Source organism: Halopseudomonas phragmitis (assembly GCF_002056295.1).
In the GTDB taxonomy this organism is placed as follows: domain Bacteria; phylum Pseudomonadota; class Gammaproteobacteria; order Pseudomonadales; family Pseudomonadaceae; genus Halopseudomonas; species Halopseudomonas phragmitis.
In genome coordinates, this window is record NZ_CP020100.1 from 1,109,317 (window position 1) to 1,166,339 (window position 57,023).

Annotated in this window: 50 protein-coding genes and 1 CRISPR repeat array (2 of these 51 only partly in view); of the genes, 34 read left to right on the forward strand and 16 right to left on the reverse strand. The window is 60.8% G+C overall.

What is annotated here, in order from left to right; translation table 11 throughout:
• Both recG and BVH74_RS05180 read right to left on the reverse strand, forming a co-directional pair.
• A protein-coding gene (gene recG / locus BVH74_RS05175) for an ATP-dependent DNA helicase RecG (protein ID WP_080051629.1) crosses the window boundary here: on the reverse strand, positions 1-1,539 show its 5' portion. It extends 543 nt beyond the left edge of the window; only the first 1,539 of its 2,082 coding nucleotides appear in the window; it begins with the start codon at positions 1,537-1,539; the stop codon falls past the left edge of the window.
• Positions 1,536-2,447: a hydrogen peroxide-inducible genes activator gene (locus tag BVH74_RS05180; RefSeq protein ID WP_080049036.1), complete on the reverse strand. Its 912-nt coding sequence runs from the start codon at positions 2,445-2,447 to the stop codon at positions 1,536-1,538. The genes recG and BVH74_RS05180 overlap by 4 nt, the downstream gene beginning before the upstream one ends.
• Before the next feature lie 79 nt (positions 2,448-2,526).
• Here BVH74_RS05180 and BVH74_RS05185 point away from each other — a divergent pair, with 79 nt between their 5' ends.
• On the forward strand, positions 2,527-3,387 hold the full coding sequence (locus tag BVH74_RS05185) for an NAD-dependent epimerase/dehydratase family protein (protein ID WP_080049037.1): 861 nt from the start codon (positions 2,527-2,529) through the stop codon (positions 3,385-3,387).
• Between the two features lie 9 nt (positions 3,388-3,396).
• Here BVH74_RS05185 and ridA read toward each other — a convergent pair whose 3' ends face one another.
• The 4 genes from ridA to gmk form a co-directional block, all read right to left on the reverse strand.
• The gene (gene ridA / locus BVH74_RS05190) at positions 3,397-3,777 is read right to left on the reverse strand and encodes a deaminase RidA (protein WP_080049038.1); all 381 of its coding nucleotides are present in this window, start codon (positions 3,775-3,777) and stop codon (positions 3,397-3,399) included.
• Between the two features lie 18 nt (positions 3,778-3,795).
• Positions 3,796-5,931 (reverse strand): bifunctional GTP diphosphokinase/guanosine-3',5'-bis pyrophosphate 3'-pyrophosphohydrolase, encoded by a 2,136-nt coding sequence (gene spoT, locus BVH74_RS05195; RefSeq protein ID WP_080049039.1) that lies wholly within the window; start codon positions 5,929-5,931, stop codon positions 3,796-3,798.
• A gap of 65 nt (positions 5,932-5,996) precedes the next feature.
• The gene (gene rpoZ, locus BVH74_RS05200; protein ID WP_080049040.1) at positions 5,997-6,257 is read right to left on the reverse strand and encodes a DNA-directed RNA polymerase subunit omega; all 261 of its coding nucleotides are present in this window, start codon (positions 6,255-6,257) and stop codon (positions 5,997-5,999) included.
• 84 nt (positions 6,258-6,341) lie between these two features.
• Complete coding sequence (gmk, locus tag BVH74_RS05205; RefSeq protein WP_080049041.1) at positions 6,342-6,965, reverse strand: guanylate kinase; 624 nt, start codon at positions 6,963-6,965, stop codon at positions 6,342-6,344.
• 634 nt (positions 6,966-7,599) lie between these two features.
• Between gmk and BVH74_RS05210 the strand changes: the two genes are divergently transcribed.
• From BVH74_RS05210 to BVH74_RS05265, 12 genes are all read left to right on the forward strand, one after another.
• Positions 7,600-8,910, forward strand: coding sequence for a nucleotide sugar dehydrogenase (locus tag BVH74_RS05210; RefSeq protein WP_080049042.1), 1,311 nt, complete (start codon positions 7,600-7,602; stop codon positions 8,908-8,910).
• 146 nt (positions 8,911-9,056) lie between these two features.
• Positions 9,057-10,484, forward strand: coding sequence for a mannose-1-phosphate guanylyltransferase/mannose-6-phosphate isomerase (locus BVH74_RS05215; RefSeq protein WP_080049043.1), 1,428 nt, complete (start codon positions 9,057-9,059; stop codon positions 10,482-10,484).
• 11 nt (positions 10,485-10,495) lie between these two features.
• The gene (locus BVH74_RS05220) at positions 10,496-12,043 is read left to right on the forward strand and encodes a glycosyltransferase (RefSeq protein ID WP_080049044.1); all 1,548 of its coding nucleotides are present in this window, start codon (positions 10,496-10,498) and stop codon (positions 12,041-12,043) included.
• Between the two features lie 18 nt (positions 12,044-12,061).
• On the forward strand, positions 12,062-13,225 hold the full coding sequence (locus BVH74_RS05225; RefSeq protein WP_080049045.1) for a PilZ domain-containing protein: 1,164 nt from the start codon (positions 12,062-12,064) through the stop codon (positions 13,223-13,225).
• A 10-nt stretch (positions 13,226-13,235) separates the two neighbouring features.
• Positions 13,236-14,720 carry an SEL1-like repeat protein gene (locus BVH74_RS05230; RefSeq protein WP_080049046.1) on the forward strand — a complete coding sequence of 495 codons (1,485 nt, stop codon included), beginning with the start codon at positions 13,236-13,238 and terminating at the stop codon, positions 14,718-14,720.
• An 8-nt stretch (positions 14,721-14,728) separates the two neighbouring features.
• Positions 14,729-16,117 carry an alginate export family protein gene (locus BVH74_RS05235; RefSeq protein WP_080049047.1) on the forward strand — a complete coding sequence of 463 codons (1,389 nt, stop codon included), beginning with the start codon at positions 14,729-14,731 and terminating at the stop codon, positions 16,115-16,117.
• Between the two features lie 18 nt (positions 16,118-16,135).
• Positions 16,136-17,563 carry an MBOAT family O-acyltransferase gene (locus BVH74_RS05240; RefSeq protein ID WP_080049048.1) on the forward strand — a complete coding sequence of 476 codons (1,428 nt, stop codon included), beginning with the start codon at positions 16,136-16,138 and terminating at the stop codon, positions 17,561-17,563.
• A 9-nt stretch (positions 17,564-17,572) separates the two neighbouring features.
• Positions 17,573-18,679 (forward strand): alginate O-acetyltransferase AlgX-related protein, encoded by a 1,107-nt coding sequence (locus tag BVH74_RS05245; protein ID WP_080049049.1) that lies wholly within the window; start codon positions 17,573-17,575, stop codon positions 18,677-18,679.
• Positions 18,680-18,696: 17 nt separating this feature from the next.
• Positions 18,697-19,341, forward strand: coding sequence for an alginate O-acetyltransferase AlgF (locus BVH74_RS05250; RefSeq protein ID WP_080049050.1), 645 nt, complete (start codon positions 18,697-18,699; stop codon positions 19,339-19,341).
• Between the two features lie 31 nt (positions 19,342-19,372).
• Complete coding sequence (locus BVH74_RS05255) at positions 19,373-20,779, forward strand: alginate O-acetyltransferase AlgX-related protein (protein ID WP_080049051.1); 1,407 nt, start codon at positions 19,373-19,375, stop codon at positions 20,777-20,779.
• Entirely contained in the window at positions 20,770-21,888 is a 1,119-nt protein-coding gene (locus BVH74_RS05260) for an alginate lyase family protein (RefSeq protein WP_231705570.1), read from the forward strand. Before BVH74_RS05255 ends, BVH74_RS05260 begins: the two co-directional genes overlap by 10 nt.
• 16 nt (positions 21,889-21,904) lie before the next feature.
• The gene (locus BVH74_RS05265; RefSeq protein WP_177344512.1) at positions 21,905-23,380 is read left to right on the forward strand and encodes a right-handed parallel beta-helix repeat-containing protein; all 1,476 of its coding nucleotides are present in this window, start codon (positions 21,905-21,907) and stop codon (positions 23,378-23,380) included.
• On the opposite strand, the gene arfB is transcribed toward BVH74_RS05265, so the two are convergent.
• Positions 23,381-23,794, reverse strand: a complete 414-nt coding sequence (arfB, locus tag BVH74_RS05270; RefSeq protein ID WP_080049053.1) for an alternative ribosome rescue aminoacyl-tRNA hydrolase ArfB — start codon at positions 23,792-23,794, stop codon at positions 23,381-23,383.
• 7 nt (positions 23,795-23,801) lie between these two features.
• Positions 23,802-24,668, reverse strand: a complete 867-nt coding sequence (locus tag BVH74_RS05275; protein WP_080049054.1) for a YicC/YloC family endoribonuclease — start codon at positions 24,666-24,668, stop codon at positions 23,802-23,804.
• 126 nt (positions 24,669-24,794) lie between these two features.
• Here BVH74_RS05275 and rph point away from each other — a divergent pair, with 126 nt between their 5' ends.
• Together rph and BVH74_RS05285 are read left to right on the forward strand one after the other, a co-directional pair.
• Complete coding sequence (rph, locus tag BVH74_RS05280) at positions 24,795-25,514, forward strand: ribonuclease PH (protein ID WP_080049055.1); 720 nt, start codon at positions 24,795-24,797, stop codon at positions 25,512-25,514.
• Between the two features lie 36 nt (positions 25,515-25,550).
• Complete coding sequence (locus BVH74_RS05285; RefSeq protein WP_080049056.1) at positions 25,551-25,931, forward strand: DUF4870 domain-containing protein; 381 nt, start codon at positions 25,551-25,553, stop codon at positions 25,929-25,931.
• Positions 25,932-25,948: 17 nt separating this feature from the next.
• Here the strand turns inward: BVH74_RS05285 and BVH74_RS05290 are convergent, their stop codons facing one another.
• On the reverse strand, positions 25,949-26,728 hold the full coding sequence (locus tag BVH74_RS05290) for an exodeoxyribonuclease III (RefSeq protein ID WP_080049057.1): 780 nt from the start codon (positions 26,726-26,728) through the stop codon (positions 25,949-25,951).
• 71 nt (positions 26,729-26,799) lie between these two features.
• Between BVH74_RS05290 and pyrE the strand changes: the two genes are divergently transcribed.
• Positions 26,800-27,450 carry an orotate phosphoribosyltransferase gene (pyrE, locus tag BVH74_RS05295; protein ID WP_080049058.1) on the forward strand — a complete coding sequence of 217 codons (651 nt, stop codon included), beginning with the start codon at positions 26,800-26,802 and terminating at the stop codon, positions 27,448-27,450.
• A gap of 53 nt (positions 27,451-27,503) precedes the next feature.
• Positions 27,504-28,082, forward strand: a complete 579-nt coding sequence (locus BVH74_RS05300) for a DUF4124 domain-containing protein (protein ID WP_231705571.1) — start codon at positions 27,504-27,506, stop codon at positions 28,080-28,082.
• Positions 28,083-28,105: 23 nt separating this feature from the next.
• Here the strand turns inward: BVH74_RS05300 and BVH74_RS05305 are convergent, their stop codons facing one another.
• The 5 genes from BVH74_RS05305 to coaBC are packed head-to-tail and all read right to left on the reverse strand — an operon-like array spanning position 28,106 to position 33,709.
• Positions 28,106-28,540 carry an acyl-CoA thioesterase gene (locus tag BVH74_RS05305; protein ID WP_080049060.1) on the reverse strand — a complete coding sequence of 145 codons (435 nt, stop codon included), beginning with the start codon at positions 28,538-28,540 and terminating at the stop codon, positions 28,106-28,108.
• Between the two features lie 2 nt (positions 28,541-28,542).
• Complete coding sequence (argB, locus tag BVH74_RS05310; protein WP_080051631.1) at positions 28,543-29,451, reverse strand: acetylglutamate kinase; 909 nt, start codon at positions 29,449-29,451, stop codon at positions 28,543-28,545.
• A gap of 19 nt (positions 29,452-29,470) precedes the next feature.
• Positions 29,471-31,981, reverse strand: a complete 2,511-nt coding sequence (locus BVH74_RS19040; RefSeq protein WP_080049061.1) for a phosphomannomutase/phosphoglucomutase — start codon at positions 31,979-31,981, stop codon at positions 29,471-29,473.
• 45 nt (positions 31,982-32,026) lie between these two features.
• A complete protein-coding gene (dut, locus tag BVH74_RS05320; protein ID WP_080049062.1) occupies positions 32,027-32,482 on the reverse strand; it encodes a dUTP diphosphatase in 456 nt (151 codons plus the stop codon).
• A 9-nt stretch (positions 32,483-32,491) separates the two neighbouring features.
• Positions 32,492-33,709, reverse strand: coding sequence for a bifunctional phosphopantothenoylcysteine decarboxylase/phosphopantothenate--cysteine ligase CoaBC (gene coaBC / locus BVH74_RS05325; RefSeq protein ID WP_080049063.1), 1,218 nt, complete (start codon positions 33,707-33,709; stop codon positions 32,492-32,494).
• 146 nt (positions 33,710-33,855) lie between these two features.
• Here coaBC and radC point away from each other — a divergent pair, with 146 nt between their 5' ends.
• The 3 genes from radC to rpmG all read left to right on the forward strand — a co-directional run bounded on the left by radC (position 33,856) and on the right by rpmG (position 35,114).
• A complete protein-coding gene (gene radC / locus BVH74_RS05330; RefSeq protein WP_080049064.1) occupies positions 33,856-34,530 on the forward strand; it encodes a RadC family protein in 675 nt (224 codons plus the stop codon).
• Between the two features lie 180 nt (positions 34,531-34,710).
• Positions 34,711-34,947 (forward strand): 50S ribosomal protein L28, encoded by a 237-nt coding sequence (gene rpmB / locus BVH74_RS05335; protein ID WP_080049065.1) that lies wholly within the window; start codon positions 34,711-34,713, stop codon positions 34,945-34,947.
• Between the two features lie 11 nt (positions 34,948-34,958).
• Positions 34,959-35,114: a 50S ribosomal protein L33 gene (gene rpmG / locus BVH74_RS05340; RefSeq protein ID WP_003464575.1), complete on the forward strand. Its 156-nt coding sequence runs from the start codon at positions 34,959-34,961 to the stop codon at positions 35,112-35,114.
• 68 nt (positions 35,115-35,182) lie between these two features.
• On the opposite strand, the gene BVH74_RS05345 is transcribed toward rpmG, so the two are convergent.
• Together BVH74_RS05345 and desA are read right to left on the reverse strand one after the other, a co-directional pair.
• Positions 35,183-36,082: a peptidoglycan DD-metalloendopeptidase family protein gene (locus tag BVH74_RS05345; protein WP_080049066.1), complete on the reverse strand. Its 900-nt coding sequence runs from the start codon at positions 36,080-36,082 to the stop codon at positions 35,183-35,185.
• An 82-nt stretch (positions 36,083-36,164) separates the two neighbouring features.
• On the reverse strand, positions 36,165-37,352 hold the full coding sequence (desA, locus tag BVH74_RS05350; protein WP_080049067.1) for a delta-9 fatty acid desaturase DesA: 1,188 nt from the start codon (positions 37,350-37,352) through the stop codon (positions 36,165-36,167).
• Positions 37,353-37,491: 139 nt separating this feature from the next.
• On the opposite strand from desA, the gene BVH74_RS05355 reads away from it, so the two are divergent.
• From BVH74_RS05355 to BVH74_RS05420, 14 genes are all read left to right on the forward strand, one after another.
• The gene (locus BVH74_RS05355; RefSeq protein WP_080049068.1) at positions 37,492-39,774 is read left to right on the forward strand and encodes a putative bifunctional diguanylate cyclase/phosphodiesterase; all 2,283 of its coding nucleotides are present in this window, start codon (positions 37,492-37,494) and stop codon (positions 39,772-39,774) included.
• 134 nt (positions 39,775-39,908) lie between these two features.
• Positions 39,909-42,644, forward strand: a complete 2,736-nt coding sequence (locus BVH74_RS05360; protein WP_080049069.1) for a CRISPR-associated helicase/endonuclease Cas3 — start codon at positions 39,909-39,911, stop codon at positions 42,642-42,644.
• A 47-nt stretch (positions 42,645-42,691) separates the two neighbouring features.
• Complete coding sequence (casA, locus tag BVH74_RS05365) at positions 42,692-44,245, forward strand: type I-E CRISPR-associated protein Cse1/CasA (RefSeq protein WP_080049070.1); 1,554 nt, start codon at positions 42,692-42,694, stop codon at positions 44,243-44,245.
• Positions 44,242-44,883, forward strand: a complete 642-nt coding sequence (casB, locus tag BVH74_RS05370; RefSeq protein WP_080049071.1) for a type I-E CRISPR-associated protein Cse2/CasB — start codon at positions 44,242-44,244, stop codon at positions 44,881-44,883. Before casA ends, casB begins: the two co-directional genes overlap by 4 nt.
• Positions 44,880-45,914 carry a type I-E CRISPR-associated protein Cas7/Cse4/CasC gene (gene cas7e / locus BVH74_RS05375; protein WP_080049072.1) on the forward strand — a complete coding sequence of 345 codons (1,035 nt, stop codon included), beginning with the start codon at positions 44,880-44,882 and terminating at the stop codon, positions 45,912-45,914. Before casB ends, cas7e begins: the two co-directional genes overlap by 4 nt.
• 3 nt (positions 45,915-45,917) lie before the next feature.
• Entirely contained in the window at positions 45,918-46,685 is a 768-nt protein-coding gene (gene cas5e, locus BVH74_RS05380) for a type I-E CRISPR-associated protein Cas5/CasD (protein ID WP_080049073.1), read from the forward strand.
• The gene (gene cas6e / locus BVH74_RS05385; RefSeq protein WP_080049074.1) at positions 46,682-47,344 is read left to right on the forward strand and encodes a type I-E CRISPR-associated protein Cas6/Cse3/CasE; all 663 of its coding nucleotides are present in this window, start codon (positions 46,682-46,684) and stop codon (positions 47,342-47,344) included. Before cas5e ends, cas6e begins: the two co-directional genes overlap by 4 nt.
• A 36-nt stretch (positions 47,345-47,380) precedes the next feature.
• Positions 47,381-48,208 carry a KilA-N domain-containing protein gene (locus BVH74_RS05390; protein WP_080049075.1) on the forward strand — a complete coding sequence of 276 codons (828 nt, stop codon included), beginning with the start codon at positions 47,381-47,383 and terminating at the stop codon, positions 48,206-48,208.
• 2 nt (positions 48,209-48,210) lie between these two features.
• Entirely contained in the window at positions 48,211-49,140 is a 930-nt protein-coding gene (gene cas1e, locus BVH74_RS05395; RefSeq protein WP_218189166.1) for a type I-E CRISPR-associated endonuclease Cas1e, read from the forward strand.
• A complete protein-coding gene (gene cas2e / locus BVH74_RS05400; RefSeq protein ID WP_080049076.1) occupies positions 49,140-49,439 on the forward strand; it encodes a type I-E CRISPR-associated endoribonuclease Cas2e in 300 nt (99 codons plus the stop codon). The genes cas1e and cas2e overlap by 1 nt, the downstream gene beginning before the upstream one ends.
• 66 nt (positions 49,440-49,505) lie before the next feature.
• Positions 49,506-53,439: a CRISPR direct-repeat array (repeat unit 29 nt; unit sequence GTGTTCCCCGCACCTGCGGGGATGAACCG).
• A 400-nt stretch (positions 53,440-53,839) separates the two neighbouring features.
• A complete protein-coding gene (locus BVH74_RS05405; protein WP_080049077.1) occupies positions 53,840-54,358 on the forward strand; it encodes an ATP-dependent zinc protease family protein in 519 nt (172 codons plus the stop codon).
• A 205-nt stretch (positions 54,359-54,563) separates the two neighbouring features.
• A complete protein-coding gene (gene pdhA / locus BVH74_RS05410) occupies positions 54,564-55,649 on the forward strand; it encodes a pyruvate dehydrogenase (acetyl-transferring) E1 component subunit alpha (protein ID WP_080049078.1) in 1,086 nt (361 codons plus the stop codon).
• Positions 55,646-56,641, forward strand: a complete 996-nt coding sequence (locus BVH74_RS05415; protein ID WP_080049079.1) for an alpha-ketoacid dehydrogenase subunit beta — start codon at positions 55,646-55,648, stop codon at positions 56,639-56,641. The genes pdhA and BVH74_RS05415 overlap by 4 nt, the downstream gene beginning before the upstream one ends.
• A protein-coding gene (locus BVH74_RS05420; RefSeq protein WP_080049080.1) for a dihydrolipoamide acetyltransferase family protein crosses the window boundary here: on the forward strand, positions 56,638-57,023 show its 5' portion. Its footprint extends 724 nt past the window's final position; 386 of the gene's 1,110 nt are visible here — the first part of the coding sequence; its start codon is at positions 56,638-56,640; the stop codon falls past the right edge of the window. The genes BVH74_RS05415 and BVH74_RS05420 overlap by 4 nt, the downstream gene beginning before the upstream one ends.

Genomic DNA, 57,023 nt, shown 5'->3' on the forward strand with positions numbered 1-57,023 from the left:
TTCGCACAACGCTTGCCAGGTAGCCTCGGCGGCCTGGGCCTGAAGCTGCTCGGACTCTTCGATCAGGGTGCAGACCCAGTAGGCCTGACGGCCTTCGGCGCAGCCGGCGCGGACCCGCTCGATGACCTGTTCGCGGCGGCTGTCGGCGATCAGCACGGTGTTGATCGGCGTGCGTCCGGGAGGCAGTTCGTCGAGGATCGAGGTATCCAGGTCGGCGTAGGCGCTCATCGCCAGCGTCCGAGGGATCGGGGTGGCAGTCATGATCAACTGGTGGGGTGAGAATTGCCCGGCACTGCCCTTGTCGCGCAGGGCCAGGCGCTGCTGGACGCCGAAACGGTGCTGTTCATCGATGATGGCCAGACCCAGATTGTGGAATTGCACCTCATCCTGGAACAGCGCATGGGTACCGACCACCATCGCCGCTTCACCGCTGGCGATCATCTGCAACTGGTTGGCCCGGGCCTTGCCCTTGAGTTTGCCAGCCAGCCAAGCCACGGAAATGCCCAGGGCCGAGAACCAGCGCTGGAAATTGTTGAAGTGCTGTTCAGCCAGAATCTCGGTCGGTGCCATCAACGCCACCTGCCAACCAGCTTCCAGTGCATGCAGGGCGGCGAGGGCGGCGACCACGGTCTTGCCGGCACCGACGTCGCCTTGTACTAGGCGCAGCATAGGTTTGGCCTGGGCCAGATCACGGCTGACCTCAAGGCTGACCCGCTGCTGGGCGCTGGTCAACGGAAAACCTAACTGGCGACAGAATTGCGCGGCCAGCTCGCCGCTGGCCTGCATGGCCGGAGCCCGGTGGGCACGGATCTGCGCGCGCAGCCGCAGCATGGCCAACTGATGGGCTAGCAACTCTTCGAACGCCAGTCGGTGCTGGGCCCAGTGGCGGCCTTCGTGCAGGGCCTCCAGATCGACATCCGGTGGTGGTCGATGCAGGGTGCGCACGGCTTCGCGCAGCGCCGGCAAGTGATGTTGCTCAGCCAGTTCGGGCGGCAGCAGGTCGTCCAGTGCATGGCCCTGATCCAGCCAGGCCAGTGCGGCTTCGCTGAGGCTGCGCAGGCGCAGTTGCGACAACCCTTCGGTGCTTGGGTAGATCGGGGTCAGGGTTACGGCCACTGGCGCGGTGCTGTGCTCGTCGAGCTTCTGCATTTCCGGGTGGTAGATTTCCAGCCCGGAGGCGCCGGGCCGCACTTCGCCATAACAGCGCCAGCGGCTGCCGCGGCTGAGGCTGGCCTTGAGTGCAGCGGAGAAGTGGTAGAAGCGCAGGCTCAGTGTGCCGCTGCCATCCTGTAGCCGGCACAACAGGCTGCGGCGTCGGCCCATGACCACATCGGCGCCGAGCACCACGCCCTCGATCACTGCATCGGTGCCGGGCCGCAGGGCGCCAATCGGAGTAATCCGGGTCCGGTCCTGGTAGCGCAGCGGCAGATGGAACAACACATCCTGAACGTTGCGCAGGCCGAGTTTTTCGAGCTTTTCGGCCAGCGCCGGCCCTACGCCCTTGAGCGCGGTCAGCGGGGTGATCGGTGTCTGACTCAATGCGGCTGGCTGACCGAGCACAGGCGGATCGAGTCGCTCAGCATTTCGATCGCTTTGGGCCGTGGGAAGCTGGCGCGCCAGGCGATGGCGACGGTGCGATAGGGCACAGGGCTCTGGAACTGCTTGGTGACCAGCAGATCAGAGCTGTAGTAGCGGTCATCGGCGGCGGACATCGGCAGTACGGTCATGCCGATACCGGAGGCGACCATATGGCGAATGGTTTCCAGTGAGCTGGACTCGACCGTGGTGTGCTTGTGCTGTTCTTCACTCTTGCGGATGCTCGGGCAGGCTTCCAGTACCTGGTCGCGGAAACAGTGACCCTCGCCGAGCAGCAGCAGCTTGTTGTCGTCGAGCTCATCCAGGCTGACATGGTCGCGCTTGGCCCAGGGGTGGCTGGACGGGATCAGCAGGCTGAACGGCTCGTCGTACAACGGCTTGGTCAATACGTCGGGCTCATTGAACGGCAGCGCGATGATGATGGCGTCGAGTTCGCCGTTGCGTAGCTTGTCGCGCAGGATATGGGTGAAATTCTCTTCGATATACAGCGGCATTTCCGGCGCCACCCGGTGCAACTGCGGGACCAGGTGAGGGAACAGGTAGGGGCCGATGGTGTAGATGGCGCCGACCTTGAGTGGAGCCGCCAGCTGATTTTTGCCGGTGCTGGCCAGTTCGCGAATGGCCAGGGCCTCTTCCAGCACTTTTTGCGCCTGGGTGACGATCTTCTGGCCGATCGGCGTAACCCGCACGGCACTTTTGCTGCGCTCGAAGATCATCACGCCCAGCTCGTCTTCCAGTTTTTTCACCCCGACGCTCAGCGTGGGCTGGGACACGTGGCAACGTTCGGCCGCATGGCCAAAGTGCTGTTCCTGGGCCAGGGTAACGATGTAACGCAGTTCGGTCAGGGTCATGGCGTTATACTGCCTGCGGTGAAAGTCGGACTAGGATCGATAGTTCGTAGCATAGCGCCTTGATCGATAGAGGAAAACAATGAAACGGGTTCTGGTGGCAGGATGTGGAGATCTGGGTTCGGCATTGGCTTTGCGCCTGCTGGCACGCGGCTGGCAGGTTTATGGTTTGCGTCGCGACACCTCCGAGCTAGCGCCCGGAATAGAGCCGTTGGTGGCGGATCTGTGCGAGCCGCAGCAACCTGCTCAGTGGCCGGCCCAGATCGACTATGTGGTCTACTGTCCGGCCGCTGGGCGGCGTGATCCGGAGTTGTATCAGCGTTTGTATGTGGATGGTTTGCGCCACCTGCTGGGCTGGTTGGCCCAGAACAAGCGTAAGCCGCGTTATCTGTTGCAGGTCTCCAGCACCGCCGTCTATGCCCAGGCCGATGGGCAGTGGGTCAGTGAGAACAGTCCGGCGCTGGCGGCCAGTGATACCGGCCGCTTGTTGCTGGCCGCTGAGGATCTGGCTCTGCGCAGCGGTATTCCAGCCTCGGTGGTGCGCCTGGCCGGTATCTATGGTCCGGGGCGGACCCGGTTGATTGAGCAGGTGCGGGCAGGTCTGCAGGTAGCGGCCGAGCCGGCCCAGTACACCAACCGCATCCATCGTGACGATGCCGCTGCGCTGCTTGAGCATCTGCTGTTGTTGGTCGATCAGGACGAATTGCTGGCGCCCTGTTACCTGGGCGTGGACGACGAGCCGGCAGCCATGCACGAGGTAGCGGCCTGGCTGGCTGGACAGCTGGGGGTTGAGTCGCGTGAAGATGGGCCGGTCAGCACCCGGGTAGGCAGCAAGCGCTGCAGTAATGCGCTGGCGCGCGAAAGTGGCTGGGCGCCGCAGTATCCGAGTTATCGGGAGGGTTATGCCGCCCTGCTTGGGGAGCAGGGCGGCGCTGGTAGCTGACAGTAACTGTCAGCCGACCACCATCACCCCATCCATTTCTACCGGCACGCCCTTGGGCAGGGCGGCAACGCCGATCGCAGCGCGAGCCGGGTAGGGCTGCTTGAAGTAACGGGCCATGACCTCATTGACCAGGGCGAAATGACCCAGGTCGGTGAGGAAGATGTTCAGTTTGACGATGTCCTGCAGGCTACCGCCAGCCGCAGCGGCTACGGCGCTGAGGTTGTCGAATACCTGGCAGATCTGCGCTTCGATACCCTCGACCACTTCCATGGTTGCAGGATCAAGCGGGATTTGCCCGGACAGGTAGACGGTGTTGCCGACCTTGATGGCCTGGGAGTAGGTGCCAATAGCAGCAGGCGCCTGGTCACTGGTGATGACTTGCTTGTTCATGGAATCTCCAGATCGGATTCAGTTTTTCAGGCGGGTGATTCGCATCACCCCGTTGAGGGCGCGAATGCGCTTGATCAGTTGTGACAGGTGCAGGCGGTCACGCACCCGGACCACCAGTTGCACCACGCTGACCCGGCCGTCGCGCTCATCGACACTGATCTTGTCGATGCTGGCGTCGGCCACGGTAATACTGGTGGCGAGCTGGGCGATGATGCCGCGCTGGTGCTCCAGCTCGACCTTGAGCTCGACAGTGAATTCGCCGCTGACGTCCTTGTCCCAGGTCAGATGCAGAGTCTTTTCGGTATTGTGCCGGCTGTCGGCCAGGTTCTTGCAGTTTTCCTGGTGGATCACCATGCCTTTGCCGGAGGACAGGTAGCCGACGATCGGATCGCCGGGGATCGGGTTGCAACAGCGGGCGAAGCTGACCACCAGGCCTTCGGTGCCGCGGATTGCCAGCGGCTTTTCGCGGCTGTTGGGTTCGGTGATTTCGGGCTTGGCGGTTTCGGTCTCGACGCTATCGCGTTCCAGCAGGCGGCGGGCGACCACATAGGCCATGCGGTTGCCCAGGCCGATATCGGCCAGCAGGTCCTCCATCAGTTCCAGGCCGCAGTCGCTCAGAACTTGTTGGACATGGGGCTCGGGAATGTCGGCCAGGCAGGTATCGAAGCTGGCCAGGACCTTGTCGAGCAGGCGCTCGCCGAGTGCGATTGACTCCGAGTGGCGCTGATGTTTGAGGAAGTGGCGGATGTTGCCACGGGCCTTGCCGGTGATGACGAAGCTGAGCCAGGCTGGGTTCGGGCGGGCACCGGGAGCGGTGATGATCTCCACCGTCTGGCCGCTCTGCAAGGGTTCGGATAGCGGCGCCAGGCGTCGATTGACCCGACAGGCGATACAGCTGTTGCCGATGTCGGTGTGTACCGCGTAGGCGAAATCGACCGGGGTCGAGCCCTTTGGCAGCTCCATGATCCGGCCTTTGGGGGTGAAGATGTAGACCTCGTCAGGGAACAGGTCGATCTTCACGTTCTCGATGAACTCCAGCGAGTTGCCGGCCCGCTGCTGCAGCTCCAGCACGCCTTTGAGCCATTGCCGGGTGCGGGCATGGTTGCCGTTGAGCACTTCGTCCTTGGATTTGTACAGCCAGTGGGCGGCGATGCCATTGTTGGCCAGCTCTTCCATTTCCTCGGTGCGGATCTGGATTTCGATCGGTACCCCGTGCATGCCGAACAGCGTGGTGTGCAGCGACTGGTAGCCGTTGGCCTTGGGAATTGCGATGTAGTCCTTGAAGCGCCCGGGGAACGGCTTATACAGGCTATGTACGGCGCCCAGTGTGCGGTAGCAGGTATCGGCCTTGTCGACGATGATGCGGAAGGCGTAAACGTCCATGATCTCGTTGAACGCTTTGCGTTTGCCGCGCATCTTCTGGTAGATGCCGTACAGGTGCTTTTCGCGGCCCATTACCTTGCCCGGTAGGCCCTCGCGCTCGAGCAGACTCTGCAGTGACTCAAGAATCTTGTTCAGCAGTTCCTTGCGATTGCCGCGGGCGTTGCGTACGGCGCGCTCGATCAGTTGCGAACGCATCGGATACATGGCCCGAAAGCCCAGGTCCTCGAACTCGGTGCTGAGGCTGTGGATCCCCAATCGCTGGGCGATGGGTGCGTAGATCTCAAGGGTTTCCTTGGCGATCCGGCGACGTTTGGCCGGTTGCAGCGCGCCCAGGGTGCGCATGTTGTGCAACCGGTCGGCCAGCTTGACCAGGATCACCCGGATGTCCCGGGCCATGGCCAGGGCCATCTTCTGGAAGTTTTCGGCCTGGGCCTCGGCCTTGGTCTCGAAGTTCATCTGGGTCAGCTTGCTGACCCCGTCGACGAGATCGGCCACGGTCTCGCCAAACTGCTGAGTCAGGGCGTCCTTGGGGATTCCGGTGTCTTCGATGACGTCGTGCAGCATAGCGGCCATCAGGCTCTGATGGTCCATGTGCATGTCGGCAAGGATGTGGGCGACCGCCAGCGGATGGGTGACGTAGGGTTCACCGCTGCGGCGGGTCTGGCCGTCGTGGGCCTGCTCGGCGTAGTAGTACGCGCGCCGGACCAGATTGATCTGCTCCGGCTCCAGATAACTGCCGAGTCGGTCGGCGAAGGTCTCTATGCTGGACATGCAGTCCTCCCCTGGCCGCGGAAGCGGCTCTTAACGCTGGGGCAGGCAGACCTTCGCAATCGGCTTTACTCCGCGGTGAACTCGGATTCCAGCGAGTACAACGGCTCCTGCTGATCCTGCAGGGCTTCTTCAGCCAGGATCTCGTTGGAGACCAGGCCTTCAGCGATTTCCCGCAGGGCTACTACGGTGGGCTTGTCGTTTTCCCAAGCGACCTTGGGATCCTTGCCGCCGGTGGCGATTTGACGCGCACGTTTGGTGGCCAGCATGACCAGTTCGAAACGGTTATCTACATTTTCCAGGCAGTCTTCAACGGTGACGCGGGCCATGGTGTACTCCGGGGACGGCTAGCATAAAGAAACAGGCGCATTCCGCTCGGGAATGCTGGACCTGACAGTCTACTGAATCGCCGGTCACTCTGACAAGAGTGCCGTCAGCAGCGGGGTGTGGCGATTTTGCTGGTGCGCAATATCCAGTCGGCCGCTGCGCATGATCGCCTTGAGGTCATCCAGCGCAGTGTGGAAATCGTCGTTGATCACCAGGAAGTCGTATTCGACATAGTGGCTCATTTCATCGATGGCCTGGGTCATGCGCCCTTCGATCACGCTGTCCTCATCCTGGCCGCGATTGGTCAGGCGCTCGCGCAAGGCTTCACGCGAAGGTGGCAGGATAAAGATCGAACGGGCCAGGGGCAGGGCCCGGCGCACCTGTTGGGCGCCCTGCCAGTCGATTTCCAGAATCAGGTCATAACCTTCAGCCAGGGTGCGTTCGACGGTGCTCTGGGAGGTGCCGTAGAGATTGCCGAAAACTTCAGCGTGCTCGAGAAAATCGCCGGCACTGACCTGCTCAATGAACTGCTCGCGACTGGTGAAATGGTAGTTCACGCCATCCACCTCGCCGGGGCGGATCGGCCGGGTGGTATGTGAGACCGAGACGCGCAGGTCTGCGACCTGATCGATTAGTGCCTTGACCAGGCTGGTTTTGCCGGCGCCGGAGGGGGCGGAAACGATGTACAGGGTGCCGCTGGCGTGGGTCATGGATCCTGGTGTCCTGCTGGCTGGTGAATGGGCTGCTGGCGGGGATTATATAGGCACTTGCCTCTAAGGCGGGAATCACTGCGCACAAGAGAGTGTGGTTTGGCCCGGGTGTGGTAGTCGGAGTGGCTGGTCATATGTGCACTTTGCAGAGCGGAGCTGTTGGCCTTTTGCTACCGGATGATATAAGCGGCACAAACTTTAATAAAGTTTCGGCAATAAAAAGCAATGAGTGGAAGTGGCATTTTGATGTGTCTGAGTTAATATTGCAGAAACATTGCGAGGGCGGCGTTATAAAAATGGCGCCATAACTTTTACGCTAAAACTTGCGGCTCGTTGTTTTGGGTGTGTTTTGCATATAAAGAAGAATGCGCCGAAATAGCCGGCTTGACGGAGTTTTGGCGCCAGCAAAACTTCGGCAAAAAAAGTTGCCATAGAAAAAAACAATTATTATTACCGCGGTTGCCCCCTTGAAAACCCTCATTCTTCTGCGCATCCTGTGCGCAAGTTGGACACCCAAAGCTTAGTGCACCTCTTCGAGTGCAGCCCCGCACCGCAAAATAAATCCCACAAGGACGTCGGGTTTGGCTTTCGTCTTTTTTTACTCATTGCCAAATAACCATGGAGGGATATTCCCATGAATATCAGCATTTTCGGTTTGGGGTATGTTGGTGCAGTCTGTGCTGGCTGCTTGTCATCGCGTGGACATCATGTTGTTGGTGTTGATGTTTCACAAACCAAGATCGATCTGATCAACCAGGGTAAGTCTCCTATTGTTGAACCGGGCCTGGAAGAGTTGTTGCAGGCCGGATTGCAGTCCGGACGTCTGCGCGGCACGACCGATGTCCAGGAAGCGGTACTGAGCACCGATTTGTCTTTTGTCTGCGTCGGTACGCCGAGCAAGCGCAACGGTGACTTGGACTTGACCTACATGGAGATCGTCTGCCGGCAAATCGGTGAAGTGCTGCGCGACAAGTCCGATCGTCACACCGTGGTAATCCGCAGCACCGTATTGCCGGGCACCGTGCACAATGTGGTGATTCCGGCGCTGGAAGCCACCTCCGGCAAGAAGGCCGGTGAAGACTTCGGGGTGGCAGTGAACCCGGAGTTCTTGCGCGAAAGTACCGCAATCAAGGATTACGACTTCCCGGCCATGACCGTGATCGGTGAGTACGATCAGCTTTCCGGCGAGCTGCTCGAAGAGCTGTACCGCGATCTGGATGCGCCAATTTTCCGCAAGAGCATTCAACTGGCGGAAATGATCAAGTACACCTGTAACGTCTGGCATGCGGCCAAGGTGACCTTCGCCAACGAAATCGGCAACATCGCCAAGGCTTGCGGCGTCGATGGCCGCGAGGTCATGGATATCGTGTGCCAGGACCACAAGCTCAATATCTCCCGTTACTACCTGCGCCCGGGGTTTGCCTTCGGCGGCTCCTGTCTGCCTAAGGACGTGCGTGCGCTGACCTACCGCGCCGGGCAACTGGATGTCGAGCATCCGATGCTGGCTGGGATCATGCCGAGCAACCGCCATCAGGTCGATCGTGCCTTTGACCTGATCAGCCGCCATGACAAGCGCAAGGTCGGCATGTTGGGGCTGAGCTTCAAGGCCGGCACCGATGATCTGCGTGAAAGCCCACTGGTCGAGCTGGCGGAAAAACTGATCGGCAAGGGCTATGACCTGCGCATTTACGATCAGAACGTCGAGTACGCCCGGGTATTTGGTGCCAACAAGGAATACATCGAATCGAAGATCCCCCATGTGTCGTCGCTGCTGCATACCAGTCTCGAAGACGTGATCGCCCAGTCGGACATTATCGTGCTCGGCAATGGCGATCCGCGCTTCGGTGAGCTGGTCAAGCAGCCGCCACAGGGCAAGCAGGTCGTTGACCTGATCGGCTTCATGGAGCAGTCGAGCAACGGTGCTCAGGAAGGGATCTGCTGGTAACGCAGCAACAACAATAACGCAGGGGCGGCTAGTCGCCCCTGGCCCGGGGACGTCGGGCTTTCACTGCCTCGTGCAGATCAACGTGATCGGCTGTTGTGACAGTTGGGTGAGCCACCTGGTGGTTTCGCATTGACATGGAGAACGACATGATTCCTCTGATTCTTTCCGGCGGTAACGGCACGCGGTTGTGGCCGCTGTCGCGCAAACTGTTTCCCAAGCAATTCCACGCCCTGACCGGCGACCACACGCTGTTCCAGCAAACCCTGCTGCGCCTGGATCTGCCGGGCGTCGAATCGCCGCTGGTGGTGTGCAACTGCGAGCATCAGTTCATCGTCGAGGAGCAACTCGACAATATCGGCATGCGCGCGCAACAGGTACTGCTTGAGCCATTTGGCCGCAATACGGCGCCAGCCGTGGCGCTGGCGGCGTTGCAACTGGTCGAGCAGGGACGTGACGAACTGTTGCTGGTATTGCCGGCCGATCATCTGATCGCCAATACCCAGGCCTTCCATCAGGCCCTGGAGCGGGCCCGACTGGCGGCCGAGCGTGGTGCGCTGGTGTTGTTCGGAGTGCCGGCTCGGCAACCTGAAACCGGTTATGGCTACATCAAGGCCGGCGGCTCGGGTAGCGGCCCGGTACCGGGGGCGCTGGCGGTCGAGCGGTTCGTCGAGAAGCCCGATCTGGCCACCGCCCAGAGCTACGTTGAGGACGGCAGCTATTTCTGGAACAGCGGGATGTTCCTGTTCCGTTGCAGCCGTTATCTGGAAGAACTGCAGCGCCACTCCCCGGATATCTACGACACCTGCCGTCTGGCGCTGGAGCGCAGCCGGCGCGAGGGCGAGAACGTGCATATCGACCGTGAAGTGTTCGAGTGCTGCCCGGATGACTCGATCGACTACGCGGTGATGGAAAAAACCTCGGCGGCCTGTGTAGTGCCGCTGTCTGCCGGCTGGACCGATGTCGGTTCCTGGACCGCGTTGTGGGAAGTTCAGGACAAGGACGCGCGCGGCAATGTCGCCCTGGGTGACGTATTGCTGCAGGAGAGCAGCAACAACTATGTGCACGCCACCAACAAACTGGTGACGCTGATCGGACTGGACGATCTGGTGGTGGTTGAGACCAGGGATGCAGTGATGATCGCCCACAAGGACAAGGCCCAGCAGATCAAGGATGTCGTCAACCGCCTGGCTGCTGACGGGCGCGACGAGGTTCACAGCCATGTCCAGGTCTTCCGGCCCTGGGGCAATTACGACTCGGTTGATCTGGGTGAGCGCTTCCAGGTCAAGCGCATCACCGTCCAGCCTGGCGCCCGGCTGTCTCTGCAGATGCATCACCATCGGGCCGAGCACTGGGTGGTGGTCTCCGGTACGGCGCAGGTCACCTGTGACGACAAGACCTTCCTGCTGACCGAGAACCAGTCGACCTATATCCCGGTCGCATCGGTCCATCGTCTGGCCAACCCCGGCAAGATTCCGCTGGAAATCATCGAAGTTCAGTCCGGCAGTTACCTGGGCGAGGACGATATCGAGCGGCTGGAAGATGTCTATGGCCGCACTGCGGCCCTGGCCCGTTAATCGAGGACAACATGCAAGGATCCGAAGCAAATCAGGCGCCGGTGCGCGAGTTTCTGGATACCGAGTTCCAGCGCCCAGGGTTACGCAGTCTGTGTGGCTGGGCCTGCCTGTTCGCGCTGATCGCCCTGGCGTCGAACATGGTTGACCCCAGCTACCTGGACCCGGCCCACCACAAGTTCATCTTCATCATCGGGTTGTTGGGGATCTGGCGTTACAGCAACGCCATTACCCACTACCTGCGCGGGATGTATTTCCTGCACTGGCGCTTCCCGCGTATTCGCCGGGCGGTGGAGAAGATGGGGGACGATGCCCTGCCATCGCATATGTACATGGTGGTGACCAGCTTTCGGATTCCTGGCGAGACCACCTATAAGGTCTATCGCTCGGTGTTCGAGGAGTTGCAGCGTATGCCGGTGGCCAGCACGGTGATTGCTTCGATCGTCGAGAAGGCCGATGAAAACTTCATCAAGCAGATCATGCGCGATGTGGTACGTGAGCGGTCGGATATCCAACTGGTGATCGTTCGCGCCCGGGGGACCGGCAAACGCGACGGCCTGGCCCATGCGTTTCGGGCCCTGTCTCGGCGGATGCCGGTACAGGGCGCCGTGGTCGGTGTGGTCGATGGCGACACCATGATGCTGCCGGGCTGTGTCGAACGGGCGGTCAAGCTGTTTGCCTATCTGCCCAGTGTCGGCGGTCTGACCACCAACGAGTTCTGCCAGGTTGAAGGCGGCAAGCTGATGAAGGAGTGGCACTCGATGCGCTTCGTTCAGCGCCATATCAATATGTGCTCGATGGCGCTGTCCAAGCGGGTCCTGACCATGACCGGGCGACTGTCGTTCTTCCGCGCCGAGGTGATGATCGACCCCGAGTTCATTCGCGATGTTGAAGCCGATTTTCTCGAGCACTGGCGCCTGGGCAAGTTCCAGTTCCTGACCGGGGATGACAAGTCCTCCTGGTTCAGTCTGATGCGCGCCGGCTGGGACACCTTCTACGTACCCGACAGCCACACCCTGACCGTCGAGCATCCACCGGACCGCAACTTCTTCCGGGCGACCCGGCAGTTGATGTATCGCTGGTATGGCAACTCGTTGCGGCAGAACTTTCGCGCCACCCGGGAACTCGGCCTGCGCCGGCTCGGGCCGTTCGCCAGCTATGTGTTGTACGACCAGCGGGTGGCGATGTGGACCTGCCTGGTGGGGCTGACCGGTGCGCTGGTTGCCGGCCTGGTGTTCGGCATCCAGTACCTTCTGATCTATCTGTTCTGGATCCTGTTGTCGCGCAGCCTGGTGTGTTTGTTGTTCTTTCTGACCCGGCACCCGGTGGATCCGTTGTACCCCTTCGTTCTGTATTACAACCAGATCGTCGGTTCGCTGATGAAGGTGTACTCGATGTTCCATATGGATCAACAAAGCTGGACCCGACAGAAAACCACGCTGAAAGGCAGCAACAACCTTGATGCGGCACTGAACCGCTGGACCTCGAAAGGGATGCTGATGGCATCGATAGCCATCTTTTTCGGCGTCATTACGGTTCTTCTGGACCTCTCACAACTCTGAAATTAAAGGCCATAGGATATGAGCACTTCGGTTCTTTCTGACCAGGTCGTCCATGAAGCGATCGACGAGCGTCAGCACATTCGCACCAGAATTCCGGCCAAGGCTCGGTTGACCGGCGGCAGTGGTTCACCCATCACCTGCGATGTTCAGGACATCTCACTGGGCGGCGTCGGTCTGGTGTGTGCCGAGCCACTGAAAATCGGCAGCCTGTACGCAGCGGTCATTCGCCTGGGCATCAACGGCGTTGATCTCGACCTCAAGGTCAAGATCAAGGTGGTCAAGCAGGATGGCGATATCGTCGGTGCCCAGTTTGTCGATATGGATCCGAAAAAGGCCGACATTCTGCGCTACATCATCTCGTCCTACATGTCGGGTGAAATTGCCGATATCAATGGCCTGTTCAACGTGATGCAGCGCGAGAACTACATCAAGGAACGCAAGCAGAAATACGACACCCGGCGTACCCCCCTGCAGCGCCTGCGAGCTGGTCTGGGAACCCTGGTGTTTCTATTGATCGGTCTGTTGGCGCTGACCTATGTGGTGCACAAGGCCTATCTGCTGTTTTTCCGGATTCCGGCGGCCCAGGCGCTGGTCACGGCTAACGCCTATCGCATCATCATGCCGGAGAACGGCAATGTCAGCTTCCTGATCCCGCCAAGCCTCACAGAAGTCAGTGCCGGTCAGCCGGTCGCCAGCGTTTCGACCCAACTCAACACCAGCCTGAGTTCGCCGGCCGATATCGCGGCGATGATGGATCTGGCCCCGGGTGACGTCGAAGCCCTGCTGGGCCGCGCCACCATCGAAACGGTGATCGCCAGCCCCTGCGACTGCACCCTGTTTTACCCCGGCAGCCAGCTTGACGGCTTCGGTTACAAGGGCGAGCCGCTGGTGCATCTGCTGCCCAAGGACCAGCCCCTCTATGTCAAGGCCAGCGTGCCGTTCGACAAACTTGAGAAGCTGCGTCGTACCCGCAACGTCAGCCTGACCGTTTATGGCGCTGACGCAGCCGTGGCTGGCACCATCGTTAACGCTTCGGTGAACGAGCAGTCGCAGATGCTGGTGCTCGATATTCTGCCAGAAGCGCCGCTGGATCTGGGCAGCTACCAGAAACCGGTCTGGGTTGATTTCACTCTGGGGCTACCCGGCATGCCGGGGCTCGAGATCATGGACGAGATGCTCTGAGGGAGCTGGTATGCGCGCACCTTTCCTGATACTGAGCCTGCCCTTGCTGGCGGTGTTGCTGGCCAGCGAGGTGGAGGCCAGGAACTTCGAGCAGGTCCGGTATGCGCTTTACCTGGACCCCCATGCCGAGGTCGTCCCAGACCTTGAGCAACTGGCCAAACTGGGCGATCACCGGGCTCAGCGCCTACTCGGCGATATTCTCGCCGAGCGTGATCCGGCCGGCGCCAGCCGGGTGCTGGAGCTGTACCGCCAGGCCTTTGCCGGTGGTCGCGGCGAGATCAGTGCCCTGGCTGCCATGGCCCGTTATCTGGGCCAGCGGCCACGCTTGCGGCAACAGCACCGTGCCGAGGTGGCCGAAGGTTTGACCCGTTATCGGCATGACCGCGACCCGGTCAATGTGCTGGCCACCCTGGAGGTGTTCAATGCCTATCCAGAGTTGTTTGAGTCGGCGGCGGTTGAGCACCTGATCAGCCGCTATGAGCGGGCCTGCATCGAGAACTGCCTGACCCTGCTGTACCGCGGCCGACTGGCTGAACACCAAGGTAACCATGAGCTGGCCGAGAGCCTGTATCGCCAGGCGGCGCTTCAGGACCCCCGCGCCATTGAGGCTTTGTACCGGGTCATGGGTAAAGACGTGGCCCTCAAGTTCAGGGGCTTTGCTCGTGATGCCAGCCCACGTATCGCCAGTCTGCCGATTGAGGTCGTGCACCGTATTGGCCTGCATCTGGCCAATACCAGTAACGCTCTGGCCAATGAGTGGGTGTATACCCGCCAGAGTGTGATCGGTGAGGTCGAAATTCCCGATGCCGAGCAACTGGCCGCAGCCGAAGCGGCCCAGCGGGCTCAGGACGCGATGATCGATGAACTCGACCGCGAGATTCTCTATTGGCTGGATCACGCGGTGGCACGGGGTTACACCCCGGCCATGTCGACCAAGGCCAGTTTCATGATGGCCGGCAACAACCGCTTCAGCAGTGAAGCGGTTGAGCACCTGCTGCGTCAGCTGGAGAGCACCGAAACCGCACGGAGCAGTGCCGGCGAGCATTATCAGGACCGGGTTGGGCCGCAGCGGATCAAGGCGCTGTGGGCCAGCTATTACATGGTCAACTGGCTATCGATGAACCCCACCAAGGCCCACGGGCTGATTCGTGAACTGATCGAAGAAGGCTACGACGATGCTCGCCTGATGGAGGGTGACCTGTATAGCCGAGGTTTGCTCGATGAGCCGGACCAAGCCCGGGCGCTGGGCATTTATGAACAAATGGCCGAGCGCGGCTGGGCCAGTGCCCACCTGCGTATTGCCCGTCTCAATACCTATGGTCGCGCCATGCGGGGCGACTTTGTGACGGCCTACAGTCATGCCCGGGCGGCCCTCGAACTGGGGGATCTGCGTGCCGAGGGTCTGGTCAATTTTTTGGAGCAACGTTTGCCGGCAACGCTGTTGGAGCAGGGTAATGCCATGACCGAGCAAATGCTGCGCAACTCTGTTTTGTGAGGACACGGATGAGAACGCGACAATGCCATGCCATGGGTGGTCTGCTGCTGGCCCTGCTGTACCCGACTGCGATGCTGTCCGCGCAAGAAGGAGAAACTCAGCTCGGCCAAATGCCAGAGACCTCGCTGATCACTCACAAGCTGTCAGTGCGCGGCGGCTATGGTCCGGAAGAGACTCGCCTGGGCGAGGATCGCAAGGAGTTCATCAGCATCCGCTATGAGCCCACCTTGCACTGGTTCAGTCCCGATATCCAGTGGCCGCGCTGGGAGGCGGTTGCCAAGGCCTGGTTCAACTACGACAGCCAGCCCAATGCGATCATCCAGGATGAAGGCAACCTGCAGGTCAGCCGCAAGCGGGACAAAACCTGGGCCGAGATGCGCGAGTTCTACGTACGCCGCAACCTGCTGGGCAATGACCCCAGGTTCTCGTTGACGGTTGGCCGCCAGCGTTTTGCCGAGCGTTTCGGGGTCTGGTGGGACGACAGCCTGGAAGCAATCCGCTTCGACTATCGCGACAGTCAGGCCGAAGGCTTCATTGCGGTCGCCGAGCGCTTCTATTACTACAATACCGACTTCAATACCCTCGAGCCCGAAGACAAGGATATTCGCTATCTGATGGGCGATTATCGCCGGCTGTGGCGGGCCCAGCAGTGGGCCGGGGTGCGTACCCTGTATGAACACGACTACTCGGACAAGGACCTGCGCGACCGCGACGACTTCAAAGGCTGGCGGTTGGGCGCCTACCTGAATGGTCAGTTCACCGACCTGGCCTGGCTCAGCGACTATCACGCCGAGCTGATCGGCATGCGCGGTGACTTGCGTACGGTCGGCAGCTTTGGCCAATTCGACACCGGCCGCATCGACGGCTGGGCTGCGTTGCTGGATGCCGGCAAACGCTTCGATGAGCACCCCTGGCGCCCGCGCCTGGGGCTGACGCTGGCTCTGACCGACAAGCCGGATGACGATGGCCGCGACGGCTTCTACCTCAACCGGGTGCAATCGGACCGGCGTACCGATCCGATGAGCTACAGCAACCGACTGGTGAGCAATTTCGTCACCGTCAACCTGACCAACCTGCAAATGGTGGGGGTGGGAGTGGACACCGAACCGGCACCGGGTACCGTGGTGGGGCTGCGGGTCAGCGATCTGCGGTTGCGTAATTCGGAAGGTCGCCTGCCGGTACGGGTAGTCAACGAGCCGGGGATTCGCAACACCGACTCGCGGGCGCTGGGCCAGGTGGTTGACCTCAACTACTACTGGCGCATGTATCCCATGGCGGTGCGTGAACGGCGGCTTAACCTGAATACGCTGGTCAGTGCCAGCTACTTCAAGGCTGGCAGCGCGTTGAACACTGGCGACGACTTCCAGGTCACCCTGGGTTTGACCCTTTTCTATTGATGCCGGGTAGCGATCAGGATGATCTTCGCCTCCAACGTCTTTCTGTTTCTGTTCCTGCCGGCATTCTTGCTGTGCTATTACCTGGCCGGCTTTCGCTGGCGCTCGCTGGTAATCGTGCTGGGCAGTTACCTGTTCTACGCGTGGTGGCGTCCGGACTTCCTGTTCCTGTTCATTGGTATCACCTATTGGAACTACTGGTTCGGCTTACGGATCAAGGCCAATCTGGAGGCGGGTAACAAGGAGCGAGCATTCCGCCTGCTGACCATCGGGGTGGTGGGAGACCTGGCCACCCTGGGTTATTTCAAGTACGCCAACTTTGGCGTCGAGGTCATTGCCGGAGCGTTGGCGCCGCTGGGGATCGATACCTTCACCCTGGAGCACATTATCCTGCCGCTGGGCATTTCCTTCTATGTGTTCCAGGCGATCAGCTATATCGTTGACATCTATCGACGCAAGGCCGAGCCAACCGATCGTTTCATCGACTTTGCCGCTTTTATCTCGCTATTTCCGCAACTGATCGCTGGGCCGATCCTGCGCTACAACCAGATTGAACAGCAACTGCGATCACGCACTCATTCGATGGAGCTGTTCTCGCTGGGCGCCAGCCGTTTCATGCTCGGCTTCATCAAGAAAGTACTGATTGCCGACTCGCTGGCACCGATGAACGTGCTGTTTCTCGGTGAGTCAACGCCGCAGATGGCCGACGCCTGGTTCGGCCTGCTGATTTCGATCATGCAGCTGTATTTCGACTTCTCCGGCTACAGTGACATGGCCATCGGTCTGGGCATGATGATGGGCTTCAGATTCCAGGAGAACTTCAACCAGCCCTATCTGGCCCAGAGCATCACCGAGTTCTGGCAGCGCTGGCACATGACCCTGGCCGACTTCCTGCGTGACTATGTCTATATGCCGCTGGTGCGTCGGCGCATTGCCGGGCCAATGCTGGGGCTGGTGATCACCATGATGCTGTCGGGGTTCTGGCATGGCGCCAGCTTCTCGTTCATCTGCTGGGGCTTGTTCTTCGGGATAGGCATGGTCCTCGAACGGCGTTTTGACCTGGCTACCAAGGTCACCACGCCGTACCGGTTCTGGCGCAACATGCGCACCTTCGTCCTGCTCAACCTGAGCATGCCGCTGTTCTACACCGGTGATTTGCGCCACAGCCTGGAGATTTACGCTGGTTTGTTCGGCTTCAACGGAGTTGGCAGCCTCAACGGCTATTTGTATGGCACTTCGCTGATGACCCTGAGCTTCACCGCCGTTGGCCTGCTGTGGATCTCGGTCGCCGGGCGGATCAACCTGCGTTATTACGCCAGCGACGGTCAGGCCTATTTCATGCAGCACGTCGGTGGTGTCCAGGCGCTGTTGCTGTGGGCCGGGTTCCTGCTGGCGCTGAGCCGGTTGGCAGCCAACTCCTTCTCACCCTTCCTGTATTTCCAGTTCTAGGAGGATGTCATGAACCTGCCCGTCATGCGTAGCGCCAGCAAGCTCAACGGCATCGCCTTCTGCATCATGCTGGGCGCCATGTTCCTGTATTCGCTGCCGACGTTGTACGGGTTTGCCCGGAGTCAGGAAAACCCCGGTTCGTTGTTTTTCGACGGCAAGCTGGTCAGGCATTTCGAGCAGTTCTACGACAAGCAGCTGTTCCTGCGCGACCCTTCGATCAAGCTATGGGCCAATGCGCAGCAACTGATCTTCGGTGAGGCCACCAGCGGCGCTGTGCTCGGTCGCGATGGCTGGCTGTTCACCAGCCAGGAGTACCGGGTTCCGAACAATCTGGAGGCGAGCATTGCCCGCCAGGTCAGCCACATTACCCAGGCCCGAGACCAATTGCAGGCCGAAGGTATGCGCCTGGTGTTGCTGCCTGTGCCGATGAAGCTTGAAGTCTATGCCGACTATCGCCTGCGTCAGCCGGCCGAAACGGTCGAAACCCTGTATCAGCGGTTGCAGGCTGAACTGCAGGCTCAGGCGGTCGAGGTAGTCGACTTACGCGACGGTTTCCGCGCGGCGGCAAGTAGCCAGGAGCTGTTTCTCAGTAACGATACCCACTGGAGTCCTGCAGGTGCACGTCTGGCCGCCGAGCTGCTGGTTGCCCGGCATCCGGAGCTGCGGGGGCCGACCCGATTCGTGACCGAGCAGATCGGTAGCAAACAGCACAGCGGGGATCTGCAGCGTTACCTGCAGTTTGATCAGCGCTTGCGTCCGGATTACTTCGAGCCGGTCGAGCTGGCGCTGTATGAAACCCGCCGTCAGGAGCAGCAGGTCGATGCCCACAGCCTGTTCGGCGATATTGGCCTGAGCACTGCTGTGGTTGGCACCAGCTACACCCAGGTCGCTGAATGGAACTTCATTGGCGCGCTGAAACAGGCTCTTGGACAGGATGTGATGAGTGTGGCGGTTGAGGCGCACGGCCCATTTCATGCTATGGACAACTTCCTGAAGCTGGAGCCCGAGCAGCGCCATGGTATTGAAACCGTGATATGGGAGTTCCCGGTGCGCACGCTGCTGGCCCAGCAAAACACGCGCCGGGCCTCACTCGACCCTTTTGAACGACAGTTTTAGCCCTAGGAGAAGTCATCATGAATGTGCGCATCTACCGCTGGTTGTGTCTGCCCTGCCTGCTGTTGCTGGCCACCCTGGCCCAGGCTCAGGATGGCAACGCCGACCTGTATGACGGGGTGGCACCAGCCGATTCGGCCTTTGTCCGGGTATTCAACCTGGGCAGCACCAGTATCGGTTTCGGCTTGAGCGGCAAGCAGCGTGAACAGCGCATCGCTGCCGGGCAGTTGGGTAGCTACCGCTTCACCTCGCCGGGCCCTGGGCGGCTGACCATTGAGGGCAACAGTCTGGAGGCCCAGTTCGAGGCCAGCAGCGCCACCACCGTGCTCTACAAGGACGGCCAGTTCGTGCTGATTGCCGATAAGTTCGTTGATGACCCGCGCAAGGCCCAGGTCGGATTCTATAACCTGACCTCGCAACCTGTGGCGCTCAAGACCCGCGATGGCAAGCACACCGTGGTTGAGGCGATCGGGACTAATGAAACCGGGCTGCGGGCGGTCAATGAGATCAAGATCGGCTTTTCCGCCTACGCTGGCGAGCAGGAACTGGCCCAGTTTGACGAAGTGTTTCTCAAGCTGGGCAACACCTACAGCTTCATGGTGGTCGAGGAAGCGGGCGGGCTGAGAACCCTGTCCATGTCCAGCACCATCGACCCGACCGAATAACGTTGTGCAACCGACCAGGAATGAGCCAAGGATGAAACCTGCGTACCCCTCAACTCTCGGCTTGCTGATGGCCCTGTGGTTCACTGTGCCGGCGGCCCAGGCCCAGGCTGGCCCCAATCAACCCTGCCTCGGCCCCGAGTGCCTGATCTGTCCGGCGCTCAGCGATCCGCAACAGTACGCCGAGGGCGGGATGAAGATCATGCGCTTCATGGCTCCGGGCAGGGGAAGCTGGCTATTTCGCTCGGATGTGGATCTGACCACCGATTTCGGCATGCCGGCGCACATGGAGCCGGAGCTGGCCCGGCTGATTTCTACCTTCAACCGCCAGGGCACCGAGGTGGCGATCGTGGTTCAGCCAACGCGTGGCCTGATGCATCGTGACAAAGTGCGCCCGGACTTTGCCTACGGTTTCGACTACGCCGAAGGGGTAGCCAATCTGCGTCATTTTCTCACCCAGCTGAGAAACGCCGGGGCCATCGTGCCGGACGTCATGAATCTGGTGGAAAACCCGCCGCAGGAGGAATACTTCTTCCGCCGCGATACCCACTGGACTCCGGCCGGGGCCAAGGCCACCGCGCAACTGGTGGCGCAGGAAGTGCGTCGTCAGCCGGTCTATGCCGGGTTGACCAAGAGCACCTATCGCACCGAGCCCAGCGTGATCATTCCCAAGGATGGCGCCCACAACATGGCCTTCAGCCGCCTGTGCGGCAATGATTTTGGCTATCAGTATGTGCAGAACTTCCAGACCGTGCCGGAAGTTGATGAAGTCAGTGCGTTGTTCGACGATATTCCCGAGCCGGAGGTGACGCTGGTCGGTACCAGTAACTCGGCAGCCCGTGACGAAGACACCAAGCAGTACAACTTTGATGGTTATCTGAAGGAGTACCTGTCGGTCAACCTGATGAACTTCTCCTTGCAGGGGGGTGGTCAGGATGGTGCCTTGATGGAGTACCTGCTGTCACCCAGTTACTCAACGAACAATCCGCCGAAACTGATCATCTGGGAACTGCCGGCCAACTACAAGCTGGCCAGCGAGGTCATGTACCGGCAACTGGTGCCCGCAGCTGAAGGAGGCTGCGCAGCGCGCACCACGGTGCTGAGCGGACGTGCCGAACGTTCGGGCTATCGGGAGAACGACCGGATCGAGGTGCTGAGCAACAGTGGTGCCCAGCGTCAGGCGTTGACTGGGGCCGACGGTGTACTGGATATCAAGATGTCCGACCGCGATTTGCGCAACTTCTACGTCATCGTCTATTACGACAATGGCAGTCGTGACAAGGTCTGGATTCGGCGTCCGGGAATTGTCAGTGGCGGTCAGTACTACCTGGAGCTGAGCAAGGCTACCGAGTTCCGCAACGCCAACCTGCTGTCGGTGTTCATCGAGCCGACCCAGGCGTCCGACAAGCCGATTGATCTGGAGGTCAGCCTGTGCCGTTAGTCCGACTTAAGTCTTCCGTCATCGCCCTGCTGATGGTGCTGGCCAGCCTCTGGGCGGCGAGTGCCAGTGCCGCCACCAGTATGTGGCCGCCACGGGCCACCAGTCAGTCGGCGATGATCGGTGACTACCGTGCCCTGAGCTGCCCTCACTCACCGCCGCCAGCCTATACCGGGCACCTGCGGGTTGACAGCAAGTACGACCAGAGCGAGGCAAGCAAGACCACGCTGGTGCCGCTGCCCCAGGAGTCTGAGCGCATTCGTCAGCAGATCACCGAGTATCATCGGGGCTTGCAGGAGATCATCACCCGCTATGAGCGGGCCCGCAATGAGCAGGAGGTCAATCTGAGCCTGGCATGTCTGCATCAATGGCTGGAGGCCTGGGCTCAGCCGGGTGCCATGCTCAGCCGCGAGGTCAGCGGCACTGGCCGTGCCGTGCGCAAATGGTCACTGGCTGCCCTGGGTTCCGGGCTGCTCAAGGTCCGGGCCCTGAGTAACGGTGGTTATCAGCTGTCGACTGCCCAGCGCAGCTGGCTGGAGCGCCTGTCCAACGCCGTGATCAGCGATTACAGCCCGCGCCAGACCCTCGACTTTACCTGGTTCAACAACCACGACTATTGGGCCGCCTGGGCTGTCAGCAGCACCGGTATGCTGCTGGACCGCAATGCCCATATCGACTGGGCTGCAAAAACCCTGCAACTGGCCTTCGAGCAGATGCAGCCCGGTCAGGCCGGAGACTACGTGCAGTTGCCGCTGGAAACCGCCCGTGGTCGGCTGGCGGTCGACTATACCCACTATGCCCTGGTGCCGCTGGTACTGCTGGCCGAAAGCATGCAAGCCAACGGTCGCAGTCTGAGTACGGATCAGCAACGCAAGCTTGGCCAGTTGGCCAACTTCGCCGTACGTGGCGTGCTGGAACCGGCCAACCTGCCTGAACTGGAAGCCGGCCAGGAACGCCCACCGAACCACAAGATGGTCTGGCTGATCCCGTTCCTCAAGCAGCAACCCGGCCATATCCTGGCTCGGCAGTTGTATGGTCAGGCCGGTAGCGAGCTGGGTTACTACGGCCAGGTTGGCGGCAACATCCGCTTCTTCTATCCGAATATCGACTGATTTGAGGGCTCCATCCATGTCTTTGTCGTCATTCAAGCGTAGTGCTTTGGGCCTGTTCGGGGGCCTGGCGCTGGCGCTCGGCAGCGGTGCCTTGCAGGCGGACAGTCGGTTACCGCTGGTGGTGCTCGATAGCGTAGACCAGCAAGATCAGCTCAGTGAGCAGCGCGCAAGGCTTGAGGCCGCCACTGCAGTGCCGGAGTTGGCGTTTCGGGCGCCGGCCGGGCGCGCCGAAGTCAGCCTGTTGACCATGTACTCGGCCCAGCAGGGCAGTTGGCCGTTCGAGCCCTTTGTGCACAATGGGTTGTTCCGGGCCATTGCCGGCTACCAGAATCAGCATCCTCGGGCGGTGGTGATCCAGGGGGGCAGCATCAGCCTGCAGCAGCTCCATGCCCAGCTCAACAACGAACGGATTCTCAGTCGGCATGAGGGCGGCTACCTGCTGCACTATCCGCTGATGATCGACCCGGACGCGGCTCTGCTGATCGAAGGCACCCAACTGCATCTGCACAGCTATTCCGGCACGGCCTTGATCAACCGCGGATTGTTGAGCCTCAGGCAGGCCAGCCTGATCGGTTACAGCGACGGCCGGCCTCATGCCACTGATAGGCCCTACCGGCCGTTTCTGATGAACTGGGCCGGCAGCCGCCTGCGTATTGAAGACTCGCAACTTGAGCGTCTGGGCTACAACGAGCACCTGTCGCGCGGGGTGACCAGCGCACGCAGTACCCAGCAGGCCGCCAGCGTGGCTCCTGTGCAGATGCTGATCAGCGGCAGCCGTTTTGAGGACATGTCGGTCGGCCTGGACCTGACCCAGACCCTGGCCAGAGTGACTGGCAATCATTTCAGCGATATGCAGCAATATGCTCTGGATGCCAGTGACAGTCGCCTGTTGATCAAAGGCAACCGGATTGAGGACGTACGCAATATCAGTGCGATCCGAGTCAGTGGGCGCAGTCAGGGCCGGCTGGAGAAAAACCGGATTTTCCGCGCCAGCAAAAGCGCCATTGAGCTCAACGCGCTGGACGGCAACCTGATCGTGCGTGACAACCAGATCGGTGCCTCCGCCGGCTATGGCCTGCTGCTGCGGGATATGACCCCTGCCACCGGCCTGCTGATCGAAGACAACCTGATCGGCAACAGCCGGCTGAGTGCGATCGACGGCGCCGGTCTGCACCAGGCCAGCATCATCGGCAACCGGATCATCGGCACGCCCGAATACGCTATCAGTATCCGCAACAGTGAGGCGGGGAGTGGGCCGCTGCGCCTGACCGGCAACCATCTGGAGCGGGTCGGCAAGGCCATGATTCGGGTACAGGGCATGCACAACCTGGTGCTGGGCGCCAACAACTATCGGGCCAATCCGGTGCAACAGAATCTGTTGATTGGTGACCTGCTACCGTTCCAGGCCCCGCTGCTGGACATGACCCTGCGCCAGGGTCGGCTGGTCGAACTGGAGCTGGAGCAGGTCAGCCTGCTGCCCGCCGAAGGCTGATTACAGCGGCACCTTGCCGCGCAGGGCCTTGATCCGGCCCTTCTGGGTTTTTTCGTCTACCCGCTTGCGTTGGGAGCTGCGGGTTGGCCGAGTAGGGCGGCGCGGCTTGCGCGGTTTGAGCACCTCTTGAATCAACTGCTGCAGGCGCAACAGGGCATCTTCGCGGTTTTGCTCCAGGGTCCGGAACGACTGCGCCTTGATCACCACCACCCCATCCTTGCTGATGCGCTGGTCAGACAGCGCCAGCAGACGCTGCTTGACCTCCGCCGGCAGGCTTGAATGTGGGATATCGAAGCGCAGGTGCACGGCTGAAGACACCTTGTTGACGTTCTGCCCGCCCGCTCCCTGGGCCCGGATCTGGCTTAGCTCGATTTCCCAGTCGGCCAGAGTTATGTCGTCGGTGATCTTCAGCATGGTGATGTCACTCGATATTCTGCACCTGCTCGCGCATCTGCTCGATGAACACCTTGAGGTCGACCGCGGCCTGGGTGCTGCGGCTGTCGATGGCCTTGGAACCCAGGGTGTTGGCCTCGCGGTTGAACTCCTGCATGAGAAAGTCCAGCCGCCGGCCGATGGCGCCCTTGTCGTCGAGTACCCGGCGGGTTTCGCTGACGTGGGTGGCGAGCCGGTCGAGTTCTTCGGCCACATCGATCTTTTGCGCCAACAGCACCAGTTCCTGTTCGATGCGGGTGCCGTCGAGCTCCAGCCGGGCTTCGTTGAAGCGGTCGATCAGTTTCTGCCGGTGGGCACTGAGCAGGGTCGGCATCATCTCGTGCAGGCTGGCGACCCGATCACTGATGGCGTCCAGGCGTTCTTCGATCAGTTTGCGCAGCTCGGCACCTTCGCGGGCACGTTGGGCCTTGAGTTCTTCCAGCGCTTCGTTGAACAGTCGCTCGGCCTGCTTGACCAGGCTGCTCTGGTCCTGCTCGCTGCCGGCCAGTACACCCGGCCAGGCCAGTAGTTCCAGCGGGTTGATCGGCGCCGGGTTGTCGAGCTGGCCGGCCAGTTGCTGGCTGACGCGGATCAGTTGATCGAGCAGCGGCTGGTTGAGACTGAGCTCGCTGCTGCTGGTTTCCTGTGGATTGAAGCGCAGGGTGCATTCGACCTTACCGCGCCCCAGTTGCTTGCGCAGCCGTTCGCGCAGCGGGCCTTCCAGTTCGCGGAAGGCTTCCGGCAGGCGCAGGCTGGCTTCCAGATAACGATGGTTGACCGAGCGCATCTCCCAAGCCAGGTTGCCCTGTTCGGTGCTTGATTCACGGCGGGAAAATGCAGTCATGCTGTAAACCATCGGAAGCCTCTCGTCCCTAGTATTGATGCCCGGATTGTACCCCTTAGCGCTTGCGGGTGTCGCCTGGCCGGTTGGGCCCGTATAATCGGTGCACATTCAATACACCGCAGTACAAAGGACCCTGACATGAAACGACCCAGTGGCCGCAGCGCCGACCAGATGCGCCAGATCACGCTGATCCGGCATTACACCAAGCACGCGGAGGGTGCAGTGCTGGTCGAGTTCGGCGACACCAAGGTGATCTGCACGGTCAGCGTCGAGTCCGGGGTGCCGCGCTTTTTGCGTGGCTCCGGTCAGGGCTGGATCACCGCCGAGTACGGCATGTTGCCACGCGCCACCGGTGAGCGTATGCAGCGTGAGGCCAGCAAGGGTAAGCAGGGTGGTCGGACCCTGGAAATCCAGCGGCTGATCGGCCGTTCGCTGCGCGCGGCGGTGGACCTGCACAGCCTGGGCGAAAATACCCTGCATATCGACTGCGACGTGATCCAGGCCGACGGTGGTACCCGCACGGCGTCGATTACCGGTGCCTGTGTAGCGCTGGTGGATGCTCTGCGGGTGATGAAGCAGCGCGGGGCGATCAAGAAGATTCCCGAGATTCAGATGATCGCGGCGGTGTCGGTGGGGATTTATCAGGGCGAGCCGGTGCTGGATCTGGACTACCTGGAAGATTCGGCTGCGGAAACCGACCTCAATGTAGTAATGACTGACAAGGGTGGTTTCATCGAGGTACAGGGCACTGCCGAAGGGGTGCCGTTCAGTCCTGAGGAGCTCAATGCTATGCTGGCATTAGCGCGCAAGGGCGTGGATGAACTCTTCGCCTTGCAGCAGGCGGCGTTGCAGGACTGACACCGACCGCCATGCGACTGGAAAAGGGGTGCCGTTATGACCGATGAACAGCCTCAACCCGCTGTGCTCGACAGTCCCAGCCCGGATGCCCGGCGCTGGGCGATGTTCGCTCATCTGGCCGGCTTTGCCGGCTACCTGTTTCCGTTTGTTGGTAACCTGATTGCGCCGCTGCTGGTCTGGCAGCTGAAAAAGGACAGCGACCCCTTTGTTGATGATCAGGGCAAGGAGGCGCTGAATTTTCAGATCAGTGTCAGCCTGGCCGCGATCCTCAGCTTCATGCTGATGGTGGTGCTGGTCGGGTTCGTGCTGATTGCGGTAGTGGTGGCTGGCGCTGTGGTGCTGATGATCATTGCCGCGATCAAGGTCAACGAAGGCAAGGCCTACCGCTACCCGTTCTGTTGGCGGATTATCAAATAAACCCAGGGATTCCCAGGTCAGATGCTCAGCGTCCAGTCGTAGTCAATGATCACCGGCGCATGCTGGGAGAAGCGGACGTCACGCGGGATGCGGGCGTTCTTGACGAAACGGCGCAGGCCCGGGGTAAGGAACTGGTAGTCGAAACGCAGACCCAGATTGAGGCTTTCGGCCTGTTCGCTGTCGGGCCACCAACTGTACAGGTCGGACTCGCGGGTCACTTCGCGTAGCGCATCGACGTAGCCCAGGTTACCGAAGATTTCATCCATCCAGGCCCGTTCCGGGGCCATGAAGCCAGGCTGGTGCTGACAGTCACGCCAGTTTTTTACGTCCAGTTTCAGGTGCGCAACCTGCAGCGAGCCGCAGTAGATGAACTCGCGGCGCTTGCGGCGCTGCTTGTTCAGGTAGGTGGTGAAGTCGTTCATGAACTTGAACTTCTGGTTCAGGTCGGCATCACCATCACGACCGGAGGGCAGCAGCAAAGAACCAATGCTGACCTTGTCGAAATCAGCCTGCATGAAGCGACCGTAACGGTCGGCCAGCTCAAAGCCCAGGCCTTTGATGATGGCCTTGGGCGCGGTGCGGGTGTAGATCGCCACACCGCCCTGACTGGGCACTTCTGCTTCAAAGCAATATTGCCAGTAGCCATCCAGCCAATAGGGATCCTGTTCGAGCTCGGGTTCGGTTACGCGAATGTCCTGCAGGCAGATGACGTCGGCGTCCTGTGTGCGCAGCCAGTCAAACAGTCCTCGAGCCGCTGCGGCCTCGACACCATTGACATTAAGACTGATGATTCGCATACATGGCTCCCCCAAAATCGAGGGTGTATGATAACCGAGCTTGCGCCATTTTTGTTAACAAGAGGCTGGGGATGCAGGAATATCAGCGGGAATTCATTCGTTTTGCTCTGGATAAGCAGGTTCTGCGGTTTGGCGAGTTCACGCTGAAATCCGGGCGTAAAAGCCCTTACTTCTTCAACGCCGGGCTGTTCAATACCGGCGGCGCACTGGCCCGGCTCGGGCGCTTCTATGCCCAGGCTCTGGTTCACAGTGGCCTTGAAGCGGTCGATGTGATCTTTGGTCCTGCATACAAGGGCATTCCATTGGCGGCGGTAACCGCAGTATCGCTGGCCGAGAGCTTTGACCGTGATCTGCCTTACTGCTTCAACCGCAAGGAAGCCAAGGACCATGGCGAAGGCGGTACGCTGGTCGGGGCGCCACTGGAAGGCCGGGTGCTGATTATCGATGACGTGATCACTGCCGGCACTGCCGTGCGTGAGGTCATGCAGATTATCCAGGCAGCAGGTGCCACTCCGGCGGCCGTGATGATCGCGCTCAACCGTGAAGAGCGTGGCCAGGGCGAGTTGTCGGCGATTCAGGAAGTCGAGCGTGACTACGGCATTCCGGTCATCAGCATCGTCTCATTGAGTCAGGTCATGAGCTTCCTCGAAGAGGATGCCGAATTGCGCCACCATCTGCCGGCGGTCCAGGCCTACCGGGCCCAGTACGGTATTCAGGGCTGATGCTGGTAGCCTGACTAGAATAACAAGCGGGAGGCTTCATGCCGGGGAGGGCTATGATGCGAAGGCTGGGGGTTGCAATCGGGCTGATCGTAGCCGGGTTGTCGCTGGGGGTGCAGGCCGACCTGTATCGCTATACCGATGAGCGTGGCGTGACGGTGCTTGACAGTCGAGTGCCGCCGGAGGCAATTGGCCGCGGTTATGAGGTACTTGACCCCCAAGGGCGAGTCAAGGAAGTGATCCCTCCGGCCCCGACTCCGGAGGAGCTGGAGGCCCGGCGCGAAGCCGAGCGCCGGGCAGTAGCCGATGCCACGCTGTTGCGCCTGTACAGCAGCGTGGCGGATCTGGACCGAGCCCATGCCCGTCAGATCGAGCAGATCGACAACCAGATTCTCACGGCCCAGGGCAATCTTCAGCAACTGGCCAAACAGCGGGAAAACCTGCAGCAACGGGCGGCTGCCCAGGAGCGGGCCGGCCGGGCGGTGGATGCACGCATTCTGCAGGAGCTGGATGAGCTGGATTCCGAGCAGCGCAGGTTGAACCGGCTGATTGAGCGCTCACAGCGCGAGAAATCTGAGGTCAACAGCAGCTTCGAGCAGCGCCGTCTGCGTCTGAGTACGCTGCTGGGTGATTGAGGGCATTATTCGCCCTCAATCCGCTAGCCTTCTGGTGTGCACCGTTCGAATTCACGTACCGCCGCACGGAAAGCCTCCGGAATCCGGGTCGGCTGGCGGCTACTCTGGTCGGCATGCACATAGACGATCTCGCCGTTGACCAGCAGTTCATCATCGCGATAGATCCCGATCAGAAACTGCATGCTGGAGTTGCCCAGCTTGGCAATTCGTACATGCACATCCAACTGCTCGTCGAAACGAGCCGGTGAGCGGTATTCGAGCAGGGTGCGCACGGCGAAGAAGTCGGCGCCCTTGACCCCGGTTTCGGCGCTGTAGGCCTGGCCCAGTTCACGGAAATACTCGGTAATGCCAACATCGGCATAGGTCAGGTAGTGCCCATTGAAGACGATACCCTGCAAATCGGCCTCGGCCCAGCGCACCCGCAAGCGGTGGCTGAAACGGAAATCGCTCTTGTGCATGCTCAGCGAACCTTCTGCTGGTTGGTGATCAGGGTGCCGACCCCGGTATCGGTGAACAGCTCCAGCAGCACCGCGTTGGGTACCCGGCCGTCAACGATGATGGCGCTGCCAACCCCACCCTGCACCGCATCCAGGGCGCAGCGGATTTTCGGCAGCATGCCGCCGTAAATGGTGCCGTCAGCGATCAGTGCATCGACCTGGGCAGTGGTCAGCCCGGTCAGCACCTTGCCTTCCTTGTCCATCAGCCCGGCGATGTTGGTCAGCAGCATCAGCTTCTCGGCACCCAGTGCTTCAGCGACCTTGCCGGCTACCAGATCGGCATTGATGTTGTAGGAAGCGCCGTCCTCACCCACCCCGATCGGAGCGATGACCGGAATGTAGTCGTCCGAGACCAGCCGGTTGATCAGGTGGGCGTTGACACTGGCGACTTCGCCGACATGACCGATGTCGATGATTTCCGGCTTGTCCATGCCCGGCGTGTGGCGGCTGACCTTGAGCTTGCGGGCCTTGATCAGGCCTGCGTCCTTGCCGGTCAGACCGATGGCACTGCCGCCATGCTGGTTGATCAGGTTGACGATGTCCTTGTTGACCTGGCCGCCCAGTACCATCTCCACCACGTCCATGGTCTGGCTGTCGGTTACCCGCATGCCTTCGATGAACTGGCTTTCGATGTTCAGGCGCTTGAGCAGGTCGCCGATCTGCGGGCCGCCGCCGTGAACCACCACCGGATTGATGCCGACGGTCTTCATCAGTACCACGTCGCGGGCGAAGCTGTTCTTCAACTCCTCGTTTTCCATGGCGTTGCCGCCGTACTTGATAACGATGGTCTTGCCGGTGAAGCGCTGAATATAGGGCAGAGCTTCGGTCAGTACCCGGGATACCTGGGCGGCGGCGTCGCGACTCAACATGATGCTTGGATGTCTCCTGTATTCAGAACGTCGGTTCAAGATCGGGGGCCACGGCGGCCAACTGCTCACGGAACAACTGTCTTACCCGCTCAAGTGCTTCGGGCTGCTCGGCCTCGAACCGCAAGACCAGCGCCGGCGTGGTGTTGGAGGCGCGGATCAGGCCCCAGCTGTCGGGATAGTCGACCCGGATCCCGTCCAGACTGGTGATCTTGGCCTGGGCACCCCAGTCAGCCTGGTTCCGCAGGGCCTCGACCAGCTCAAACTTGCGCGCTTCGCCAACCGTCAGGGTCAGCTCCGGGGTGCTCAGTCCGGCCGGATAGCGAGCCAGCAGGGCATCGCTGTCGCCCGGCTGCAAGGACAGTAACTCAAGTACCCGGCTAGCGCTATACAGCCCGTCGTCGAAGCCGAACCAGCGCTCCTTGAAGAAGATATGGCCGCTCATTTCGCCGCCGAGCAGAGCCCCGGTTTCCTGCATTTTGGCCTTGATCAGCGAGTGCCCGGACTTCCACATGACCGGCCGGCCGCCAGCGCGGCTGATCAACGCCGGCAGGCGGCGGCTGCACTTGACGTCAAAGATGATGTCCGCACCCGGGTGGCGAGTCACAATATCTTCGGCCAGCAGCATCAGCAGGCGGTCGGGATAGACGATCTGACCGCTGCTGGTGACTACGCCCAGACGGTCGCCATCGCCGTCGAAGGCCAGCCCGATATCGGCCTGATGGGTCTGCACGGCGCTGATCAGATCCTGCAAATTGTCTGGCTGGCCGGGATCGGGATGATGATTGGGGAAGTTGCCGTCAACCTCGCAATACAGCGGGATCACACTGCAGCCCAGGGCCTCGAACAATTGCTGGGCGATGACCCCGGCAACGCCGTTGCCACAATCAATGACCACCTGCAGGGGGCGGGCCAGGATCACATCGTCGGTGATCTGGCGCAGATAGGCGTCCAGCAAATTGAGTTCGCGGCGGCTGCCGGCCCCCTGGCGCAGACTGTTCTGACGCAGCCGCTGATGCAGGCCCTGAATTCGTTCACCGGACAGGGTCTGGCCAGCGATCACCACTTTCAGGCCGTTGTACTCTGGTGGGTTGTGGCTGCCGGTCAGCATCACGCCGGAGCTGGCTTCGCTGGTGTGGGTGGCGTAATACAGCACGGGCGTCGGCACCATACCGATGTCGGTGACGTGACAGCCGCTGTCGACCAGCCCGCGGATCAGGCTTTCCAGCAGTGCCGGGCCGGACAGCCGGCCGTCACGGGCGACTGCGACCTTGGCCTCGCCGTGCTCCAGTGACTCGCTGCCAATGGCCCGGCCGAGCCAGTACAGGCTCTCTTCGGTCAGGCTCTGGCCAACCACGCCACGGATATCGTAGGCGCGAAAGATTTCCGCCGGCAATGCCGGAGCGCCCGACGTTTGGCTCGGTTCGGGCGTACTGCTGACGCCCATGCCGAACGGGTCTTCGTCATCAACAATATCGATGTCGAGGATGTCAGTGTTCTGGAACAGCGGATTGATCAGGTTTTCGTCGCTCTTGCCCGGTGCCGCGGGCACAGATTCGCGCGCGGGGTTGGGGCCGGGGCTCTGGCCGCTGCGCTTGGCCAGCTGGCTAATGTGCTGAGCCAGCGTTTCCAGTTGTGGCAGGCGCAGGCCGGCAGCCTTGTGGCCGAAGGTCAGCTGGCTGAGAGTCTGGCTATCGGCTTGCAGGCGGCTACTCCAGTTGCGCTGCAACAGCAGCAGACCGGCCAGGCTACCCAGCAGGGCCAGTCCGGCAGCCAGCAGCACCAGTAGAGGATTGCTCGGGCTCTTGATCAGTGCCGGGCCGGGAGTGAACTCCAGGCGCCAGGCTGGGTTGTTGGTTGGCAGGCTGAGTGGCCGGGCGCTGGCCTGGCCACGCTGCCACAGCACCTGCTCGGGCGCGGCGCTGAACTGCTGGATCAACCGCAGTTGGCCGACCTCGGGCGGGAGCGCAGGCAGATTGTCGAGCAGCCGGTTGAGTTCGAACACCACCATCAGGCTCCCGCCGATGCGGGCGTTGCCGGAGGCGCGCAATGGTTTGGCGGTATACAGTCGCCAGTCGTTGCCGACCCGGTGAGCCTCCGGCGCAACAGGCTGGTCGCGCTCGGCGCGGCGCAGCATGTCGAGCGCGGCGAAGCTCAGCGGCGCTTGCGCATCATCGCGCATGGATGCCCCACCGGGGGCATGGATATAGACCGCCAGGCTGTCGGCAAAGTGGTAGCGCAGGGTCCGTTGCAGGGCCGCGTTGCCACCCTGTTGTACCGCGACTTGCAACTGGGGGTTGGCGGCCATCTGGGTCAGGTCGGCATCCAGCTGCGCCAGGGCCTGGTTCAGCGCACTTTGCTGCTGGCTGGCGTAGGCCTGGGTCAGATCCTGCTGATAGCGCCGCTCAGTGTCGCTGATCAGCGCTTGCCAGCAGAGCACGGCGGCCAGCAAAATCCCACCGATGGTCAGCAGCAGGGGCAGCAACAGCCCGGAAAACTGCGAAACCCGGGGCGCAGAGGCAGGCTTGTTGTTCATCGCGGTGGGGCTCCATGCTCGTTTTTATGTATTGGCGTCAGTGGCTCAGTTGCTTCCGGTGTGGCCAAACCCGCCGGCCCCGCGCTGGCTGTCATCGAAACTGTCGACGATCTCAAGTTTAGCCTGCAGTACCGGTACCAGCACCAGTTGAGCGATCCGCTCGCCCGGCTCGATGCTGAAGGTCTGGTGACCACGATTCCAGCACGACACCATCAGTTGGCCCTGGTAGTCGGAGTCGATCAGGCCGACCAGATTGCCCAGCACGATGCCATGTTTGTGGCCCAACCCTGAGCGCGGCAGGATCATTGCGGCCAGACCCGGATCGGCAATATGGATGGCCAGCCCGGTGGGCAGCAGCTCGGTCTGCCCGGGTTCCAGAGTCAGGGGCGCGTCGAGCATGGCCCGCAGGTCCATACCGGCCGAACCTTCAGTGGCATAGTGCGGCAGGGGCCATTGTTGACCTAAACGCGGGTCGAGAATCCGGGCTTGCAGGGCGTGCATGGGTACTCCTCAGTCTGGGCTGCCGGGCAGGTGCTCGGCGATAAAGGTGATGATTTGGCGGGCCAGCTTGGCTTTGCTGGCGTGGGGCAGAGCATGTTGCTGCAACTGCCGGTCGATCAGGGTGACCGCGTTGTCATCGCTGTTGAAGCCGATGCCAGGCTGGCTGACGTCATTGGCGATGATCAGGTCGAGATTCTTGCGCTGTAGCTTGCCGGCGGCGTAGTTGAGTACATCGTCGGTCTCGGCGGCGAAACCGACACACCAGCGCGGGCGCTGGTCGTGGTCAGCCAGCGTGGCGAGGATGTCAGGATTGCGCACCAGCGTCAGGGTCAGGCCATCTTCGCAGCCAGGGTCTTTCTTGAGCTTGTTGTCGGCACATTCGGTGGGCCGGTAGTCGGCCACCGCCGCCGAAGCAATGAACAGATCGGCCGGCAGCGCCGCTTCGCAGGCGGCCAGCATGTCGCGGGCACTGACCACATCAACGCGCTTGACCCGAGCCGGGGTCGGCAGGTTGACCGGGCCAGCGACCAGGGTCACCCGGGCGCCAGCTTCGACGGCGGCTTCGGCCAGGGCGAAGCCCATTTTGCCCGAGCTGTAGTTTGAGAGGTAACGCACCGGGTCCAGCGCCTCACGGGTTGGCCCTGCGTTGATCAAGACGTGCCGGCCGCTGAGCAGCCCGCGTTCAAAACAGTCGGCGGCCTGGGCGGCGATATCGGCCGGCTCCAGCATTCGCCCTGGGCCGATGTCGCCACAGGCCTGCTCGCCTGCGCCAGGGCCGATGACCTTGATGCCACGGGCCAGCAAGGTGTCGAGGTTGGCCTGAGTGGCCGGGTCGCGCCACATGGCCTGATTCATTGCCGGGGCAACGGCAACCTGGGCGTCGGTGGCCAGCACCAGGGTGGTCAGCAGGTCATCGCCCCGGCCCTGGGCCAGGCGCGCCATCAGATCGGCGGTAGCCGGCGCAATCAGCACCAGATCGGCCCAACGGGCCAGCTCGATATGGCCCATGGCGGCTTCGGCCGCTGGATCAAGCAGTTCGCCGTGCACCGGGTTGCCGGACAGCGCCTGCAGGGTCAGTGGCGTAATGAACTCGCGGGCGCCGCGGGTCATCACCACCCGCACCTCGGCCCCGGCATCACGCAACCGCCGTACCAGCTCGGCACTTTTATAGGCGGCAATGCCGCCGCTGATGCCCAGAACCACCTGTTTGTTGACCAACCGCTGCATGCTCGACTCCCGGCCAGAAACTGATGGCTAAGATATCACAGGGGCCCAGACTGTGCGCTGGTACCCGGTCACAGGCTGACAAAGCTGATAGCCTGTGGCCATTGAGGCGCACAGGGGGTGCGCCAACCGGGCAGGGAGCCTGAATCATGCCAATCACTGACTGGCCGCTGGCCGAGCGGCCACGGGAAAAGCTGCTTAATCAGGGCGCTGCGGCGCTGTCCGACGCCGAGCTGCTGGCAATCTTTCTGCGTACCGGGCTGCCTGGGCGTAGCGCGGTTGATCTGGCGCGCGATCTGCTCAGCGCCTTCGGTAGCCTGCGGGCCCTGCTGCAGGCCGATCTCAAGGGCTTTTGTGTGCATGCCGGGCTGGGGCCAGCCAAGTACGTGCAGTTGCAGGCTGTGATGGAAATGGCCCGCCGGCACTTATACGAAGAACTGCAGCGTGGTGACGCACTGACCTCGCCGGGCGCGGTGCGACGTTACCTGAAAAGCCGCCTGGCGGCCTTGCCTCACGAAGTGTTTGCCTGCCTGTTCCTGGACAACCAGCACCGGGTGATTGCCTTCGAGGAGTTGTTCCGCGGCACCTTGGACAGCGCCAGTGTTTATCCCCGCGAGGTGCTCAAGCGGGCGCTGGCCCACAACGCCGCTGCGTTGATTCTGACCCATAACCATCCGTCGGGTGTGAGCGAGCCGAGCCAGGCTGATGTGCAACTGACCCGGCGCCTGCGCGAAGCGCTGGGACTGGTGGATATCAGGGTGCTCGACCATCTGGTGGTGGGCGATGGCGAGCCGCTGTCACTGGCTGAACGCGGGTTGATGTAAGTGAAAAATCATTGCTTGTGGGGGCCGGTTTTGGTATAAAGCTCCGCTCTTCTCGGGGCTGCGCCTGTAACTGTGCATTTTTATTACGGGTTTGGCGTGATCGGTTGCCCCGGCTGGACAACAGATTCTTTTAGGCTTCCAACCAGTTAGGGTTGGGTAAGTGGTTGGAGAGGGTTAACCATGTCTCGAGTATGTCAGGTAACCGGCAAAGGGCCGGCCGTCGGGAACAATGTTTCCCACGCGAACAACAAGACCAAGCGTCGTTTTCTGCCGAACCTGCAGTATCATCGCTTCTGGGTTGAGTCGGAAAAGCGTTTCGTGCGTCTGCGCACTTCTGCCAAAGGCATGCGCATTATCGACAAGCGTGGTATCGATGTCGTTCTGGCCGAAATCCGCGGTCGCGGCGAAAAAGTTTAAGGAGCATCATCATGCGTGAATTGATTCGTTTGGTGTCTTCTGCCGGTACTGGTCACTTCTACACTACCGACAAGAACAAGCGCACTACTCCCGACAAGATCGAAATCAAGAAATTCGATCCGGTTGTGCGCAAGCACGTGATGTATAAGGAAGCCAAGATCAAATAAGATCTTTGCGACCTGACAAAAAAACCCGCCTCGGCGGGTTTTTTTGTGGCTTGTGGCATGTGAGGCGCTTAGCGTTCCCCGTCACCGCCCAAGGCAAAGTTCGGCATGCTGTTGACCGGCTGGGCGAACTCGAAGGGAATCGACACGGTATTCAGGCCGACATTCTTCTGCACCACGAAGTGCAGATGCGGGCCGGTACTGTTGCCGGTGTTGCCAGACTGGGCAATCTGGGTTCCGGCCCGCACCCACTGGCCTTCCTGTACCGCCACCGAATGGCGCTTGAGGTGCAGGTAAACGCTCATGGTGCCGTCGGCATGCAGCAGCCGGACGAAGTTGCCGGCCGGGTTGTTGCCACGCCCGCTTTGATTATTCTCGATCTTTATCACCATGCCGTCGCGGGCGGCCAGAATAGGCGTGCCCTCGGGCATGGCGATATCGATGGCGTAGCGGCCTTTGGGGCCGGTATGGCTGTAGCGCCCGCCGGGGCCCTGGGTCATGCGGAACGGGCCACCGCGCCAGGGCAGGGGGTAATGGCTCAGGCTGTGCTCGGCCCGTGGATCGCCAATGGCGTGGCGCAGGCGGTACTGGTAACGCGGTGTACCGGTTCCAGTGGGAGCCAGGGTTACCAGGCGGATCTGCTGGCGCGGCGGCAGCACCCAGCGTACCGGTTGCTCGGGCGCGCCGCTGAGGTGCTGTACTGAGTGGACTTCCAGCTCGATCTCGACCGGCGCATACAGGTCATTGTGGACGATCAGGGTTTCGCCGCCGGCGTGCTTGTGACTACGCACGTAAACCTGCTTGTCGAAGGTTTCAACCATGCGGTCACGGAATACAAAGACCTGGGCGCCAGGAGTAGCCCGGTCGGTATAGGTGACTACACCGTTTTCATCGGTGTACTTGTAGATGGTCGACGCCAGCCCACACGGGCTGCCGGCCAACAGGGCCAGGCCCAGAACCCAGGTACGCATCCAATGCCAAACCTTCATGCTCACCGGAACTTGATTTTTTGGGGTGCGCCGCAGGTCCCGGTTAGCCGCGGCGCAGCCTTATTTATTGTGCTGGCGCAGGCTGCAGCGAGTAGGTTCGCAGAGTGGCGGCGAATTCCTGCAATGCCTTGATGCCGCTGGCTTCGGCCTGCTGGCACCAGTCGCGCAGCGCCTGCAGCATGTCGTGCCCGTTGGCGCTGGTGCGCCCCCAGATCTGTTGCAGCGCCAGGCGCTTCTCGTAAATGACCTTAAGCGCCTGACTGTGATCAAGCATCCGCTCAATGCGCTCTTGCTGCTGGTTGCCCAGCAGGCTGGTTTCCCGGCTGAGAAGCTTCTTGGCGCGGCGGAACAGATGGCGCACCGAGGCATCGACCCGGTCCAGCTCCTGCTGGACCAGCGGCTTGATCACCAGCTTGCGATACTGCGCCATGATCTGGAAGCGGTTGTTGAGAATCGCCATGGCGGTGTCCATGTCCAGGGTCTTCTTGCCCTCGACCCGATGGGCGATCGGCGCGGTGCGGCGGACTTTGGCCAGCCGGAACAGGCTGAACAGGCGAATCCACATCCAGCCCAGATCGAACTCCCATTTCTTGACCGACAGCTTGGCCGAGTTCGGGTAGGTGTGGTGGTTGTTGTGCAGCTCCTCACCGCCGATCAGAATGCCCCAGGGCAGAATATTGGTGGCGGCGTCCTTGCACTCGAAGTTGCGGTACCCCACGGCATGGCCAAGGCCGTTGACCACGCCAGCAGCCAGTACCGGAATCCACAGCATCTGGATGGCCCACACGGTGATGCCCAGGACCCCGAACAGGGCCAGGTCGATCAGGGCCATCAGGGTTACCCCAGCAATCGGGAAGCGGCTGTAGACGTTGCGCTCCATCCAGTCATCTGGGCAGTTCTTGCCGTAGATGCGTAGGGTGTCTTCGTTTTTGGCCTCGGCCATGTACAATTCGGCGCCTTTGCGCAGCACAGTCCACAGCCCTTTGTGTACCGGGCTGTGCGGATCGTCAGGGGTTTCGCACTTGGCGTGGTGTTTGCGGTGAATCGCGGTCCACTCGCGGGTGTTCATGCTGGTGGTCAGCCACAGCCAGAAACGGAAGAAGTGTTGCAGGGCCGGATGCAGCTCCAGCGAGCGATGGGCCGAATAGCGATGCAGGTAAACCGTGACACTGACGATGGTGATATGCGTCAGGACCAGGGTAATCAGCACCAGTTGCCAGACCGAAAGATCGAGAAGACCGTTGTACCACATAGAGCAGTTGAACCTCAGTAAGGTAGGGAGCCTAGTTGCCTCGATTATGGACCAACAATATGGCAATTGACATGACCGTGGGTCGAGTCGTGGCCAACTGCTATAGTGGATCAACGACCGTACAGGAAGGTTCGGCCACATGACCTCAACGCGCAGCGCCTGGCATATTACCCTGATCTATCTGGGCGTTTCCGTGCTGTGGATCCTGTTTAGCGATCAGGCTTTGGTGATACTTGGCCTGGACGAACAGACTCAACAGCGCCTGCAAACCTACAAGGGACTGGTGTTCGTCAGCTTCACCGCGACGCTGATTTTCTTCGTCGTGCGTGGCCACTTGCGCCGCCTACAGCAGCAGGGCCGGGCTCTGCTGCGTAGCGAAGAGCGCTTCGATCTGGCGCTCAGTGGCTCCAATGACGGGGTCTGGGACTGGGACTTCGAGATCGGGCAGGGGTTCTTTTCCAGTCGCTGCAAGGCCATCATCGGTTACCCAGTCGATGCCCAGCTCGATGTGCGCCAGGCATGGCTCAAGCGCCTGCACCCCAGTGACCGCAAGGCCGCCCTGACAGCCCTGCGTGAGCACCTGCTGGGGGACACACCCCGTTACAATCACACGCACCGCATTCGTCATGGCGAAGGCCACTTCATCTGGATTCAAGCCAGCGGCCGGGCAATCAGGGATGAGCGCGGCCTGCCACAGCGGATTGTCGGCATCGTGCGCGACGTCTCCGAGCTCAAGAACAATGAAGAGCGCCTGCGTCAGGCCGCAGTGGTGTTCGACAATACCAAGGAAGGGGTGGTCGTCACTGACGCCCACAACCGCATCCTCAACGTCAATCATGCCTTCTGCCGGATCACCGGCTACAGCCGGGATCAGGTGCTGGGCCAAAACCCCGGGCTGCTCAAGTCGGGTTGGCACAATGACAGCTTCTATCAGGAAATGTGGACCCAGCTGCAAGCGACCGGCAGTTGGCAGGGCGAGATCTGGAACCGACGCAAGAACAGCGAGATCTACCCCCAGTGGCAGACCATCAACGCCGTCTATGACAGCGACGGCCGGCTGACTCATTACGTGGCGGTATTCGCCGACCTCAGTCAGCTCAAACGCTCGCAACAGGAAATCGACTTCCTCGCCCACCACGATCCACTGACCCGGTTGCCCAACCGCCTGCTGATCATGGAGCGTCTGAACAATGCGGTACTGCGGGCACGCCGGCACAACCACCGGCTGGGCCTGATCTCGATTGACCTGGACCGGTTCAAGAACGTCAACGACAGTCTTGGCCACAGCGCCGGTGATGAACTGCTACGTATCGCCGCCGAGCGGATGACCGCACTGTGCCGTGAAGAGGATACCCTGGCGCGTCTGGGCGGCGACGAGTTTGTCATGCTGGTGGATCAGCTTGAGCAGGTTGAGGAACTGGCGGTGATCGCCCAGCGCATACAGCAGGCCTATACCCGGCCGTTCGACATAGCCGGCCAGCGCATCCACATCAGCGTCAGTCTTGGCCTCAGCGTATTCCCCGATGACTGCCAGGACGCTGGCGACCTGCTCAAGAATGCCGATACCGCCGTCAGTCAGGCCAAGAACAGCGGGCGCAACAGTTACGCCTTCTACACCCAGGCCCTGACCGAGCGGGCTCGCCGCCAGCTAGCGCTGGAATCGAACCTGCATCAGGCTCTGGCCCAGCAGCAGTTGCGGGTCTATTACCAGCCCCTGATTGAACTGCACAGCGGGCGGCTAAGTGGTTTTGAGGCGCTGGTGCGCTGGCAGCATCCGGAGCTGGGCATGGTCGCCCCCGATGAGTTCTTGCCCGTCGCCCAGCGTGCCGGACTTATGGGCCTGATCGATGAATATGTACTCAGCCAGGCCTGCCGGCAAATGCGCACCTGGCTGGATGCCGGCTACCAACTGGGCACCATGGCGGTCAACATGTCCGGCTACTGGCTAGAACGTGGTCAGGTACTGGGCAGTGTCGAACAGGCCCTGCACGAGGCCGGCCTGGCGGCCGATTACCTGGAGCTTGAAGTGACTGAAAGCGAAATCATGCAGCATGGCGAACAGTGTATTGAGCTGCTCGATGCATTGCGCCAGCGCGGCGTGCGGCTGTCGATCGACGACTTCGGTACCGGTTATTCCTCACTGCTGCGGCTCAAGCGCCTGCCGGTCAACAAGCTCAAGATCGACCGTGGCTTCATCGTCGACTTGCCCGGCGACAGCAACGACAGCGCCATCGCCCGCGCCATCATCGCCCTGGCCCAAAGCCTGCAACTGCAGGTCACCGCCGAAGGCATCGAAACCGAAGCCCAGCAAACACTACTGCGCGAACTGGGCTGCGACATCGGCCAAGGCTACTTCTTCAGCCGGCCCCTGCCGGCCCAGCAACTGCAAGGACTGTTGCAGGGGACGCGTATCGAGGCATAGAAAAAAATCAGGCCATGCGACATGGATTGTCGCATGGTATGGCTAGCCTGTTTCTTGGTTCAGGCAACGGCATGTTGCTTTGCCAGGTGGGTGGCAAAGTGCTACAAGTAAAAAGGTGAACAAGGATGTTGGTTATGCCAAATCAAGCATCATATTTTTCCTACTGGGGTAAAGCATCGCCACTGAGTCAAGCTGGTGAACGATTTCATTTGCTACCTTTTCACTGCCTGGATGTAGCTGCCTGCGGTCAGGCGCTGATCAGCTTGCCGTCTTTTTCGCTCAAGCCTTTGGCCGAAGAGCTGGGTTGGACACAACCTCAAGTCGAGTCGTTGTTCACCTTTTTCCTCACCCTGCATGATCTGGGCAAGTTCGCCCGAGCCTTCCAGGGGCTGGTACCCGATCTTTCGCCGGATTTGGTTCCGGCTGAACCCGGCAAATGCTACGACCGGCGACACGATACGCTGGGTTGGCTGCTTTGGTCGCAGGATCTTGCCGCTGACGACCCCATAGACAATCTACCGCAGCCTGAGCACGAGTTCTGGGCCGTATGGGTGCGCAGCGTGGTCGGTCATCATGGCAAACCGCCGGAAGAGGTGGCCGATGCCGGCCTGACCGCGCTGGAGCTCACTGATTTTTTCCTGCGTGCCGATCGGCGCGCGGCCCGTGAGTTTGTGCAGGCGCTGGCTGGCTGGATGCTCCCGGCCGATTTGCCGGTGCCTGATCGCGAGCAGTTGAAGATACTCAGGCGGCATGCTTGGCGCCTGGCTGGGCTGGCAGTATTGGCCGACTGGTTGGGTTCGAACCAAGGCTATTTTCCCTATCGCAGCCTGCCGATGTCATTGCCGGAGTACTGGGAGTTGGCCCGGCAGCAGGCTGAACACGCCGTAATCGCGTCCGGGTTGAGGTGGCAGCCGCTGCGACCCTGGTCCAACCCGCTGGAGTTGTTTGATTATCTACGTGAACCGACGCCATTGCAGGCCTACGCAGCCACAGTGCCACTGGAACACGGGCCGCAACTGTTTTTGTTGGAGGATGTGACCGGGGCCGGCAAAACTGAAGCGGCATTGATACTGGCACAGCGCCTGATGCAAGCCAATCTAGCCCATGGCCTGTATTTCGCCCTGCCCAGCATGGCGACAGCGAATCAGATGTATCAACGGGTTGGAGGGGTATATCGCCGACTCTATGAACCTCAGGCAAAACCGTCATTGATATTGTCCCACGGTGCGCGCCAACTGATTGAGGGCTTCCGGCAAAGCATTCTGCAAAGCGCCGAACAAGCGGAGGATTGCCGTTATCAGCCCGACGAGGGCTCGGCCAGTGTTCAGTGCAATGCCTGGCTGGCGGACAACCGCAAGAAAGCGTTATTGGCTGAGGTTGGGGTGGGTACGCTGGATCAGGCTCTGCTTGCCGTACTGCCCGCTCGGCATCAGTCCCTGCGCCTGCTGGGGCTGGCGGGCAAGGTGTTGCTGGTGGATGAGGTGCACGCCTACGACCCTTACATGATGACCGTGTTGAAGACCCTGCTGATTGCGCATGCCCGGCAAGGTGGCAGCGTGATACTGCTCTCGGCCACCTTGCCACTGGCGGCCCGCGAAGAACTGCTGGCGGCCTATCGATTCGGGCTTGGCGTAACGGCTGAGACGGTTGTTGATGATCGGCGCTATCCGCTGGCTACACAGGCCGGCAAATCCCTGAACAGTCATGCCTGCGAAACGCGCCCACAACTGCGACGAAGCGTGGCTGTGCGTCCGTTGCACGATGAGGCGTCCGTGGTGGAGTTGATAGTTGCTCAAGCAAGGGTCGGTCGTTGCGTCTGTTGGATTCGCAACACCGTGGACGATGCGCGTCGGGCCAACCAATTGCTGGCTGAGCATCTGCCGGAAGAGCAACGGATACTCTTCCATAGCCGCTTCGCCATGGGCCATAGGCTGGATATCGAGGCACAGGTGCTGGCCCGTTTTGGCAAGGCGTCGACCGGACAGGTGCGTGCCGGGCAGGTGCTGGTGGGTACGCAGGTGTTGGAGCAGAGCCTGGATTTTGATGTCGATCTGATGGTATCTGATCTTGCGCCTGTTGATTTGCTGATTCAGCGAGCAGGACGGTTGCAGCGTCATGCGCGGCAGGCCAGCGGCGACCTGGCTGTTGATGCGGTCGAGCGGCGCGAACCCCCGGTGTTGTACCTGTTGACACCGGAGCCCGTCGAGAATCCGCCGGCGGACTGGTACGCCAGTTTGTTTCCCAAGGCTTGCTATGTCTACCCGGATGCAGGCCGGCTTTGGCTGGGCGCGCGGGCATTGTTGCAAGCGGGCTGTATTGTGACACCGGGTGAACAGGGGCAGACCGGCGCTGTGCGAGAACTGGTCGAAGCGGTGTATGGCAGTGAAGTTGACGATGTGCCGAATGCACTTAAGAAAGCCAGTCAGGACCAGCTCGGGAAAGATATGGCCATGCAGAGTCAGGCTCATTTCAACGGCCTGCGCCTGGACAAGGGCTACTGCATTGACAGCAGTGCCCGCTGGTATGAAGACCATGCCGTGCCCACGCGTCTTGGCGATGAAACCCAGGCGCTGTACCTGGCGCTATGGACCGATGGCGAGTTGCAGCCACTGTGCGCCGATGCGGCCTATCCCTGGGAAGAGTCCGCAGTGCGTATAGCCGCCCATCGTGCCCGCGAGCTGGCACCGGACTGGCAGCAACAGTTTGCCGCGCCACTGGAACAACTGCGTAACCGCTATCGGCTGCTGGAAGAGCCGGCCTTTATCTTGCCTTTGGTGACTTCAGGAACCGCTCTGGTCGGCAAAGTGTTGGATGAAAAAGGACGGGTGCTGGATATGCGTTATGACAGGCAACAGGGGCTGAGTTGGTGAGGATCTGTTGCCTAGACATGAAGGTGTGAAATGGATGAGGACCGCTCATGGATTTGTTAAGTGATACCTGGCTGCAGTGCCGCCATCGTGATGGCACGCTGAAGCCGATAGCTATTGGGCAGATAGGGCTAGAAGACTGTTTAGAGCTGGTTGCGCCACGCCCCGACTTCCGTGGTGCGCTCTATCAGTTTCTGATCGGGTTGCTGCAAACCGCCTACGCGCCAGAGGATCTTCAGGAGTGGCGTGATCGCTATGCCAACCCACCTACCGCTGATGACCTGGCAGAGGTTTTCGCTCCTTACCGCGACGCCTTCCAGCTGGAAAACTCAGGGCCTACCTTTATGCAGGACCTGACCTTGCCCGATGACGTCAATCAGCTGCCGGTGCTGGAGCTGTTGATTGATGCCGGCTCATCGAGCAATCAGTATTTCAACAAGCCGGCGGTTGAGCACGGCATGTGCGAGGGCTGCTTTACCCAGGCGTTGCTCACCATGCAGTTGAACGCGCCCTCTGGCGGACGAGGCATTCGGACCTCGCTGCGTGGTGGCGGTCCGTTGACGACCTTGCTGGTGCCAGCCGAACAGAACGCGACGCTTTGGCAAAAGCTCTGGCTCAACGTCTTGCCTCTTGATGCACTCGATCACCCGCCGATCAAGATGCTCAGTGACGTATTGCCCTGGCTGGCACCAACCCGCACCAGCGATGACAAACAGGGCCAGGATACACCGCCGGAGTCGGTGCACCCCTTGCAGGCGTACTGGAGCATGCCGCGGCGCATTCGCCTGGATGCAGCCACCTTGGATCAGGGGGATTGCGCGGTATGCGGTGCCCAGAATGTAAAGCGTATCCGTCATTACCGTACCCGCCATGGCGGCACCAACTACACCGGGACATGGACTCACCCGCTGACACCCTACAGCCTGGACTCGAAAGGAGAAAAGCCGCCGCTCTCGATCAAGGGGCGTCAGGCCGGGCGAGGTTACCGTGACTGGCTGGGTCTGGTACTTGGTAATGAAGATCACCAGCCGGATGCCGCGCAGGTTGTTCGGCACTTCACCGCCAAACTGGGCAAGCCGTCCGTGCGCTTGTGGTGCTTCGGTTTCGATATGTCGAACATGAAAGCGTTGTGCTGGTACGACAGTCTGTTGCCGGTACACGGCGTGGCACCTGACGTTCAGCGGAAGTTTACCCGCAGCGTCAAGCAGGTGCTGGATTCGGCCAATGACATGGCCTCCGTTCTGCACAAACAGGTCAAAGCGGCCTGGTTTCGCCGTCCGGGCGATGCCGGTCAGGAGCCTGCCGTGACGCAAAGTTTTTGGCAGGGCTCTGAGACGGCCTTTTATCAGGTGCTGGAGCAGCTCAGCAAGCTCGATTTTGACAGCGCGGCCGAGTTGGCAGCGATCTACAGAGCCTGGTTGCAGGCCACGCGTCGTCTGGTGCTAAGTCTGTTTGACCACTGGGTGCTGAGCGGTCCGCTGGAAGATATGGACATGCAACGCGTGGTCAAGGCCCGGGCTGATCTGGCCAAAGAGCTGAATACTGGCAAGGCACAAAAGCCGCTGTGGACAATCGTTAATCAACATCTCAAGGAGCAGGCATGAAGCCGAGAAAGCCCAGATTGAACGAGGCCCAGCAGCGCTGGGTGCGCGACTGGTGGCGCGCCTTGCAGCCCCGCGCCGAGGGTGATGAACCCATACCCGGCGAGCTGTCTGTCATGGGGAGGGGTGAGCGGGCACAACTGCGCCGCTGCACCGATGCCGATGAGCTGCTTACCCAGTCAGCCACCCTGCTGCTGGCGCACCGTTTGGTTGCACTCAATGGTGAGCGAGGCCCTTTGCCTGATAATTCCTTGAGCTACGAGCGCATGGCCTGGGTGGCCGGGGTGCTGGCTAACGTCAAGGACGACCTGCGTGACGGCAAGAGTCTGGCTACGCACCTTGGGCAGGCTGCTGATGCCGAGCGCCCGCCGATGAGCGAACTGCGTTTCAGGGCTATGCAGCGCGGCACGGCGATGCAGGAGCTATTCCTGCATTGGCGTCGGGCGTTGCAACTGGCCGGGGGCAAGACTGATGTGGCACACCTGGCAGATGACCTGCTGAGCTGGCAGATAGAGCAGGGCCAGTCTGCTGCTCAGGCGAGCAACGGGGTCAAATTTCACTGGGCCTATGACTACTATCTGAGCGCCCGGGACCGGGCAGCCGCCAAAGAACCTGAATTCAACAAGGAGATATCCAAATGACTCGTTTTGTGCAATTGCACCTGCTGACGTCCTACCCGCCCGCCAACCTTAACCGCGATGATCTGGGCAACCCGAAAACCGCACGCCTAGGCGGTGTTGAACGTCTGCGTGTGTCCTCGCAAAGTCTCAAACGCGCTTGGCGTACCTCGGAGCTGTTTCAGCAACAGTTGGCCGGGACTATCGGCACGCGCACCAAGCGCCTTGGTATCGAGGTTTTCGAGGCACTGCTGGGTGCTGGTGTCACTGAGAAGCAGGCGCGTGAGTGGGCTGGACAAATCGCCAAGGTTTACGGGGCTGCGAAAAAGGATAATCCACTGGAAATCGAGCAGCTGGTCCATATCGCGCCTGAAGAGCGTGCTTCGCTGGATCAACTGGTGGCCACCCTTGCCGCGGAAAAACGCGGCCCAACGGATGAGGAGTTGGACGCCCTGCTGCACCACCAGACAGCGGTGGATATCGCCATGTTTGGTCGCATGCTGGCCTCCAAAACACAGTTCAACGGAGAGGCCGCAGTGCAGGTAGCCCATGCCATCGGCGTGCACGCATCGGCTATTGAGGATGACTACTTCACCGCCGTTGACGATCTCAACCGCAATGATCCTGGCGCTGCGCATATCGGTGAATCCGGTTTCGCCGCTGCAGTGTTCTACCAGTACATCTGCATCGACCGCGATCTGCTGAAACGGAATCTGGGGGGCGATGAAGTGCTGACTCAAAAGGCACTCCGGGCTCTGACTGAAGCGGCGCTCAAAGTGGGGCCCAGCGGCAAGCAAAACAGCTTCGCCAGCCGGGCTTTCGCCCACTTTGCGCTGGCCGAGAAAGGCACTGATCAGCCGCGCTCTCTGTCACTGGCCTTCGTCAAACCGGTGGCCGGCACAGACTATGCCGGTGATGCCGTTGCGGCCTTGCAACAGGTGCGCGACAACATGGACAAGGTCTATGGAGTCTGCGCTGAAAGCCGCTGCCAGTTCAATGTGCTGACGGGTGAAGGGTCAGTGGCCGACCTGCTTGATTTTGTCGCCGCGGAGTGAGCCATGACTGACTATCTACTGCTGCGGCTCTATGGCCCGCTGGCCAGCTGGGGCGAGATTGCAGTCGGCGAATCGCGACACTCGGCGGTACAACCGTCGCGTTCCGCGCTGCTTGGTTTGCTGGGTGCAGCGCTGGGTATCGAGCGGCACGATGATGCCGCTCAGCAGGCGCTTGTGGACGGTTACCGCTTTGCGATCAAGCTGGAATGCATAGGTTCGCCCTTGCGTGACTATCACACGGTTCAGGTAGGCGTGCCGCCGCGCAAGTTCCAGTTTCGCTCACGTCGTCAGGAATTGGCTGCCGACAAAGTCGATACTATTCTGTCGACCCGTGAGTACCGCTGTGACAGCCTCGCGTTGGTTGCTGTGGAAGCCTTGCCCGGTGCGCCGGTGGACTTGGCCTCCCTGGCCGAAGCGCTGCGTAAGCCGCGCTTCGCCTTGTATCTGGGGCGCAAATCCTGCCCGCTTGCTTTGCCGTTGAGTCCAAAAATTCTTGCCGCCAGCAGTGTGCGTGAGGTGTTCGACAATCTGGAATTGCCTTCCTTGCTGGGTTTGTTGGATCGCTATCAGCCCGAGCAAGCCTGGCCAAGTCGACAGGACCAACAGGCACTACGTCCCGGTGTCGCGCGATACTATTGGGAAGACGGGATGACTGCTGGCATGGCGCCGAGCTTTGAGGCCCAACGACATGATCAGCCACTCTCCCGTCGCCGCTGGCAGTTTGCACCGCGCCGCGAATGGGTGGCCTTGAATGATGGAGGGCAGTCATGAGCCATTATTTCTCGCTTGTTAGACTGATCGGCAGTCCGCGTCACGATGCCTGGCTGCGTGACTTGTCGCGCCATGGTGAAGCCTACAGGGATCATGCGTTGATCTGGCGCCTGTTCCCGGGCGATGGCGCTGCACGTGACTTTGTTTTCCGCCGCCTTGAGGACGAAAAAAGTTTCTATGTGGTTTCAGCACGACCACCACAGGCCGATGCGGGGTTATTCCATATCCAGAGCAAAGCCTATTCGCCTGAGTTGGCCGAGGGTGATTGGGTGCGATTCGACCTGCGTGCCAATCCCACCGTCAGCGTGCGCCGGGAAAATGGTCGCTCACAGCGTCATGATGTGCTGATGCACGCCAAGCAGCTTGCCAGCACAGAAAAATCGGCACTACCTGAGCGGCTGGAAGCAGCAGGCAGGGAATGGCTGAAAGACAGGGCGGAACGCTGGGGACTGGATTTGCGTACTGACAGTCTTATGCAAAACGGTTATCGCCAGCAGCGGTTGAAGCGCAAGGGTAAACACATCGCTTTTTCCACGTTGGACTATCAGGGCATTGCCCAGGTGACGGACCCTGAACAATTGCGCCGGGCACTGCTCGACGGGGTTGGACACAGCAAGGGCTTTGGCTGCGGGCTGTTGCTGGTAAAACGTGTGGACTGAAGTGATATGGCTCAACACAGGGAAAGAGAGCATAAGATGAAAGCGAAACTGAGTGTTCTTGATCAGGACATCAGTACTGATACCAGGGATGGCGTCGAATACATCTGTATTACCGATATTGCGCGCTACAAGAATGCGGAGCGAACTGGGGCTATACTCGGCAATTGGTTACGTAACCGTAACACCATCGAGTTCCTGGGGGTTTGGGAGCAAATCCATAACCCCGATTTTAAAGTCATCGAATTCGATGACTTTAAAAAACAGGCTGGCCTTAATAGCTTCACCTTGACCCCCAAGCAATGGATTGAGAAGACCAATGCGATTGGTCTGAAATCCAAGGCTGGACGTTACGGCGGTACCTACGCCCAGAAAGATATCGCGTTCGAATTTGCCAGCTGGATTTCGGTTGAGTTCAAGCTCTACCTGATCAAGGAATTTCAGCGGCTCAAGGAGCAGGAGTATAGGCAGTTGGGCTGGGATATCCGGCGCAATCTGGCCAAGGTGAACTACCTGATACATACCGATGCCATACGCGAAAATTTGATACCGGATACCCTGACTGCCCAGCAGATCAGTCGCGTCTATGCCAGCGAGGCTGATCTGCTGAATATGGCGTTGTTTGGCGTGACCGCCAAGGAGTGGCGCGAGAGCAACCCCACACTGAAAGGCAATATCCGCGATCATGCCAATGTTCACCAACTGGTTTGTCTGGCCAACCTGGAAGCGATGAATGCCCACTTTATAGAGCAGGGTGTGGCTCAGCACGAACGGCTGGCAAGGCTTAACGAACTAGCCATCCGGCAAATGCGCGTGCTGCAGGATAAGGCCACGAGTCTGCTGCCATCGCCGGATAAGGGAGACTAAACATGGCCGGCAATACAGTGCTACCGCCGTTGAAGCCCTTGCCCATGAAAGACAGGGTATCCATGATCTTCGTCCAGTATGGTCAGATTGATGTGTTGGATGGCGCCTTCGTCGTGATCGACAAAAACGGTGTACGCATGCATATCCCGGTTGGCTCGGTCGCTTGCATTATGTTGGAACCCGGCACACGGGTATCCCATGCAGCCGTGCATTTAGCCTCCACCGTGGGCACCTTGCTGGTCTGGGTAGGTGAGTCCGGTGTGCGCCTGTACGCCAGCGGTCAGCCGGGCGGTGCCCGTGCAGATCGCTTGTTATACCAAGCCAAACTGGCACTGGACGATGACCTGCGGCTGAAAGTGGTACGCAAAATGTACGAAGTGCGTTTTGGCGAGCCTGCTCCAGCCAGACGTAGTGTTGAGCAATTACGTGGCATCGAGGGAGCCAGGGTCCGCGAAACCTATAAGCTGCTGGCCCGCCAATATGGTGTGGATTGGCGTTCGCGCAACTACGACCGCCAGCAGTGGGATGTTGCAGACGTCCCGAATCGCTGTCTATCCGCAGCAACATCGTGCTTGTATGGCATTACCGAGGCTGCCGTTCTGGCGGCAGGTTATGCTCCCGCCGTTGGTTTCATCCATACCGGCAAACCCCTGTCCTTCGTCTATGACATTGCAGACCTGTTCAAATTCGAAACGGTCGTACCACTGGCTTTTCGCATTGCCGCCAAGGCACCGATGCAACCAGAGCGTGAAGTTCGCTTGGCTTGCAGGGACCTTTTTCGCTCTAGCAAAATTCTGGCGAAAATCATTCCAACCATTGAAGAAGTGCTGGCATCAGGTGGCATTTCACCCCCAGAAGCGCCGCCGGAGTCTGTTCCACCTGCGATTCCCAACCCAGAAAGCCTTGGCGATGCCGGGCACCGGTCGCAGTAATGAGCTTTCTGGTTGTGGTCACAGAGAACGTGCCGCCACGCCTGCGTGGCCGAATGGCCATCTGGCTGCTGGAAGTTCGCGCAGGCGTGTATATCGGCAATGTCTCCAGACGTACCCGCGAAATGATCTGGCAGCAGCTAAGTGAAGGCCATGAAGATGGCAATGTGGTCATGGCTTGGTCGAGCAATCATGAATCCGGCTACGAGTTTCAAACGCTAGGGCCAAATCGGCGCCTGCCAGTTGAGTTCGATGGCTTGCATCTGGTCGCTTTCCACCCCCAGGAAAGCGATGATCTTTAACAAAATAATTTTGGTAGAATTTTAGAGGCCAATTTTTCCTATATGGAACAACTGGTTACTCTAAGTGTGTTCCCCGCACCTGCGGGGATGAACCGGGCCGGGGCGTTTGCGCTGTCAGGGGCGTCCCGTGTTCCCCGCACCTGCGGGGATGAACCGTTTCCCGCTGGCCTCGTGCGTCTCAATCGGCAGTGTTCCCCGCACCTGCGGGGATGAACCGCCCGTACCACTGGACTTTGTCTTGGGTTTGAGGTGTTCCCCGCACCTGCGGGGATGAACCGCGCGGGCTGACGAAAGCCTGTCACGAGGTAGTGTGTTCCCCGCACCTGCGGGGATGAACCGATATTGTGTTTGGTGTTGACGTGGCGCCATAGGTGTTCCCCGCACCTGCGGGGATGAACCGTTGATTATTGGTTGCATGGGCGTGCCTGCATGGTGTTCCCCGCACCTGCGGGGATGAACCGACGGTCAACGACATTTTCACGATTGTCCGCGGGTGTTCCCCGCACCTGCGGGGATGAACCGCTGCTGCGGGTATGGAGCTGGTTCGATCAGCAGTGTTCCCCGCACCTGCGGGGATGAACCGGCACAGATGAGTCGCGCCATGCGCTCTCTGTTGTGTTCCCCGCACCTGCGGGGATGAACCGTGGATGCAGCCACTGGGGGGGCAAGGCCAGGAGTGTTCCCCGCACCTGCGGGGATGAACCGGGCATAGAGAAGATGCTCCAGCGGCGCGGAGTGTGTTCCCCGCACCTGCGGGGATGAACCGAACGGCGTGGTGCGATCCGGGTGCATCGGAATGTGTTCCCCGCACCTGCGGGGATGAACCGCGATATTTCCAAACTGCGCAGTGACTTCACCGGTGTTCCCCGCACCTGCGGGGATGAACCGCGCATCCTTTATTTCTTTGGCCAGATATTCAGGTGTTCCCCGCACCTGCGGGGATGAACCGGCGCGCAGAATTGCCATCCCGGGCAACGAAAAGTGTTCCCCGCACCTGCGGGGATGAACCGCCGTGAACGTCCCATACAGCTCATTACGGACAGTGTTCCCCGCACCTGCGGGGATGAACCGATCAGACCGTCATGCTTGAAAATAGCGAAGTGGTGTTCCCCGCACCTGCGGGGATGAACCGTTGGCTGCGTGACAAGTATCGATGGCATCGATGTGTTCCCCGCACCTGCGGGGATGAACCGCTCTTCATCGGCTCGAACCATGCCGGCAGCAGGTGTTCCCCGCACCTGCGGGGATGAACCGCCATGTTACGACACTGGTCCTCTTGGGCTGATGTGTTCCCCGCACCTGCGGGGATGAACCGCGCATCCTCGTAGCCATCCAGACCCGCGCTGAGTGTTCCCCGCACCTGCGGGGATGAACCGCGGGTTTTTTGTGCCTGGAGAAAACATGGCAAGTGTTCCCCGCACCTGCGGGGATGAACCGTACCGATGAAAAATTGCAGGTGACCGCCATGGGTGTTCCCCGCACCTGCGGGGATGAACCGTTCTTTCTTTCCCACTCATACCAGAACTTCAAGTGTTCCCCGCACCTGCGGGGATGAACCGAGGTGTTCATGCCGCACATGCTGCTGCCGAACGTGTTCCCCGCACCTGCGGGGATGAACCGATCAGATGCTGGTTGCGCAGGCGCTTGGCAACGTGTTCCCCGCACCTGCGGGGATGAACCGGCCCGAGCAATGACTATCGCAACGAACCTTCGGTGTTCCCCGCACCTGCGGGGATGAACCGAAGAACCAGGTTGCCGACAAGCAGCTCGTGCCGTGTTCCCCGCACCTGCGGGGATGAACCGCCTCTTACGCCGCCAACCCAACCGATGCATGAGTGTTCCCCGCACCTGCGGGGATGAACCGGGCGTGCGCCTAGCGCCGTTTGTTGCCCCCATGTGTTCCCCGCACCTGCGGGGATGAACCGCCGCTGTGCCCGCGCAGGGCAGCCCGCCTTATGTGTTCCCCGCACCTGCGGGGATGAACCGTCTTGCGTGAAGAGACTCGAGCTATTGGCGATGTGTTCCCCGCACCTGCGGGGATGAACCGCCACGGGAGTCGCTGAGCTTACGGGGTTTATCGTGTTCCCCGCACCTGCGGGGATGAACCGCCAGTTGTTTGCCCCCTCCCCTGAGTCGAATTGTGTTCCCCGCACCTGCGGGGATGAACCGTTCATCCGCGAGTCAAAGCAGTTCGAGGGGAGGTGTTCCCCGCACCTGCGGGGATGAACCTGTCCGCAACCGTCCGCAATTTGATAAAAGGCCGTGTTCCCCGCACCTGCGGGGATGAACCTGTGACGCCCTACGGCGCAACGTGCGCAGCTCAGTGTTCCCCGCACCTGCGGGGATGAACCGCGGTACGGCGACTCAGAGGCGGCCTTGGTGATGTGTTCCCCGCACCTGCGGGGATGAACCGATGATGGCTTCACCATCACAGTGAGCGAGTCGGTGTTCCCCGCACCTGCGGGGATGAACCGCAGTTGAGCAGCAGAAAAGCGGGCGTTTTCCAGTGTTCCCCGCACCTGCGGGGATGAACCGATATCGGGGACAGCGCTAGCGACCCGTTCAAAGTGTTCCCCGCACCTGCGGGGATGAACCGCTGCCCGAGGCGGCGGACGCAGGGTGCGCGGTCGTGTTCCCCGCACCTGCGGGGATGAACCGTTGGAGTCATTTCCGAACCAGCCGGCATTCGGGTGTTCCCCGCACCTGCGGGGATGAACCGAACCTGGTCAGGGCCTGGCCGGTGTCCATGATGTGTTCCCCGCACCTGCGGGGATGAACCGGAGATTCATCATGAACCTAGACCAAGAACTCAGTGTTCCCCGCACCTGCGGGGATGAACCCCTGGCGGGTGTCTGCTCCAGTTCCAGGGAGAGTGTTCCCCGCACCTGCGGGGATGAACCGGCATTCCGATGATGACGCCACTCGATACGGCAGTGTTCCCCGCACCTGCGGGGATGAACCGGCCACTGGCCGGGTTGACGGCATTGTGGCGTCGTGTTCCCCGCACCTGCGGGGATGAACCGCCAAATACCATCACAGCCCAGAAACTTCATAGGTGTTCCCCGCACCTGCGGGGATGAACCGCGTCTGCATCGGTGCTGCTTTCAGGCATGGCCGTGTTCCCCGCACCTGCGGGGATGAACCGGCCAGCACACGCCCGGCAATACACACCACCCGGTGTTCCCCGCACCTGCGGGGATGAACCGCCGCAGACGCGGCCTAACCACAGCAAGCGAGGGTGTTCCCCGCACCTGCGGGGATGAACCGGGCATGTGGACTGACGATGCTCGGGTAAAGATGTGTTCCCCGCACCTGCGGGGATGAACCGACATCAGCAGCTTTCGCAGCCTGCGCACCGCCGTGTTCCCCGCACCTGCGGGGATGAACCGTGGGAAGCCTTCAACAAGAGTAAGAGTAACGTGTGTTCCCCGCACCTGCGGGGATGAACCGGCCGCGAAAATATCTTTAGTTACTTCATGCCAGTGTTCCCCGCACCTGCGGGGATGAACCGCAATTAACGAAGCCTTTTGCCATGTGTCGGATGTGTTCCCCGCACCTGCGGGGATGAACCGGTGACCGGTTTCACATCGTGCGCCCTTGGCCGGTGTTCCCCGCACCTGCGGGGATGAACCGTGGGTACTGATTACATCGTCACCCCTTACGGCGTGTTCCCCGCACCTGCGGGGATGAACCGCCGCAAAAGGCGATTGCCGCCGACATGGACTAGTGTTCCCCGCACCTGCGGGGAAGAACCGCAACGCCACCGCACAACATCGAGCCTGGCCAGCGTGTTCCCCGCACCTGCGGGGATGAACCGGGCAGCGTCCTGCATCCGCTGGTCTTGGCGACGTGTTCCCCGCACCTGCGGGGATGAACCGGGCAGCGTCCTGCATCCGCTGGTCTTGGCGACGTGTTCCCCGCACCTGCGGGGATGAACCGGGCAGCGTCCTGCATCCGCTGGTCTTGGCGACGTGTTCCCCGCACCTGCGGGGATGAACCGCCAACGGCGAACTAAATGCCCAGCTTGCGAGCGTGTTCCCCGCACGGTCGGTCACTATGCGTCCTTTCCATGATGTATTGAGCGCGGTTGTTTCCAATTGGCAACGGTTAACTTCTTCTGAGGTTATTATCCGGTTCGATTCCGGCGCCGCGCACTCAGCACCCCTGTTTATACCGTCCTGACACTATCCACCCCCATATCCGCTGGTCAGTTCGCCCCCCGAAACCCGAGCCCTTGTTCGGCTTTTTTGATAGTGTGCGCACCGGCTTGTATGGCCGTCGTTTTCAATTCAAATTGTTTTAATAAACCTCTCCTATTCTCTATCCCGAGTATAAGAACTGGGAACTGATATCCCGGTTTGGGGTTCCTATGGGGGAATGCTCTGAAAAATGAGGTAGCTATGTCTTTGAAATTGCTCACTCTTTTTTCCGGTTTGGTGTTGCTTTCGCTGACAGCAGGGGCGAATGAGCGGACCGTGTACGGACTCAGTGAAACCGCTCTGATCAAGGATCTGGAGTTGGAAGTGCCGGCCAAGCTGGACACCGGGGCAGTGACTTCGTCACTGAGTGCGCAGAATGTCGAGATGTTCAAGCGTGACGGCCAGGACTGGGTGCGTTTCGAGCTGGCGGTCGAAGGTGCGCAGGAAGGCAAGACGCTGGTCAAGCCGGTGGTGCGGGTCAGTCAGATCAAGCGCCGGGCCGATGATATTCCCGATGAAGACAGCAAGACCTATACCGTTCGACCGGTGATCGAAATGGCTGTGTGCATGGGCGACAGCCTGCAGCATATTGAGGTGAATCTGGCCGACCGTACCGGGTTTGAGTACCCGTTTCTGATGGGCGCTACCGCGTTGCGCGAGTTCAATGCGCTGGTGGCGCCGGATTTGAGTTATCAGGCAGGTAGTCCCAACTGCGCCTAAGAGCCATCCGGCTACCCCGCCAATCCTGACCTATACTTGCCATAACGGGCGCGGTGGCCGCAAGAGTGCTGCTGCGCCTGTTGTCATTGCCTTTACCCGGGCGATGGCTGGGGGCCGGCCACAAGCTGGCTGACATGCACGGTCCGGCTTACCGGCCGACCCGCGATGCACCGGTACCCGTGTGGCACTGGTAGGAGGATTGTCGATGCCTCTGTCGGTTCAGATTCCTTTCACCCGTTTCCTCGATGACCAGGGGCGTGCCCTGGATTCCTTGCCGGCCTGGGCCAGCGATGCCGAACTGCTGCGTAATTTTTATCGGCACATGGTGCTGGTGCGGGCCTTTGACCAGAAATGCATTGCTTTGCAGCGTACCGGCCAGATCGGTACCTATGCTTCGACCCTGGGTCAGGAGGCCGTTGGTACGGCGCTAGGCCAGGCGATGAGCCGTGAGGATGTGCTGGTGCCCTATTACCGTGACACCGCCATTCAGTTGCTGCGCGGTGTCGCCATGCACGAGATCCTGCTGTATTGGGGCGGCGATGAGCGTGGCAGCGCCTGGACTGATCCGGCCTGCGCCGAGGATTTTCCGATTTGTGTGCCGATTGCCACCCAGGCCTGCCATGCCTGCGGGGTGGCGGCGGCGTTTCGTACCCGGCAACAACACCGGGTTGCGGTTACTACCTGTGGCGATGGCGCCACCAGCAAGGGGGACTTTTTGGAAAGCCTGAACCTGGCCGGTGTCTGGCAGTTGCCGGTGGTGTTCGTGGTCAACAACAACCAGTGGGCGATTTCGGTGCCGCGCAGCCTGCAGAGTGCTGCGCCGACGCTGGCGCACAAGGCGCTGGCGGCCGGGATTCCCGGTGAGCAGGTCGATGGCAACGATGTGCTGGCGGTCTATGACCGGGTTCAGGCGGCGATTGAGCGGGCTCGGGCCGGCAAGGGCGCGAGTCTGGTCGAATGCGTGACCTATCGGCTGGGTGACCATACCACCGCCGATGATGCCAGCCGCTATCGCAGTGACGAGGCGCTCAAGGAGGCCTGGCAGCATGAGCCGATCGGCCGTTTTCAGCGCTTTCTGCATGCCCGTGGCGAGTGGGACGAGTCCCGCGAGCAGGCCTTGCAGGCTCAGGTCGGGGAGTTGATCGCGGCGGCGGTGGAAACCTATAAGGCGGTGCCGCCCGCGGCGCCGACGGCGGCGTTCGATCATCTGTATGCGCGCTTGCCGGCGTTCTATCAGGCCCAGCGAGAGCAGTTGGCGGCCCGTATCGAGGCCCTGGGAGGTGAGTCATGACCGAGACTGGCAAGCTGACCATGGTCGAGGCGATCAACCTGGCTTTGCACCGGGCCATGGCCGACGATCCCGATGTGGTGGTGCTGGGTGAGGATATCGGCATCAATGGCGGGGTGTTCCGGGCTACGGTGGGGTTGCATGAGCGCTTTGGCTTTCGCCGGGTGATGGACACCCCGCTGGCGGAAACCCTGATCACCGGCATCAGCATCGGCATGGCGGCTCAGGGGCTGAAACCGGTGGCCGAGATCCAGTTCATGGGCTTTATCTATGCTGGCATGGAACAGTTGGTGTCCCACGCCAGCCGGCTACGCAGCCGTACCTGCGGTCGATTGAGTTGCCCGATGGTGCTGCGCACTCCGCATGGTGCCGGCATCCACGCGCCGGAACATCACGGTGAAAGCACCGAGGCGATGCTGGCGCATGTGCCCGGTTTGCGGGTGGTCATTCCGTCATCGCCCAGGCGCGCTTACGGCCTGCTGCTGGCGGCAATTGCCGATCCTGATCCGGTGATTTTCCTTGAACCCTCGCGGCTTTATCGTTCGGTCCAGCAGGTGGTCGAGGACGATGGTCAGGCCCTGCCGCTGGATACCTGCTTCACCCTGCGCGAAGGGGCGGATCTGACGCTGGTGAGCTGGGGCGCGGCGTTGAAAGAAACCCTGGAAGCCGCCGCGCGGCTGGCCGAGGAGGGCATTGACTGCGAGGTAATCGATGTTGCCACGCTCAAGCCGCTGGATGCCGATACCCTGGCGGCTTCGGTCAGCAAGACCGGGCGCTGCGTGGTGGTGCATGAGGCGGCGGCCTCCTTTGGTCCGGGGGCCGAGATAGTCACGCTGCTGCAGGAGCGCGCTTTCTATGAACTGCAGGCGCCGGTACACCGGGTAACCGGCTATGACTGCGTGATTCCCTATGCCCGGCGGGAAATGGCCTGGCTGCCGGACGTGGAGAGCATCTGCCGGGCGGCCCATGAGGTAATGCAAGGGGGTGAGGCATGAAAACCTTCCGGCTGCCCGATCTGGGCGAAGGCTTGCAGGAGGCGGAAATCGTCGAGTGGCACGTCAAGGCGGGTGATAGCGTGGCGGTCGATCAGTTGCTGGTGTCGGTGGAAACCGCCAAGGCGATTGTCGAGGTGCCCTCGCCGCAGGCCGGGGTGATTAGCCGCTGTTATGGCGAGCCGGGTGACCTGCTGCACGTTGGCGAGCCATTGGTGACGTTCGAAGGGGTAGGGGATGACAGCGGTACTGTGGTCGGCAAGCTGGGCCCGGCCAGTGGTGACAGTGACCTGGCCAGTGATGACTTTCATATCGGCGCCGCCCCCAGCACCCGCGAGTTTCAGCCTGCCAGGGCGGCCCCGGCGGTACGTCGGCTAGCGCAGGA

Excerpts from the sequence above, each read along its gene's own strand:
- BVH74_RS05265 (WP_177344512.1), top strand. The coding sequence starts at position 21,905 with ATGTCTTTGTCGTCATTCAAGCGTAGTGCTTTGGGCCTGTTCGGGGGC.
- cas5e (WP_080049073.1), top strand. The coding sequence starts at position 45,918 with ATGACTGACTATCTACTGCTGCGGCTCTATGGCCCGCTGGCCAGCTGG.
- BVH74_RS05230 (WP_080049046.1), top strand. The coding sequence starts at position 13,236 with ATGCGCGCACCTTTCCTGATACTGAGCCTGCCCTTGCTGGCGGTGTTG.
- BVH74_RS05250 (WP_080049050.1), top strand. The coding sequence starts at position 18,697 with ATGAATGTGCGCATCTACCGCTGGTTGTGTCTGCCCTGCCTGCTGTTG.
- BVH74_RS05345 (WP_080049066.1), bottom strand. The coding sequence starts at position 36,082 with ATGCGTACCTGGGTTCTGGGCCTGGCCCTGTTGGCCGGCAGCCCGTGT.
- BVH74_RS05305 (WP_080049060.1), bottom strand. The coding sequence starts at position 28,540 with ATGCACAAGAGCGATTTCCGTTTCAGCCACCGCTTGCGGGTGCGCTGG.
- cas1e (WP_218189166.1), top strand. The coding sequence starts at position 48,211 with ATGGCCGGCAATACAGTGCTACCGCCGTTGAAGCCCTTGCCCATGAAA.
- BVH74_RS05235 (WP_080049047.1), top strand. The coding sequence starts at position 14,729 with ATGAGAACGCGACAATGCCATGCCATGGGTGGTCTGCTGCTGGCCCTG.
- BVH74_RS05180 (WP_080049036.1), bottom strand. The coding sequence starts at position 2,447 with ATGACCCTGACCGAACTGCGTTACATCGTTACCCTGGCCCAGGAACAG.
- dut (WP_080049062.1), bottom strand. The coding sequence starts at position 32,482 with ATGCACGCCCTGCAAGCCCGGATTCTCGACCCGCGTTTAGGTCAACAA.
- cas6e (WP_080049074.1), top strand. The coding sequence starts at position 46,682 with ATGAGCCATTATTTCTCGCTTGTTAGACTGATCGGCAGTCCGCGTCAC.
- BVH74_RS05245 (WP_080049049.1), top strand. The coding sequence starts at position 17,573 with ATGAACCTGCCCGTCATGCGTAGCGCCAGCAAGCTCAACGGCATCGCC.
- radC (WP_080049064.1), top strand. The coding sequence starts at position 33,856 with ATGCCAATCACTGACTGGCCGCTGGCCGAGCGGCCACGGGAAAAGCTG.
- BVH74_RS05185 (WP_080049037.1), top strand. The coding sequence starts at position 2,527 with ATGAAACGGGTTCTGGTGGCAGGATGTGGAGATCTGGGTTCGGCATTG.
- BVH74_RS05415 (WP_080049079.1), top strand. The coding sequence starts at position 55,646 with ATGACCGAGACTGGCAAGCTGACCATGGTCGAGGCGATCAACCTGGCT.
- arfB (WP_080049053.1), bottom strand. The coding sequence starts at position 23,794 with ATGCTGAAGATCACCGACGACATAACTCTGGCCGACTGGGAAATCGAG.
- desA (WP_080049067.1), bottom strand. The coding sequence starts at position 37,352 with ATGTGGTACAACGGTCTTCTCGATCTTTCGGTCTGGCAACTGGTGCTG.
- spoT (WP_080049039.1), bottom strand. The coding sequence starts at position 5,931 with ATGTCCAGCATAGAGACCTTCGCCGACCGACTCGGCAGTTATCTGGAG.
- cas2e (WP_080049076.1), top strand. The coding sequence starts at position 49,140 with ATGAGCTTTCTGGTTGTGGTCACAGAGAACGTGCCGCCACGCCTGCGT.
- BVH74_RS05225 (WP_080049045.1), top strand. The coding sequence starts at position 12,062 with ATGAGCACTTCGGTTCTTTCTGACCAGGTCGTCCATGAAGCGATCGAC.
- BVH74_RS05390 (WP_080049075.1), top strand. The coding sequence starts at position 47,381 with ATGAAAGCGAAACTGAGTGTTCTTGATCAGGACATCAGTACTGATACC.
- BVH74_RS05355 (WP_080049068.1), top strand. The coding sequence starts at position 37,492 with ATGACCTCAACGCGCAGCGCCTGGCATATTACCCTGATCTATCTGGGC.
- gmk (WP_080049041.1), bottom strand. The coding sequence starts at position 6,965 with ATGACCCACGCCAGCGGCACCCTGTACATCGTTTCCGCCCCCTCCGGC.
- casA (WP_080049070.1), top strand. The coding sequence starts at position 42,692 with ATGGATTTGTTAAGTGATACCTGGCTGCAGTGCCGCCATCGTGATGGC.
- BVH74_RS05220 (WP_080049044.1), top strand. The coding sequence starts at position 10,496 with ATGCAAGGATCCGAAGCAAATCAGGCGCCGGTGCGCGAGTTTCTGGAT.
- pdhA (WP_080049078.1), top strand. The coding sequence starts at position 54,564 with ATGCCTCTGTCGGTTCAGATTCCTTTCACCCGTTTCCTCGATGACCAG.
- BVH74_RS05290 (WP_080049057.1), bottom strand. The coding sequence starts at position 26,728 with ATGCGAATCATCAGTCTTAATGTCAATGGTGTCGAGGCCGCAGCGGCT.
- ridA (WP_080049038.1), bottom strand. The coding sequence starts at position 3,777 with ATGAACAAGCAAGTCATCACCAGTGACCAGGCGCCTGCTGCTATTGGC.
- BVH74_RS05210 (WP_080049042.1), top strand. The coding sequence starts at position 7,600 with ATGAATATCAGCATTTTCGGTTTGGGGTATGTTGGTGCAGTCTGTGCT.
- rpmB (WP_080049065.1), top strand. The coding sequence starts at position 34,711 with ATGTCTCGAGTATGTCAGGTAACCGGCAAAGGGCCGGCCGTCGGGAAC.
- coaBC (WP_080049063.1), bottom strand. The coding sequence starts at position 33,709 with ATGCAGCGGTTGGTCAACAAACAGGTGGTTCTGGGCATCAGCGGCGGC.
- rpoZ (WP_080049040.1), bottom strand. The coding sequence starts at position 6,257 with ATGGCCCGCGTCACCGTTGAAGACTGCCTGGAAAATGTAGATAACCGT.
- BVH74_RS05285 (WP_080049056.1), top strand. The coding sequence starts at position 25,551 with ATGACCGATGAACAGCCTCAACCCGCTGTGCTCGACAGTCCCAGCCCG.
- cas7e (WP_080049072.1), top strand. The coding sequence starts at position 44,880 with ATGACTCGTTTTGTGCAATTGCACCTGCTGACGTCCTACCCGCCCGCC.
- BVH74_RS05255 (WP_080049051.1), top strand. The coding sequence starts at position 19,373 with ATGAAACCTGCGTACCCCTCAACTCTCGGCTTGCTGATGGCCCTGTGG.
- rpmG (WP_003464575.1), top strand. The coding sequence starts at position 34,959 with ATGCGTGAATTGATTCGTTTGGTGTCTTCTGCCGGTACTGGTCACTTC.
- BVH74_RS05405 (WP_080049077.1), top strand. The coding sequence starts at position 53,840 with ATGTCTTTGAAATTGCTCACTCTTTTTTCCGGTTTGGTGTTGCTTTCG.
- BVH74_RS05275 (WP_080049054.1), bottom strand. The coding sequence starts at position 24,668 with ATGGTTTACAGCATGACTGCATTTTCCCGCCGTGAATCAAGCACCGAA.
- BVH74_RS05360 (WP_080049069.1), top strand. The coding sequence starts at position 39,909 with ATGCCAAATCAAGCATCATATTTTTCCTACTGGGGTAAAGCATCGCCA.
- pyrE (WP_080049058.1), top strand. The coding sequence starts at position 26,800 with ATGCAGGAATATCAGCGGGAATTCATTCGTTTTGCTCTGGATAAGCAG.
- BVH74_RS05240 (WP_080049048.1), top strand. The coding sequence starts at position 16,136 with ATGATCTTCGCCTCCAACGTCTTTCTGTTTCTGTTCCTGCCGGCATTC.
- casB (WP_080049071.1), top strand. The coding sequence starts at position 44,242 with ATGAAGCCGAGAAAGCCCAGATTGAACGAGGCCCAGCAGCGCTGGGTG.
- BVH74_RS05300 (WP_231705571.1), top strand. The coding sequence starts at position 27,504 with ATGATGCGAAGGCTGGGGGTTGCAATCGGGCTGATCGTAGCCGGGTTG.
- BVH74_RS05215 (WP_080049043.1), top strand. The coding sequence starts at position 9,057 with ATGATTCCTCTGATTCTTTCCGGCGGTAACGGCACGCGGTTGTGGCCG.
- rph (WP_080049055.1), top strand. The coding sequence starts at position 24,795 with ATGAAACGACCCAGTGGCCGCAGCGCCGACCAGATGCGCCAGATCACG.
- BVH74_RS19040 (WP_080049061.1), bottom strand. The coding sequence starts at position 31,981 with ATGAACAACAAGCCTGCCTCTGCGCCCCGGGTTTCGCAGTTTTCCGGG.